The organism is Cellulomonas pasadenensis, assembly GCF_047229365.1.
Classification (GTDB): Bacteria; Actinomycetota; Actinomycetes; order Actinomycetales; family Cellulomonadaceae; genus Cellulomonas.
The window spans coordinates 1-49,225 of the sequence record NZ_JBFTEP010000008.1; the positions used below are offsets into that span (position 1 = coordinate 1).

At 75.8% G+C, this 49,225-nt stretch carries 45 protein-coding genes and 1 tRNA gene; 18 read left to right on the forward strand and 28 right to left on the reverse strand.

Annotated features, from left to right (window positions below):
* A partial coding sequence (locus tag AB6N23_RS02395) for a glycoside hydrolase family 3 N-terminal domain-containing protein (RefSeq protein ID WP_412864404.1) occupies positions 1 to 1,340 on the forward strand: 1,340 nt, incomplete at its 5' end.
* A 37-nt stretch (positions 1,341 to 1,377) separates the two neighbouring features.
* On the opposite strand, the gene AB6N23_RS02400 is transcribed toward AB6N23_RS02395, so the two are convergent.
* The gene (locus tag AB6N23_RS02400; RefSeq protein ID WP_412864406.1) at positions 1,378 to 3,756 is read right to left on the reverse strand and encodes a LamG-like jellyroll fold domain-containing protein; all 2,379 of its coding nucleotides are present in this window, start codon (positions 3,754 to 3,756) and stop codon (positions 1,378 to 1,380) included.
* Between the two features lie 241 nt (positions 3,757 to 3,997).
* On the opposite strand from AB6N23_RS02400, the gene AB6N23_RS02405 reads away from it, so the two are divergent.
* A complete protein-coding gene (locus AB6N23_RS02405; RefSeq protein WP_412864408.1) occupies positions 3,998 to 4,960 on the forward strand; it encodes a hypothetical protein in 963 nt (320 codons plus the stop codon).
* 82 nt (positions 4,961 to 5,042) lie between these two features.
* Here AB6N23_RS02405 and AB6N23_RS02410 read toward each other — a convergent pair whose 3' ends face one another.
* From AB6N23_RS02410 to AB6N23_RS02450, 9 genes are all read right to left on the reverse strand, one after another.
* Complete coding sequence (locus AB6N23_RS02410; RefSeq protein ID WP_412864410.1) at positions 5,043 to 6,053, reverse strand: ScyD/ScyE family protein; 1,011 nt, start codon at positions 6,051 to 6,053, stop codon at positions 5,043 to 5,045.
* 139 nt (positions 6,054 to 6,192) lie between these two features.
* Positions 6,193 to 6,534: a rhodanese-like domain-containing protein gene (locus AB6N23_RS02415; RefSeq protein WP_412864412.1), complete on the reverse strand. Its 342-nt coding sequence runs from the start codon at positions 6,532 to 6,534 to the stop codon at positions 6,193 to 6,195.
* Positions 6,531 to 6,794, reverse strand: a complete 264-nt coding sequence (locus tag AB6N23_RS02420; RefSeq protein WP_412864414.1) for a hypothetical protein — start codon at positions 6,792 to 6,794, stop codon at positions 6,531 to 6,533. The genes AB6N23_RS02415 and AB6N23_RS02420 overlap by 4 nt, the downstream gene beginning before the upstream one ends.
* Entirely contained in the window at positions 6,791 to 7,246 is a 456-nt protein-coding gene (locus tag AB6N23_RS02425) for a hypothetical protein (RefSeq protein ID WP_412864416.1), read from the reverse strand. The genes AB6N23_RS02420 and AB6N23_RS02425 overlap by 4 nt, the downstream gene beginning before the upstream one ends.
* A 9-nt stretch (positions 7,247 to 7,255) precedes the next feature.
* On the reverse strand, positions 7,256 to 7,681 hold the full coding sequence (locus tag AB6N23_RS02430; RefSeq protein WP_412864418.1) for a MarR family winged helix-turn-helix transcriptional regulator: 426 nt from the start codon (positions 7,679 to 7,681) through the stop codon (positions 7,256 to 7,258).
* 9 nt (positions 7,682 to 7,690) lie between these two features.
* Positions 7,691 to 8,101, reverse strand: coding sequence for a PPOX class F420-dependent oxidoreductase (locus AB6N23_RS02435; RefSeq protein ID WP_412864420.1), 411 nt, complete (start codon positions 8,099 to 8,101; stop codon positions 7,691 to 7,693).
* 118 nt (positions 8,102 to 8,219) lie between these two features.
* Positions 8,220 to 8,696: a heme-degrading domain-containing protein gene (locus AB6N23_RS02440; RefSeq protein ID WP_412864422.1), complete on the reverse strand. Its 477-nt coding sequence runs from the start codon at positions 8,694 to 8,696 to the stop codon at positions 8,220 to 8,222.
* A 588-nt stretch (positions 8,697 to 9,284) separates the two neighbouring features.
* Positions 9,285 to 10,112 (reverse strand): hypothetical protein, encoded by an 828-nt coding sequence (locus AB6N23_RS02445; RefSeq protein WP_412864424.1) that lies wholly within the window; start codon positions 10,110 to 10,112, stop codon positions 9,285 to 9,287.
* 126 nt (positions 10,113 to 10,238) lie between these two features.
* Entirely contained in the window at positions 10,239 to 11,297 is a 1,059-nt protein-coding gene (locus tag AB6N23_RS02450) for a hypothetical protein (protein WP_412864426.1), read from the reverse strand.
* Positions 11,298 to 11,638: 341 nt separating this feature from the next.
* On the opposite strand from AB6N23_RS02450, the gene glsA reads away from it, so the two are divergent.
* Positions 11,639 to 12,577 carry a glutaminase A gene (gene glsA, locus AB6N23_RS02455; protein ID WP_412864428.1) on the forward strand — a complete coding sequence of 313 codons (939 nt, stop codon included), beginning with the start codon at positions 11,639 to 11,641 and terminating at the stop codon, positions 12,575 to 12,577.
* A gap of 72 nt (positions 12,578 to 12,649) precedes the next feature.
* Here glsA and AB6N23_RS02460 read toward each other — a convergent pair whose 3' ends face one another.
* Positions 12,650 to 13,708 carry a hypothetical protein gene (locus AB6N23_RS02460; RefSeq protein ID WP_412864430.1) on the reverse strand — a complete coding sequence of 353 codons (1,059 nt, stop codon included), beginning with the start codon at positions 13,706 to 13,708 and terminating at the stop codon, positions 12,650 to 12,652.
* Between the two features lie 347 nt (positions 13,709 to 14,055).
* On the opposite strand from AB6N23_RS02460, the gene AB6N23_RS02465 reads away from it, so the two are divergent.
* The 3 genes from AB6N23_RS02465 (at position 14,056) to AB6N23_RS02475 (ending at position 16,414) form a co-directional block, all read left to right on the forward strand.
* Positions 14,056 to 14,502: a PPOX class F420-dependent oxidoreductase gene (locus AB6N23_RS02465; protein WP_412864431.1), complete on the forward strand. Its 447-nt coding sequence runs from the start codon at positions 14,056 to 14,058 to the stop codon at positions 14,500 to 14,502.
* 134 nt (positions 14,503 to 14,636) lie between these two features.
* Positions 14,637 to 15,059 (forward strand): YciI family protein, encoded by a 423-nt coding sequence (locus AB6N23_RS02470; protein WP_378203030.1) that lies wholly within the window; start codon positions 14,637 to 14,639, stop codon positions 15,057 to 15,059.
* The gene (locus AB6N23_RS02475) at positions 15,032 to 16,414 is read left to right on the forward strand and encodes an RNA polymerase sigma factor (RefSeq protein ID WP_412864434.1); all 1,383 of its coding nucleotides are present in this window, start codon (positions 15,032 to 15,034) and stop codon (positions 16,412 to 16,414) included. The genes AB6N23_RS02470 and AB6N23_RS02475 overlap by 28 nt, the downstream gene beginning before the upstream one ends.
* On the opposite strand, the gene AB6N23_RS02480 is transcribed toward AB6N23_RS02475, so the two are convergent.
* From AB6N23_RS02480 to AB6N23_RS02490, 3 genes are all read right to left on the reverse strand, one after another.
* The gene (locus tag AB6N23_RS02480; RefSeq protein ID WP_412864436.1) at positions 16,392 to 16,937 is read right to left on the reverse strand and encodes a Uma2 family endonuclease; all 546 of its coding nucleotides are present in this window, start codon (positions 16,935 to 16,937) and stop codon (positions 16,392 to 16,394) included. The two genes, AB6N23_RS02475 and AB6N23_RS02480, sit on opposite strands and share 23 nt — an antisense overlap.
* A 98-nt stretch (positions 16,938 to 17,035) precedes the next feature.
* A tRNA-Lys gene (locus AB6N23_RS02485) sits at positions 17,036 to 17,108 on the reverse strand.
* A 329-nt stretch (positions 17,109 to 17,437) separates the two neighbouring features.
* Complete coding sequence (locus AB6N23_RS02490; protein WP_412864438.1) at positions 17,438 to 18,382, reverse strand: NAD-dependent epimerase/dehydratase family protein; 945 nt, start codon at positions 18,380 to 18,382, stop codon at positions 17,438 to 17,440.
* Positions 18,383 to 18,452: 70 nt separating this feature from the next.
* Between AB6N23_RS02490 and AB6N23_RS02495 the strand changes: the two genes are divergently transcribed.
* Both AB6N23_RS02495 and AB6N23_RS02500 read left to right on the forward strand, forming a co-directional pair.
* Positions 18,453 to 18,896: a MarR family winged helix-turn-helix transcriptional regulator gene (locus tag AB6N23_RS02495; RefSeq protein WP_412864440.1), complete on the forward strand. Its 444-nt coding sequence runs from the start codon at positions 18,453 to 18,455 to the stop codon at positions 18,894 to 18,896.
* A gap of 149 nt (positions 18,897 to 19,045) precedes the next feature.
* Positions 19,046 to 20,659, forward strand: a complete 1,614-nt coding sequence (locus AB6N23_RS02500; RefSeq protein WP_412864442.1) for a vWA domain-containing protein — start codon at positions 19,046 to 19,048, stop codon at positions 20,657 to 20,659.
* 51 nt (positions 20,660 to 20,710) lie between these two features.
* Here the strand turns inward: AB6N23_RS02500 and AB6N23_RS02505 are convergent, their stop codons facing one another.
* On the reverse strand, positions 20,711 to 21,649 hold the full coding sequence (locus AB6N23_RS02505) for an NADP-dependent oxidoreductase (protein WP_412864444.1): 939 nt from the start codon (positions 21,647 to 21,649) through the stop codon (positions 20,711 to 20,713).
* A gap of 109 nt (positions 21,650 to 21,758) precedes the next feature.
* On the opposite strand from AB6N23_RS02505, the gene AB6N23_RS02510 reads away from it, so the two are divergent.
* Positions 21,759 to 22,280: a MarR family winged helix-turn-helix transcriptional regulator gene (locus tag AB6N23_RS02510; RefSeq protein ID WP_412864446.1), complete on the forward strand. Its 522-nt coding sequence runs from the start codon at positions 21,759 to 21,761 to the stop codon at positions 22,278 to 22,280.
* A gap of 87 nt (positions 22,281 to 22,367) precedes the next feature.
* On the opposite strand, the gene AB6N23_RS02515 is transcribed toward AB6N23_RS02510, so the two are convergent.
* A complete protein-coding gene (locus AB6N23_RS02515; protein WP_412864448.1) occupies positions 22,368 to 23,411 on the reverse strand; it encodes a hypothetical protein in 1,044 nt (347 codons plus the stop codon).
* Positions 23,412 to 23,713: 302 nt separating this feature from the next.
* Between AB6N23_RS02515 and AB6N23_RS02520 the strand changes: the two genes are divergently transcribed.
* A complete protein-coding gene (locus AB6N23_RS02520; RefSeq protein ID WP_412864450.1) occupies positions 23,714 to 24,715 on the forward strand; it encodes an RDD family protein in 1,002 nt (333 codons plus the stop codon).
* 81 nt (positions 24,716 to 24,796) lie between these two features.
* On the opposite strand, the gene AB6N23_RS02525 is transcribed toward AB6N23_RS02520, so the two are convergent.
* Positions 24,797 to 26,332: a non-reducing end alpha-L-arabinofuranosidase family hydrolase gene (locus AB6N23_RS02525; RefSeq protein WP_412864452.1), complete on the reverse strand. Its 1,536-nt coding sequence runs from the start codon at positions 26,330 to 26,332 to the stop codon at positions 24,797 to 24,799.
* A 326-nt stretch (positions 26,333 to 26,658) separates the two neighbouring features.
* Between AB6N23_RS02525 and AB6N23_RS02530 the strand changes: the two genes are divergently transcribed.
* Complete coding sequence (locus tag AB6N23_RS02530; RefSeq protein WP_412864454.1) at positions 26,659 to 27,615, forward strand: DUF808 domain-containing protein; 957 nt, start codon at positions 26,659 to 26,661, stop codon at positions 27,613 to 27,615.
* 87 nt (positions 27,616 to 27,702) lie between these two features.
* Entirely contained in the window at positions 27,703 to 28,272 is a 570-nt protein-coding gene (locus AB6N23_RS02535) for a carboxymuconolactone decarboxylase family protein (RefSeq protein ID WP_412864456.1), read from the forward strand.
* 24 nt (positions 28,273 to 28,296) lie between these two features.
* Here the strand turns inward: AB6N23_RS02535 and sigJ are convergent, their stop codons facing one another.
* From sigJ to AB6N23_RS02550, 3 genes are all read right to left on the reverse strand, one after another.
* Entirely contained in the window at positions 28,297 to 29,235 is a 939-nt protein-coding gene (gene sigJ / locus AB6N23_RS02540; protein WP_412864458.1) for an RNA polymerase sigma factor SigJ, read from the reverse strand.
* Positions 29,236 to 29,245: 10 nt separating this feature from the next.
* Entirely contained in the window at positions 29,246 to 30,013 is a 768-nt protein-coding gene (locus AB6N23_RS02545) for a DUF1345 domain-containing protein (protein ID WP_412864460.1), read from the reverse strand.
* Between the two features lie 150 nt (positions 30,014 to 30,163).
* Positions 30,164 to 31,825: an alpha/beta hydrolase gene (locus AB6N23_RS02550; RefSeq protein ID WP_412864462.1), complete on the reverse strand. Its 1,662-nt coding sequence runs from the start codon at positions 31,823 to 31,825 to the stop codon at positions 30,164 to 30,166.
* A 216-nt stretch (positions 31,826 to 32,041) separates the two neighbouring features.
* Here AB6N23_RS02550 and AB6N23_RS02555 point away from each other — a divergent pair, with 216 nt between their 5' ends.
* From AB6N23_RS02555 to AB6N23_RS02570, 4 genes are all read left to right on the forward strand, one after another.
* Entirely contained in the window at positions 32,042 to 33,364 is a 1,323-nt protein-coding gene (locus tag AB6N23_RS02555; RefSeq protein WP_412864464.1) for an ABC transporter substrate-binding protein, read from the forward strand.
* Between the two features lie 4 nt (positions 33,365 to 33,368).
* The gene (locus AB6N23_RS02560; RefSeq protein WP_412864466.1) at positions 33,369 to 34,337 is read left to right on the forward strand and encodes a carbohydrate ABC transporter permease; all 969 of its coding nucleotides are present in this window, start codon (positions 33,369 to 33,371) and stop codon (positions 34,335 to 34,337) included.
* Complete coding sequence (locus tag AB6N23_RS02565) at positions 34,330 to 35,169, forward strand: carbohydrate ABC transporter permease (protein ID WP_412864468.1); 840 nt, start codon at positions 34,330 to 34,332, stop codon at positions 35,167 to 35,169. Before AB6N23_RS02560 ends, AB6N23_RS02565 begins: the two co-directional genes overlap by 8 nt.
* A gap of 128 nt (positions 35,170 to 35,297) precedes the next feature.
* Entirely contained in the window at positions 35,298 to 36,779 is a 1,482-nt protein-coding gene (locus tag AB6N23_RS02570; protein WP_412864470.1) for an FGGY family carbohydrate kinase, read from the forward strand.
* 102 nt (positions 36,780 to 36,881) lie between these two features.
* On the opposite strand, the gene AB6N23_RS02575 is transcribed toward AB6N23_RS02570, so the two are convergent.
* Together AB6N23_RS02575 and AB6N23_RS02580 are read right to left on the reverse strand one after the other, a co-directional pair.
* Positions 36,882 to 37,082: a hypothetical protein gene (locus AB6N23_RS02575; RefSeq protein ID WP_412864471.1), complete on the reverse strand. Its 201-nt coding sequence runs from the start codon at positions 37,080 to 37,082 to the stop codon at positions 36,882 to 36,884.
* A 368-nt stretch (positions 37,083 to 37,450) separates the two neighbouring features.
* Positions 37,451 to 38,293 (reverse strand): SMP-30/gluconolactonase/LRE family protein, encoded by an 843-nt coding sequence (locus tag AB6N23_RS02580; protein ID WP_412864473.1) that lies wholly within the window; start codon positions 38,291 to 38,293, stop codon positions 37,451 to 37,453.
* Between the two features lie 114 nt (positions 38,294 to 38,407).
* Between AB6N23_RS02580 and AB6N23_RS02585 the strand changes: the two genes are divergently transcribed.
* Together AB6N23_RS02585 and AB6N23_RS02590 are read left to right on the forward strand one after the other, a co-directional pair.
* A complete protein-coding gene (locus AB6N23_RS02585; protein ID WP_412864475.1) occupies positions 38,408 to 40,054 on the forward strand; it encodes an ABC-F family ATP-binding cassette domain-containing protein in 1,647 nt (548 codons plus the stop codon).
* Between the two features lie 55 nt (positions 40,055 to 40,109).
* A complete protein-coding gene (locus tag AB6N23_RS02590; protein WP_412864477.1) occupies positions 40,110 to 41,087 on the forward strand; it encodes a hypothetical protein in 978 nt (325 codons plus the stop codon).
* Between the two features lie 74 nt (positions 41,088 to 41,161).
* Here the strand turns inward: AB6N23_RS02590 and AB6N23_RS02595 are convergent, their stop codons facing one another.
* The 6 genes from AB6N23_RS02595 to AB6N23_RS02620 form a co-directional block, all read right to left on the reverse strand.
* Positions 41,162 to 42,709, reverse strand: coding sequence for a cellulose binding domain-containing protein (locus AB6N23_RS02595; protein WP_412864479.1), 1,548 nt, complete (start codon positions 42,707 to 42,709; stop codon positions 41,162 to 41,164).
* A 104-nt stretch (positions 42,710 to 42,813) separates the two neighbouring features.
* Positions 42,814 to 43,470 carry a response regulator gene (locus AB6N23_RS02600; RefSeq protein ID WP_412864481.1) on the reverse strand — a complete coding sequence of 219 codons (657 nt, stop codon included), beginning with the start codon at positions 43,468 to 43,470 and terminating at the stop codon, positions 42,814 to 42,816.
* A complete protein-coding gene (locus tag AB6N23_RS02605) occupies positions 43,467 to 44,720 on the reverse strand; it encodes a sensor histidine kinase (RefSeq protein ID WP_412864483.1) in 1,254 nt (417 codons plus the stop codon). The genes AB6N23_RS02600 and AB6N23_RS02605 overlap by 4 nt, the downstream gene beginning before the upstream one ends.
* A 25-nt stretch (positions 44,721 to 44,745) precedes the next feature.
* Positions 44,746 to 46,839: a serine hydrolase domain-containing protein gene (locus AB6N23_RS02610; protein ID WP_412864485.1), complete on the reverse strand. Its 2,094-nt coding sequence runs from the start codon at positions 46,837 to 46,839 to the stop codon at positions 44,746 to 44,748.
* A gap of 203 nt (positions 46,840 to 47,042) precedes the next feature.
* Positions 47,043 to 47,717 carry a response regulator gene (locus AB6N23_RS02615; RefSeq protein ID WP_412864487.1) on the reverse strand — a complete coding sequence of 225 codons (675 nt, stop codon included), beginning with the start codon at positions 47,715 to 47,717 and terminating at the stop codon, positions 47,043 to 47,045.
* Positions 47,714 to 49,141, reverse strand: coding sequence for a sensor histidine kinase (locus tag AB6N23_RS02620; RefSeq protein ID WP_412864489.1), 1,428 nt, complete (start codon positions 49,139 to 49,141; stop codon positions 47,714 to 47,716). The genes AB6N23_RS02615 and AB6N23_RS02620 overlap by 4 nt, the downstream gene beginning before the upstream one ends.
* Positions 49,142 to 49,225 lie beyond the last annotated feature (84 nt).

A 49,225-nucleotide genomic window follows, 5' to 3' on the forward strand; every position in this document is an offset into this window, starting at 1 on the left:
GTGCTGCGGTGACGTCGTCCCCGCCGCCCCCCGCTCCGCAGGCGGACCCGGCCGACGCCCCCGCCCGGCACGCGCGCCGCTCGCGCTGGCGCGGTCGTGCCCGCGGGCTGACGCTCGCCGCGCTCGCGGTCGCGTCCCTCGGCGCCGGCTCGCTCGCCTCCGTGGCCCTCGACGACCCCGCCGACGACCCCGCGGACCCCGTCGCGTCGGCGGCCGCCGACGCCCCCACGGCGACCCCGACGCCCACGCCGACCCCGACCTGCACGCCCGCCCCGCTCGAGCGGCGCGCCGCGGCGACCCTCGTCGTCGGGCTCCCCGGCGTCCGCACCGCCGACGACCCCCTCGCGCAGGAGGTCGTCGCGCTCGGCGTCGGCGGCGTGTTCCTGTCCGAGCCCAACGTCGGCACGGCGGACCAGGTCAGCGCCCTCACCGCGGGCCTGCGCGCCGCCGCGGGGGGTCCGCTGCTCGTCTCCACCGACGAGGAGTCCGGCCGGGTCGCCCTCATGCGCGACGTCGTCGGCGCGGGGCCGTCGCCGCGGCGGATGGCGCAGCGCGAGACGCCCGAGCAGGTCCGCGCGCGTGCCGCCGTGACCGGCACCGCGCTGGCGCAGGTGGGCGTGGACCTCGACCTCGCACCCGTCCTCGACCTCGACGACGGGCCGTCGGGCGGCGTCATCGGCGACCGCTCGTTCAGCGCCGACCCCGCCACGGCCGCCGCCTACGGCCTCGCCTACGCGGCCGGCCTCGCCGACGCGGGCGTCACGCCGACCGTCAAGCACTTCCCCGGCCACGGGCGTTCGACCGTCGACTCGCACCGGGAGTCCTCGCTGGTCGAGGCGTCCCTCGACGAGCTCCACGCGACCGACCTCGCGCCGTTCCGGCAGGCGATCGACGCGGGCGTGCCCGTGGTCATGCTCAACCACCTGCAGTACGCGGCCCTCGACCCGGACCTGCCGGCGTCCCTGAGCCCGCGCGCGTACGCGCTGCTGCGCGAGATGGGCTTCGAGGGCGTCGCGATCACCGACTCCGTCGGCATGGGCGCGGTCAACCTGCGCTGGGACTTCCCCGACGCCGCCGTCGCGGCGGTCGGCGCCGGCGCGGACGCGGTGCTCGCGACCGACGGCCGGCAGGCCGTGCGGATGCGGGACGCGCTCGTGCAGGCGGTCCTCGAGGGGCGCCTCCCCGAGGAGCGGGTCTCGGAGGCGGCCGCGCGGGTCGCGGCGCTCGCGGGCGGCGACCCGGTGGCGATGTCGTGCCTGGAGGTGGACCTGCCGCAATCGGCGGCGACGTCCGCAGCCGCGGCTGCGCCCACCGCGACGCCGGCGCCCCCCGAGGACTGAGGGGCGCCGGCGCCGGTGCTGTCCGCGTGCCGTGCGGTCAGCGTGCCGCGAGAGCGGCGACCTCCTCGGGCGTCAGCGCGCCGCGGTGCACCTGCAGCTCGTCGACGGCGCCGGCGAACGGCGTGTCCCACCAGTTGACGCCGAGGGCGAACGTGCCGGTCGGCGTCGTGAGCACGTCGGGGAAGCCGGTGCCGGTGAACCGCTGCGCACCGTCGACGTAGACGGCGACGTCGCCGCCGTCGACGGTCACCGCCAGGTGCGTCCACGTGCCCGCGGGGATCTGGCCGCCCGTGCTCGCGTCGTACCAGGACGTGCCGGACCACACCATCGTGGTGCCGTCGGGGCCGCGCGGGACGAGGCTCACCCAGCTCTCCGCGTCGCGGGCGGCGAAGAACGTCGTCGTGTACTGCGTGACGACGTCGGGACGCACCCACAGCGCGGCGGTCCACGACGGCCCGTCGACGAGCCCGGTCGGCAGCTGCACGCCGCTCGCGCCGTCGAGGTGCACCGCCTGCCCGTGCACGCCGGGCACGTACGTGACGGCGCCGCCGGTGGTGCCGAGGCGCGGCCCGGTGACCGTGCCCGCCGGCTGCGCGCCGGACGCCTCGGCGAGGTCGCCCTCGAACGACCACGCGCCTGCCAGGGCGACGGGCGTGCGCTCGAGGACCGTGACCGTGAACGTCGCGGTGGCGGTGCGCCGCTCGTTGCGGACGGTCGCCGTCAGCGTGACGGTGGCGTCGCCGTCGCCCTGCGCGGGACGCGTGACCTCGCCGGTGGGGGAGACGACGGCCGGGTCGCTCGACGCCCACGTGATCGTCGTGCCGTGCGTGCCGGCCGTCGGCAGCGTGAGGTCGGCCGCGACGGCGGACGTGTCGCCGAGGTCGAGGTCGGCGACGACGGCCCGGACGGCGTCGCGTGCGCTCATCGACGGCACCGCGCTGCCCCACAGCGAGACGCCGGCGCGGGACTGCACGGTGAACGTGACGACCCACTCCTGCCGGTCGGGCTGCCACTGGCGCAGGAGCGCGCCGTCGTACGTGGCGCCGTCGACCTCGAGCCGCACGCGGTCGGGGCCCGTGAGCCGCCAACGGCCCTCGCGCGCCCCCGTGACGCGCCCGTTCGGCTGCAGGCGCACGTCGACGGCGCGCGTGACGTCGGCCGAGATCTCCTTGCCGTGGTCGACGAGCGCGTAGTCGCCCACGACGTCGGCGAGGCGGAACCGGTCGCCGCCGCCGCCCAGCGGCTGCGCCGGCGGGTCGCCCGCGTACCGGTACGGCGCGACGACGGGCCAGCCCTGCGCGTTCATCCGCATCTCGTGGACGCGCACGTTGTGGGTCTCGCCCTGGCCGGGGAACCGGCTGTGGAAGACGAGGAAGTGCTCTCCCGTCTCCGGGTCGGTGTACGTCGAGTTGTGCCCGGGCGACACGTACCCCGTGCCGACGCCCGTGCCGGGGTCGCCGACCTCGCGCGGGAACAGGTGGTTGCCCATGACCTTGACGCCGTAGGGCTCGATCGACGCGTCGTCGAAGATCGGCAGCGACGGGTCCGAGCGCACCTCCGACATGGGGTTGCCCTCGGCGTCGACGTAGGGCCCGTCGGGGTTCTGCGAGCGCGCGACGCGCACGTTGTAGCCGCCGTCCGCGTCGAGCCCGCCGAACGAGAGGAACAGGTAGTAGTAGCCCGTGCCCTCGTCGTACATGACGTTGGGCGCCTCGATGCGGCTGTGGTTGCCGCCGAGCAGGTGCTTCCCGTACCCCTGGCCCGGCACGGGGAAGCCCGTCGTCTCGTCCATCTCGAGGACGAAGACGCCGCCCGAGTACGAGCCGTAGACCATCCACAGGTCGCCCTCGGCGTCGTAGAACGTGTCGGGGTCGACGGCGTTCGGGTGGACGCGCGCGTCGTAGGTCGTGCCGTCCTCGCTGGGCTGGTCCCACATGCCCGAGCGCAGGAAGATGCCGAGGTCCTCGTACGGGCCGTCGACGGAGTCGGCCACGGCGACGCCCATCGCCGAGCGCGGGGAGTCGCCCTTGCAGGCGTTGTAGTACATGTAGAAGCGCCCGTCGCCGAGCTGGACGACGTCCGCCGCCCAGAGGGTGTCGGTCTGGGCCCACTCGAACGTCTCGGCGAGCTCGGCGGTGACGTCGTCGAAGATCGGGTTGTCGGACGTGACGCCCGCGGCGACCTGCTTCCAGTTCCGCAGGTCCTGCGTCTTCGCGACCTGCAGGTGGGAGCCGAACACCCAGACCTCGTCGCCGGCGACGACGACCGACGGGTCGTGGACGGTGGCGTCGGTGAACGTCGGCGTGGAACCGCCCGGCGGGGCGGCCGCGGCCGGGGGTGCGGCGGTGCCGACGAGCGCGGCGGCGAGGACGAGGGGGACGAGACCGCGGACGGTCCGGGGGGCTGGGGTGCGCACGGCGGCCTCCTGGTGCAGCGCTGGACTGGAGGGGTGCGGGCACGGACGGGCGATACGTCCGGGTTGCCGCTCCGGCCGACGGTACGGGGCGATGTGCAACGTTGTAAAGATCGGGTGAGGTCCGCGCCGGCCCATTCCCGGGCGCCCGTGCGGCCCGCACACTGGGACGGCGCCGACGGTGGGGGCCCGGCCGGGTCCGCCGCTGCGCGGACGCGCCCCCCCGCCCCAGATCGGAGCCCTCGTGCCCCTGCGCCCCCGTCACCCGCGCCCCGCCGGCGCCCGTCTGCGGCTCCTCGCCGGACCGCTCGTCGTCGCGCTCGCCGGCGCCGTCGCCGCGACCGCCCTCGCGCCCGGTGCGGCCGCCGCCGACGCCCGGCCCACCCGGCCCGTCACCACGATGTGGGTGTGGGACAACTCGGTCCCGCGCGAGGTCGACGCGCGCGGCACCGGCTACGTCCCCGCCGAGCCGGCGACGCTCGCGGCGTGGGTCCGCGAGCAGGGGCTCACCACCGTGCACCTGTCGGCGCCGTGGGCGGCGGACGTCGGCGTCATCGACCCGTGGATGACCGCGGCCGTCTCCGCCCTCAACGCCGAGGGCGTCGACGTCGGCGTGCTCGGCGGCGACCCGCCGTGGCTCGACGAGCCGCACCTCGCCGTCTGGTGGCTGCAGGCCGCCATCCGGGGCCGCGACGTCTCGCACGTGCAGCTCGACGTCGAGCCGTGGACGCTGCCCGCCTGGCAGACCGACCGCGCCGGCGTCCTCACGCGCTGGTTCACCATGCTCGACACCGCGAAGGCCGCCCTGCCCGAGGGCGTCGGGCTCGGCGTCGACGTGCCGTACTGGCTCGCGTGGGAGCCGGCGCCGGCCGGCGGCACGGTGGCGGAGGCGGTGTTCGCGCGCGCCGACTCCGTCGGCATCGTGACGTTCGTCGACCACGCCGAGGGCCGGGACGGGATCCTCGCGCTGTCCGCCGACGCGCGCGCCCAGGCGGTCGCGGCGGGCGTGCCGTTCACGATCGGCGTCGAGACGGACACCCCCGAGGTCGCCGGCGGCGCCGAGTGGACCTTCGGCGACGACGACCCCTCCGTGCTCGCCACCGAGGTCCAGGCGGTGCACGACGCGCTCATCGGCACCCCCGGCTACCGCGGCGTGGCGGTGCAGCACTACCGCACGTGGCGGGAGCTGGTCGGCGCGGGCTCCTGACGGCCCGCCCTGGCGCCGCCGCGTGCCCGTCGACGTGGTCACCGCGCGACCACGTCGACGGACGCCGCGGTCGCGGCGGCGCCTAGCGGTGCCCGTGCCCGCGGCGGTCCAGGTCCACGGTCCAGACCTCGCCGTCCAGCGTGACGACGTAGGCCGTCCCGCGCACGACCTCGAGCGACGTCGGCCGGTCCAGACCCTCGGCGACCACGGCGAACCCGCCCGTGCGCGCGGCGCGGAGCAGCTGTCCGGTGTCCGGGTCGGCGGGCGAGCCCTCGGGGTTCCCCACGGTGAACAGGCCCTGCGACAGGCCGTAGAGCGCGTGCCGCCCGAGTTCGACGTCGACGAGGAGCCGCCCGCCCGCGACGACCGTCCGGGTGCCGCCGTCGCGCAGGTCGACCCGCGTGACCCGGCCCGTCTCCGGCAGGTGCGGCACCGGTCCGGCCTCGGCCACGAGCACCGTGCGGCCCGCCACCTCGATCCCAGTCGGGACGACGTTGCCGAAGGTCGCCGCCTCGCCGACGTCGCCCCCGTCCGTCACGCGCAGGAGCCGGTTGTGGTGCCCGTCGGTGACGAGGAAGCCGCCGCGGTACGTCTCGATCGCGTACTGCACGCCGCTGGGCACGACGAAGTCGGTCGCCGGCGGGTGCGCCAGGGAGTACGCGCCGAGGTCGGCGACCGGCGTCACGGCGGCCGGCCCGTCCACGCGGTACACGCCACTGACGTCGTCGCCGCCCACGCTGCTGTCGACGAGCGTGACGAGCGCGTACGCCGTCCGCCCGAGGAACACGACGTCGACCGCGCCGCCGGGGGTGCCGGCGAGGCGCGTCGGGAGGCCGGACGCGAACGTCGTCACGGCGCCCGTGCGGCGGTCGACGCGCGAGATCTCGCCGCTCTCCGGCTCGGTCACGTACAGCGCGCCGTCGGGGCCGACGGTGCTGCCGGCGCCGCCGGAGAGGCCGGTCGTCAGCACGTCGACGGCGGCTCCGCCACGGTCTCCGGTGGTGGCCGTGCCGGGTGCGGCGGACGCCGCGACGGGCGTCGCGAGCGCCAGGACGACCGCGCTGAGCAGGACGGTGGTGCGTCGGGGACCCACGTGGATCCCTCCCCTCGTCGTCGAGGTCGGGTACCTGTGTGCGTCCCACCGGGAGCGTGTCCCGATGGGCCGGAACCGTCGCCGTCCTCGACGCTAGACCTGTCCGGGCGCCGTGTCACCGGCCGTCGGGCGCGTGCGCTCAACCGACGCGGTCGCCCTCCAGTGGCCCGCCCGCCGCGCGCCACTCCACCAGCCCGCCGGCGAGGTTCACGACGTCGAACCCCAGGCGCGTCAGCAGCCCGGACGCCCCGCGGGAGAGCAGCCCGCCCGTGCACACGGTGACGAGCAGCCGGTCGTCGGGGAGCTCGACCGCGCGGTCCTCCAGCTCCTGCAGCGGCACCGGCACGGAGCCCGGGATGTGCGCGCGGGACCACAGCCGGACGGTCCGCACGTCGACGACGAGCGCACCGGCGGCGACGAGCCGCACCGCCTCCGCGGCGCCGACGGACGGTGCGCCGCGCAGGTGGTCGCGGAGCGTCACCGGCGCGCCTCCCGCCGCACGTTGACCACCGTCAGCACGCCGCCGACCACGGGCAGCAGCGCGTGCACACGCGTCCGGGCCAGCAGCCCGCGGCCGAGCAGCGCGGTCACCGCGACGGCCAGGTAGAGCGCACCGTGCACGGGGCCGAGGGCCGACGTGATGCCGTCGGCGTGCACGGTCACGAGGTTGCCGAGCAGGACGAGCACGCTCACGGTCTCGAGCACGGACAGCACCTCGAGCCCGCGGAGCAGCGGCGTCACGACTCCGCGCCCGGGCGGACGACCATGAGCACCACGACGGCCGCCCACAGCAGGTTGAAGACGCCGGCCAGGCCGCGCAGCGCGCGCAGCCGGGAGCCGTCGTCCGGGGTGTCGAGCGCTTCGCGCTGCGCGGGTGCGATGCGCAGGACGAGCACGCCGCCGGCAACGGCCGTGAGCACCATCGCCAGGGTGATCCACACCTCGGTGAGGCGCCCCTGCACGGCGGCCAGGACGAGGCCGATCACCGGGACGGCCAGCGCGAGCCGGCCGTACACGCGCGTGACCCGGTGCAGCGCCGCGGCCACGGACGCGCTGCGCTCGCCGCCGGCGGGTGCGTCGGCGGGTGCGTCGGCGACGGGGGCGTAGCGGGGGAAGAGGCTGGTGGTGACCGCCACGGGCCCCACGAAGAGGATGCCCGCGACGACGTGCGCGGCGAGCAAGACACGTTCCATACCTTCAGGCTAACTGAAGGTTGCTCCTCTGACCATGGCCTGCATCTCGGCGCGCAGGGCGTCCAGCAGCCCCGGGTGGACGGCGGCGAAGCGTGCGTCGAGGGCCGCGACGACCTCGGCGGCCTCGGCGAGCAGGCGCTCGCCCGCGTCCGTCACGCGCAGGCGCGAGGCCGCACCGGCGTGCGCGGTGGCGTCCTCGACGAGGCCCGCCGCCGCGAACGCCGCCACGGTGCTGTGCGCGCTCTGCACGGTGATGCGCGAGCGGCGGGCGAGCTCGCTGAACGAGATGCCGGGCGTGCCGCGGATGTGGCCGAGCAGCCCGTACTTGCGCGTGCTGAGCCCGAGCGGCTTGAGGGCGTCGGCGAGGGCCGCGTCCCACGTCCGCGAGAGCGTCAGCAGGGCCACCGTGGGGCTGAACGGCGGTTCCTGGGCCATGTGCGCAGGCTAGTCGCGCTTCGCCGCGCCCCAGCCGTGCCAGTGGTCGACCTCGACGAGCACGCTCACGCGCGGCTGGTCGCGGACCGGGTACGGGTTGCCGCCGTAGTGCGTCGACAGCCGGTCGATGTCGACGAGGTCGACGTCGTCGCGGATCTCCACGACGCGCCCCTGCACGCTGACGTGGGTGTACCAGTTGTCCTCGGCGAGGGCCGTGAGCGAGACCTGCGGGTTGGCGCGCAGGTGCTTGAGGCGCGCGCGGGACGCGTCGAGGTTGAGCAGCACCCGGCCGTCGTCCTCGAGCAGGTACCAGGTGGCGACGGTCACGGGGTGGCCGTCCGGGTGGATGGTGGCCATCACGGCGGGGTTCGGGCGGCGCAGCAGCTCCGCGACGTCGGCGGGCAGCGGCGGCTTCGGCATGGTGCGACGTTACCGCGCGCGCTGGTGGGCGGCCGGTCGGTCGCGAGGTCGCGGGTCTCTCGCGAGGTCGCGGGCTGGTGCCCACGACCTCGCACGCACCCCGCGACCTCGCGGCCGGTCAGGACGCGCGCGCGGCCAGGTAGCGACGCACGGCCTCGGCGGAGACGGCGTGGTCGACGACGTCCGGCTCGCCGGAGGTGGTCAGCGTGCCGACGACCTCGCCGTCGACGCGCAGCGGCACCGAGCCGCCGTGGGCCTTGAACAGGTCGTGGTCGACGTCGTCGCGCTGGTCGAACGGCGTGCCGGCCGCCTCGTGCCGGCGGCGGACCAGCAGCGACGGCTCGCCGAACCGGTGCACCACCCGCGCCTTGCCCTCCAGCCACGGCTCGTTGCCGGCGTCGGTCGTGCCCGTCTTGGCGAGGAAGACGGTCTCGCCGCCCAGCTCGACGCGCACCGCGAGGTTCGCGCCGCGCTCGCGGACCACCGCGACGGCCACCAGGCCGAGGTCGACGGCGTCGTCCTGCGTGAACTGCGGGAGGTCGAGCCGCGGCTCGGCCTCGAGGTCGGCGACGGTGAAGGTGGGGAGCTCGCTCACGCGCCCATCCTGGCGCACCCCGCGGAGCACCGCCGCAGCCCGGCCGCGCGCGCGAGGTGGCCGCCCGGCGCGGACCGGGCTCGGACGAGGACGGCGCGACGACGCCGGTGCGAGGTGCCCGGTGCGCTCAGGTCCGCGGGTCGGACGGGCGACGGGGCGCGAGCCCGGCCTGTCGTCGCGCGGCGCCGCCGTCCGTAGCAGGAGCACGGCGCCCGCCGCTGCCGCACCGGCGGAGCCGATCCACGCGACGGACGTCACCGTCACCCGGTCGTCCGGCACGGGGCAGGCCGCCGGCGCGTCGTCGTCGGGGCACGACGCCCACGGCTGGAGGAACAGCAGCGCAGCGGCGAGCAGGCCGACGGTCAGGAGCCCGGCACCCGCGGCACGCGTGCGCCGGGGACGGGAGCCCTCCGCTGCCGGGGGCGCGGGCGTCGGGCCGTCGACGGGAGGAGGCACGGGCACATCCTGTCGCACGGACGTCGCGGGCGAGCCGGCGGGCTGGGCAGTGCACGGACGCCGGACCGCGCGCTCGCCGGCTGGACCGACGCCGAACCGCCGTCGCGCAGCGGCTGCGCCGGAGGACTCCGCTCAGCCGCACGCCCAGTCGAACGTGTCCGACTCGAGGTCGATCTGCGCGCTGCCGCCGCCGAAGTTCAGGCCGGGCAGCTCGTCGATCTCGAGGAAGAACGGCGTCAGGCCGTCCGGCAGGCTCTGCACCGGCATGGACGTGCCCCCCAGGTGGTACCGGCCCAGCCCCTCCGCCCACGGTGCCCGGTCGGAGAAGTCGGGGGTGTACCGGTTGGTCCACCCCGGCGTGTCATCGGCAGCCATGGGGTCGACCGGGACACGGCCGACGTTCGGGTCGTCGCGCTCGAGGAGCCACACGGACCGCGTGGGCGTGAGCGTGTCCCAGGCGTTGGGCCCCTGGTCGTCGGCGACGTGCTCGCCCGGGCGGCGGGTGTCGGGCGGGGGAGCGACCGGCCCGCGCGCGTACTCCTCCTTCGTGAGCCAGAGCAGCGCGAACCGGCCGTCGATGACGTCCGTGCGCCGCTGCAGCTGCGGGTGGTCGACCGCGCGGGCCAGGTCCAGCTCGAAGGGGTCCTCGACGGCGTGCGGGCCCCTCGTGTGGTCGGCGGGCGCTCGCGGGTGGGCGAACTGCCCCTCGCCCTGGAAGAACGAGACGGCCGGCAGATCAGGCCCGCGACGCCGGTAGTCCGGTGGCAGGAGCAGCGTCAGGGCGTGGAACATCGGCAGCCCGGTGAGCGGCCCGCGCGGCCAGGTCCGCGGGTCGACCCCCGGGCCGGCGCTGCCGATCCAGCCGACGGGCGCGTCGGCCGGGAGGGGCCGGGTCGCCTCCAGCAGCGGGTGCTGCCCGATGCCGGTGCCGTTCTCGAACCACAGGTCGTACGCCTTCACGTCTCTCCTCCGTCGATCGCGGCACGGCCGGACGACCGAGCGCCACCAGCGCGGCGGCACCGCGGCGCCGACGCCGGCGAGGTCTCCCGCCGAGGTCGCGCACCCGGTCGGGCAGGCGTCCGGTCGTCACGGTGCCGCGCACGTCGGGCTCCACAGGTACGCGCGGGCGTCGGACATCAGCAGCACCTGGCCGGCCTCGCTCATCTCGTACGGCACCCCCTGCAGCAGCGTGCCGCCGGCCTCCGCCAGGCGCCGGAAGCCGGTGTCCGGGCGGTACAGGAACGGCAGCGCCGACCCCGTCGTCGGGTCGATGACCGTGCCGATCACGCCGCCGCGGTCGTCGGCGTCCATGACCTGGAGGTCACCGCCGGGCGACGGCACGGACGCGTACCCCGCCGTCGGCGACCAGGTGATCAGCGCGTCGCCGTCCCCGTCGACGGCGAGACCGTGGCCCGTCACGCGGCCCTGCTCGTCGATGTGCTCGGCGGTGAACAGGGCGTCGTCGGGCAGCGGCGGGAGCTCGGACACCGTACGGTCCGGGCTCCACACGAGCACCCGGTAGTGGTAACGGCCCTGCGCGTCGAGCCGGTAGCCCGCCCCGAGGACCCACCCGGCCTCGTTCAGGGACCGCGCCCGTACCAGCACGTACGAGGGGTCGGGCGTCGGGAGCACGTACCTGCGGTCGGTCCACACGAACGCCTCGGTGGCGCCCTGGCCGCCGATCACCTCGCTCGTGCCGACGACGACGTTCGCGTCGTTGACGTCGAGCACCTGGTCGTGGGTCCGCAGGGAGCGGTCGACGGGCGTGAGCGGGAGTGCGCCCTCGACGCGCACGGCCTTGGCCGGGTCGAGCGACGGCCCGTCGATGACGGCCAGGCCGGCCACGCGCCCGCCGCCGCTGACGGCGCTGATCTCCGAGGGGCGCCCGCCGTCGATGCCGCCGTACCAGCGGTAGGTGCCGGTCCGGGAGTCCCACGACGCCGCCCGCGACCGCTGGTCGTAGCCGACGACGACGCCCGCGTCGTCCACGTCGCGGGCGACGGTGAGCGGGACCGCCGTGCGGGTGCCGCACACCGATCCCTGCCAGCCCGTCACGGGTGGGCCCTCGGCAACGGCCGGCGACGCCGCCGCGGCGACGGCCAGCGAGGCCGCCAGGATCGGACCCAGGACGATGCGTCGTCGCACGGACTTCCCCCCATGTGCACGGTCGCCACGAGCGCTCGTGAGGCGCCGCGGCGGACCGGACCGACGGTACTCCCTCGTCGTCGGGCCGCTGACCGCGCAACGGCGAGCCGTCCTGTCCGGACCGTCCGGAGGGGTGCCGTCCGGCGCGGGGTCGGCAGGGAAAGGCGTCGAGCGCGTCCGTCCGGCCGCGTCGCAGGCCGTTGGGGGCACCCGGCCGACACGGCTCGGCTCGTCGGGTGGTTGCTCGGCGGCGACGCCGGCTGGGTCACCGGGCAGACGATCGCGTCCGACGGCGGGTGGTCGGCGCGCTGAGCGCCGCCGTCGCCTGACAGCATGGCCGGATGACCGGCCCCGTGGACGCCCGCTCCTACGACCTGGACGACCTGCGGGACCGCGTCCTGGGCGAACGCGGCGGGACCGTGCACGACAGCATCCCGCAGCTGGCGGACGCCGACCCGGAGCTGTGCGGGCTGGCGCTCGTCCTGCCGGACGGCACCGTGCGGGTGAGCGCCCAGGCCGACGTGGCCGTGAGCGTGCAGTCGGCGGTCAAGCCGTTCCTCTTCGCGCTCGCGCTGCTGGACACCGGTGGCGACGCCCTCGACCGCATCGGCATCGAGCCGACGGGGGAGGCGTTCGACGCGATCAAGCTCGAGACGGGCACCGGCCGGCCGCCCAACCCGATGGTCAACGCCGGCGCGCTGCTCACGGCGGCGCTCGTCGACGGCGACGACGTCGACGGCCGTACCGCGCGGATCCTGCGCGGCCTGGCCGCGTTCGCCGCGCGCGACCTCGAGGTCGACGAGGACGTCGCCCGCAGCGAGCACCTGCTCGGCGACCGCAACCACGCGCTGGCGCACCTCATGCGCGCGGAGGGCACGCTGCGCGTCGGTGCCGACGACGCCGTCGCCGTCTACGCCCGGGCCTGTGCCGTGCTCGTCGACGCGCGCACGCTGGCGGTCATGGGGGCGACGCTCGCGTGCGGCGGCCGCAACCCCGTCTCCGGGGAGCAGGTCGTGCCGGCGGAGGTGGCGCGCGACGTCGTCTCCGTCATGGCGACCTGCGGCGTGTACGACGGGTCGGGGCGGTGGATGCGGGCCGTCGGTGTCCCGGCCAAGTCGAGCGTGTCCGGCGGGATCGTCCTGTCCGTGCCCGGCGTGCTCGGCGGTGCGGTGATCAGCCCGCCGCTGGACGAGCAGGGGACCAGCGTCCGCGGCCGCATCGCGTGCGAGGCGCTCAGCGCGGAGCTCGACGTGCACGTGTTCGGCGCCCGGGCGCGCTGACGCCGACGAGCGCGCCGGCACCGCGTCCCGGGCGTCGTCGGGCTCGGTCACGCCGGCGCGGGGTCCCGGTCGTCACGGCGCCGGGCACGTCGGCGTCCACAGGACCGGGCGGCCGTCGGTCATGACGAGCACCTGGCCGGCCTCGCTCAGCCGGTAGGGCGTCCCGCGCAGCGGCGTGCCGTCGGCGTCCGCCAGCAGCTGGAAGCCGGTGCCCGGTCGGTACAGGAACGGCTGCGACCAGCCCGAGACCGGGTCGACGACCGTGCCGATGGCTCCGCCGCGGTCGTCGGCGGCGTTCACCTGCAGGTCGCCGCCGGGTGACGGCACGAACGTGTACCCGGCGGTCGGCGACCACGTGACCAGCGCGTCCTCGCGCCAGTCGGCGCCGCGACGGTGGCCGGTCACGCGGTTCTGCTCGTCGATGTGCTCGGCGACGAGCACGGCGTCGTCGGGCAGCGGCGGGAGCTCGAGCACGGTGCGATCGGGGCGCCACACGAGGGTCCGGTGGTCGTACCGGCCCTCCTCGTCGCGCCGGTAGGCCGACCCGAGGACCCAGCCCGCCTCGTTGACCGACCGGACCAGCACGTACTCGTACGACCGGTCGGGCATGGGCAGCACGTAGCGGCGGTCCGTCCACACGAACGCCTCCACGGCGCCGTCGGTGCCCACCAGGTTGCTCGTGCCGACGACGACGCCGGCGTCGTTGACGTCCTGCACCCGGTCGGAGGTCCGCAGCGAGCGGTCCACCGGCGTGAGCGGCAGCCGCCCCTCGACGCGCACGGCCTTGGCGGGGTCGAGCGCCGGGCCGTCGACCTCCGCGACGCCTGCGACGCGGTCACCGCTGCTGACGGCGCTGAGCTCGGAGAACAGCCCGCCGTCGATGCCGCCGTACCAGCGGAGCACGCCGGTCCGGGAGTCCCACGACGCCGCGCGCGGCCGGTGGTCGCGGCCGACGACGACGCCGGCGTCGTCGACGTCGCGGGCGACGTCGAGGGGGATCACCGTGCGGGTGCCGCACGCCGGTTGCAGCCACCCCGTCGCCGGCGGCTCGTCGGCGGCGGCCGGTGCCGCGGCCACGGACGCAGCCAGCGAAGCGGCCAGGATCGAGCCCAGGACCATGCGTCGGCGCACGGACGTCCCCCCTCGTGCGGGTCGGCGCCGCAGCGACCGACCGTCAGCGTCCTCGACGACGAGGACGGGGACGGTCTCGTCCGCAGGAGGGCATCCCGCCGAGCACCACCCGACGGACCGGACGTCCCACCCGCGGCCCGCCGACGCGGACCCTCGACGGGGACACCGTGCGCCGCGACCGCTCCCGGCTGCGTACGCCGCGGTGCCCGACCGTCCCGGCGGGCGTCCCACGTGCGCGGGCGCACGGGCGCGCGCATGCTGACGCGGGCCCACCGGCCTCCCGACGGTGGTCAGCCCGTACGCCCCGCGCACCGTCCGCCGGGCCCTGCCCCACCGAGAGGCGCACCATGACGACGTCCGACCGCCCCGCCACGCAGGATTCCGCACGCCCCGTCGACCCGCGGGCCGCCGACCGCCTGCGCGCCCTCGGCGACGAGCGCTTCGTCTCCCTCACCACGTTCCGCCGCACGGGCGTGCCCGTGGCGACCGCCGTGTGGGTCGCGCGCGACGGCGACGACCTCGTCGTCACCACCCCCGCCGGGAGCGGCAAGGTGAAGCGGCTGCGCCACGACCCGCGCGTCGAGCTGCGCCCCTGCGACCGGTTCGGCCGGGTCGCCGACGACGCGGAGGTCGTCGCGGCGACCGCCGAGATCGTCGGCCCCGACGTCGACGAACCGCGCCGCGAGGGCCTCCTGCGCGACAAGTACGGGCTCGAGTACCGCGCGATCATCGGCGTCGAGAAGCTCTCCAGACGGGGCGGTGACCGGCTGATCCTGCGCGTCTCCGCCGCCTGATCCCCGCTCGCGGCGGCCGTCCGGCAGACTCCCCGGAACTTTTCTCGCGCGACGTGTCGATCCGGTGCTTCCCCGTTCGACCTGGGGATGACAAGGTCCCGCCGAGGGACCACGGGACACGAGGAGTGAGTCAGATGCCGAAGTACATGCTGATCATGCGGGGCACCGACGAGGGCCAGGCGGCCTACGCGGAGAAGGACTTCTCCGAGATCATCGCGGCGATGGGCCGGTACAACGAGTCGATGATGAACGCCGGCGTCCTGGTGGCCGGCGAGGGGCTGTCGGACGCCGCGGAGGGCGCGGTCGTCGACTTCACGGAGGAGACCCCGGTCGTCAGCGACGGGCCCTACGGGGAGACGAAGGAGCTGTTCAACGGGTTCTGGATCCTCGACGTGCCGACCAAGGAGGCCGCGGTCGAGTGGGCCTCGCGCGCGCCGCTGCACGGCCCCGGCAACAAGATCGAGGTCCGCCGCGTCAACGGCGCCGAGGACTTCCCGCAGGACGACGAGTGGATCCAGAAGGAGGCCGTGTGGCGCGAGCAGCTCGGGACGAACTGAGCGCCGACGCCGGTGCCGGGCGACGCGCGGTCGAGGCGGTGTGGCGGATCGAGTCCGCCCGCATCGTCGGCGCGCTCGCCCGGTACACGGGCGACTTCGCGCTCGCGGAGGACGTCGCGTCGGAGGCGCTCGCCGAGGCGCTGGAGGCGTGGCCCCGCGACGGCGCCCCGCGCGACCCGGTGTCCTGGCTGCTGGCGGTCGGGCGGCGGCGGGCGATCGACGCGTTCCGCCGCCGGGCCGGCCGGGACGAGCGGTACGCCGCGCTCGGCCGGGACCTCACCGAGGGCGGTGCGCACGCCGGTGGTGACCCGCTGCCGCCCGGCGACCCGGACCTGCTGTTCGACCCCGACCACATCGAGGACGACCGGCTCGCCCTGCTGTTCGTCGCGTGCCACCCGGTGCTCTCGCGCGAGGCGCGCCTGGCGTTGACGTTGCGGGTGGTCGGCGGCCTGACGAGCGAGCAGGTCGCCGCGTCGCTGCTGGTCTCCGTGCCGACCGTGCAGGCGCGCATCACGCGGGCCAAGAAGACGCTCGCCGCCGCGGGCGTCCCGTTCGCCGTGCCGCCCGCCGCCGAGCGCGCGGAGCGCCTCGGGTCGGTGCTGCAGGTGGTGTACCTGATCTTCACGGAGGGGTCGTCGGCGTCGACGGGCGACTCGTGGCTGCGCCTCGACCTCGCGCACGAGGCCGTGCGGCTCGCGCGCCGGCTCGTGCACCTCGTCCCGGACGAGCCCGAGGCATGGGGCCTGCTCGCGCTGCTCGAGCTCACCGCGGCGCGCTTCCCGGCGCGGACCGGCCCCGACGGCGAGCCGGTGCTGCTCGCCGACCAGGACCGCAGCCGCTGGGACCGGTCCGCGATCCGCCGGGGGCGCGCGGCGCTCGCCCGTGCGGGGGCGACGGGCGACGGCGCGGCGAGCGGCCGGCGGGGGCCGTACGGGCTCCAGGCCGCGATCGCGGAGCAGCACGCCGTGGCGCCGTCGGTCGACGCCACCGACTGGGCGCGGATCGTCGAGCTCTACGAGGCGCTGGCGCGCGTGGCGCCGTCACCGGTGGTGGACCTCAACCACGCCGTCGCCGTGTGCATGGCCGCGGGTCCGGGGGCGGCGCTGCCGCTGGTGGACGCGGTCGCGGCCGGCGGCGGGCTCGCCGGCACCTACCTCGTGCCGAGCGTGCGCGGCGAGCTCCTCGCCCGGCTCGGACGCACCGCGGAGGCCCGCACCGAGCTCGAGACGGCCGCGCGGCTGTGCGGCAACGCGCGCGAGCGGGCGGTGCTGGAGCGCAAGGCGGCGGCGCTCGGGTCGGTACCGGGCGACGCGTCGGCGGTCGGTGCGCCGGTCAGCGGCGCCCGAGGCGCGTGACGTCGAGGGCAGCCGTCACGCCGTCGACCGTGACGTCGACCGACGACGCGGGCGAGTACACGGCGCCGTTCCGACGCAGCGCCGTGACCGTCACCGGCACGTCGGGGTCCACGAGCCAGTAGACGGGGATGCCGGCCTCGGCGTACTCGCTGGCCTTCATCACCCGGTCGGTGCGCTGCGTCCCGGGTGACACGACCTCGACCACGAGGGCGACCTCGTCGGCGTGCCAGCGACCTCGCCCGGCCAGCGCCGGCTCGGCGGGCACGACCACGACGTCGGGGGTCCGCACCGTCGCGGGCTCCGCCTCGTGCACCACCAGGTCGACCTCCGCCAGGGCGATCCACGATTCGGGCAGGGCGTCGTTGAGCTGCTGCACGACCTGACCGAGCACGATCTGGTGCCGCGACGCCGGGCGGGGTGGCACGTGCAGGACTCCCTCGACGAGCTCCACGGGTCCGACCTCGGGGTCGAGGCGCGCCCACTCCTCGAGCGAGACGAGACGGTGCGGCACGGAGACGCTCACGTGGACCTCCTCCCGGCTCGGCGGCGGGTCCAGCCTAGCGAGGGCGTCCCGCCAAGGGCACGGCCCGCAGGCGTCGAACCGACCGTGGCGCGTACGGGTGGGCCCCGTGGGGATCGAACCCACAACCCGCGGATTAAAAGTCCGCTGCTCTGCCGGTTGAGCTAGAGGCCCGGGTGATGAGGGACCCGTCCGTGGGACCTCGGGCATCACCGATGTCGTCCGCGAGCGGTCGAGAGGGCACCTGCAGCCGACGGGACCGACGGTACAGCGTGGTCACGGCGGTGCGGGATCGCGACGAGATCCCTGAGTCCGGTGGACGCGTCGCCCGTCGCCCCCCCGGGCGGAACGTTCGCACGGCGGCGAGGTCGGCCGCGTCCGCGACGACTGCTGCCTCGTCCCACGGTGGGGCTGGACGCGAGGAGGCACGAGCGGATGCCTGATGGCTCGAGGACCAGGAGCCGTCACGCCAGGTCGGGGTCCCCCGTGCTCCACCCGCGGGGTCACCGCTCGTGCCCCGCGCGCAGCCAGGCGACGTAGTCGGCGGCAGCCGCGGCGGTGTCGTACCGGGGCGCGAACCCGGTGTCCTCGCGGAGGCGGGTGGTGTCGAGCCAGCTCACCGGGTGCTCGCCGCGGGACGGGAGCGTCCACCGGAAGTCCGGCTCCACGGAGGTGAGCGCGGCGACGACCTCGGTGTTGCTCGTCGCACGGCCGGAGCCGACGTTGTACGTGGTGTGGTGCAGCTGCCCGGCGAGCTGCAGCGACGCGAGCGCGCGACCGGTGTCCTTGACGTAGAGCAGGTCGAGGGCGTCCTCGGCGTGCGGCGGTGCGAGGAGGCCGGACAGGTCGGGCTCGGTGCGCCGGGCTGCGGCGTGCGCGAGCGAGGGTGCGGCGAAGAACGGGTCGGGCAGGTGCCCACCCGGGCCCCAGGTGCCGGAGATGCGCGCGTTGACGACGTCGACGTCGGTCACGTCCGAGAGGTGGCCGGCGATGAGCTCGGTGATCTTCTTGAACGTCGGGATGGCGTGGAGGTGCTGCAGGGGGACCGGCGCGTCCTCGCTCAGCGCGCCGGCGGACCCGGGGCCGTAGACGCCGATGGAGCTGGCGGTCACGACACGGCGCACGCCCCAGGTCCGCGCGGCGCGGGCGACGTTGAGGAACGCCTCCAGCGCGTCGCCGGTCGCCTCGATCGGGTCGGCGTCGGTCACCGGCCACGGCAGGGCGACGGCGAGGTGCACGATCCCCGTGACCGGGTACCGCCGGCCCACGGCGAGCAGGGCGTCGAGGTCGGCGACGTCGGCCTGGACGACGTGCACGGGCAGGTCCGCCAGGTGCGGGGGCACCTGCGGGCTGCGGCGCTGGAGGAGGACGCACTCCTCGCCGGCGTCGACGAGCGCGCGGACGGTGTGGGAGCCGATGAAGCCGAGACCGCCGGTGACGAGGATCATGAGGAACGCCTTTCGCAGTGAGTGTGATGATCAGTAGTGCTGACGATCAGGTTATGCCTAGAGTGGCGCCGTGTCCAGGGAGCCGACCGTCGCCGCCACCGCCGATCCGCACGAGGTCCTCGGGTACCTCCTGAAGCACGCGTCGTCGAAGCTCACGGCGCTGACCGACGCAGCGCTCGAGCCGCTGGGGATCGACAGCAAGGACTTCGGCGCGCTCCGGGTCCTGGCCCACCGGGAGCCGACGTCCCAGCTGCAGGTGGCGCAGACGCTCGGCATCGACCGCACCACGATGGTGACGCTGCTGGACGCGCTCGAGCGCAGGGGCGTCGTCACCCGCCGACCGGACCCCACGGACCGGCGCAGGAACGTCGTGGAGCTCACCGAGCAGGGGCTGCGGACCTACGACGCGGCGCGCGTGGCGTACGGGGAGGCCGAGAGCGCGTTCCTGGCGGGGGTCGGCGCGGACGCGGCCGGCCGGCTGCGCCGGACGCTGCGGGCCCTCGTGGAGGGCTGACCGGGGCCTGCTCGGCCGCTCCGGCCACGCTCGCACCCGGCGCGAGGAGGTCCCGTTACCCGACCGGGACGGTTGCGTGACGCGTCCGTGCTGGTCGCAGGCCTGCGCGCGCCGCCACGCTGCAAGCCTTCGACAACGGGAGGTCACCGGTGCGCGCTCCGTCCAGAGGTTCCCTCGTCCCGCCGACGCGACGGGCGCGTGCGCGCGCTCGCGCCCAGCTGCCGGGCCGCGCGCTCGCCGCCGCACTCGCCCTCGTCGCCCTCGGCGGCGCGCTCGGCGCCTGCAGTGCGTCCGGCGCCGGCGACTCCGGGTACGCGCAGGAGATGGGCTTCGACGGCGCCGCGCCCGAGGAGTGGCGCGACGTGCCCACCGACACGCAGGAGGAGTACGACGACTCCCCGGAGCAGCCGTTCCAGGACGTGTCGACCAGCCCGCTGTCGACGTTCTCCTCCGACGTCGACACCGCCTCCTACAGCAACCTGCGCCGGCAGCTGCGCCAGGGCGTCGCGCCGGAGGGCGTGCGCATCGAGGAGCTCGTCAACTACTTCGACTACGACTACCCGGCGCCGGAGCCGGACGCGCAGGACCCCTTCACCGTCACGACGCAGGTCGCGGACGCGCCGTGGGCGCCGGGCCACCAGCTGGCGATGATCGGCGTGCAGGCGACGGACGCGAGGCCGACCAGCCGCGGCAACAACGTCGTCTTCCTGCTGGACGTGTCGGGGTCCATGGACGAGCCGGACAAGCTGCCGCTGCTGGCGGCCTCCTTCGAGCTCCTCGTCGAGAACCTCGACGAGGACGACACCGTCTCGATCGTCACCTACGCCGGCAGCGACGAGGTCCTCGCCGACTCCGTGCCGGGCGACCGGCGCGACGAGCTGGTCGGCATCCTGCGCGACCTGCGTGCGGGCGGCTCGACCGGCGGTGCCGCGGGCCTCGAGACCGCGTACGAGCTGGCGACGAAGAACTTCGTCGAGGGCGGCAACAACCGGGTCGTCCTGGCCACCGACGGCGACTTCAACGTCGGCCCGTCGTCCCCGGAGCAGCTCACCGAGCTGATCGAGGAGCACGCCCGGACCGGCGTCCACATCTCCGTGCTCGGCTTCGGGATGGGCAACCTCAAGGACCGCACCATGGAGGCCATCGCCGACCACGGCAACGGCAACTACGCGTACATCGACACGCTCGACGAGGCGCGCAAGGTGCTGGTCGACGAGTTCGACTCGACGATGTTCGTCGTCGCGCAGGACCTCAAGCTCCAGGTCGAGCTCAACCCCGCGACCGTCGCGCGGTACCGGCTCCTCGGGTACGACAACCGCCGCCTCGAGGACGAGGACTTCGCCGACGACACCAAGGACGCCGGTGACGTCGGCGCCGGGCACTCGGTCACCGCGTTCTACGAGCTGGTGCCCGTCGAGGGCGAGCGGGGCGACGACGGCCTGCGGTACCAGGACGTCGAGGCCGGCGACTCCGACGACTTCTTCACCGTGCACGTCCGCTACAAGCAGCCGGGCGCGTCCGAGAGCACCGAGGTCGTCGTCCCGGTGGAGGCCGACGCCTGGACCGACGACCCGACCGCCGACTTCCGGTTCGCGTCCGCCGTGGTCGAGTTCGGGCTGTCGGCGACCGGCTCGGAGCACGCCGGGGACGCCGACCCGGACCGCGCGCGCGGTCGGGCCGAGTCGGCCCTCGGACGCGACGACTACGGCCTGCGCGCGGAGTTCGTCGAGCTCGTCGACACGTACGTGCGGATCACCGGCTGACCGCGCCCGCGGCCCTCGCCCGACCGGCGGGGGCCGCGGCGGCCGGGAGCCTCAGACGGCGGGCGGGACGACCACGACCTTGCCGTGGACCTCGCCCGCGTCGGCCTGCTGGTGCAGCTCGGGCAGCTCGTCCAGCGGCACCCGCCGGGCGATCTCCACGTGCAGGTCGCCGCTGTCCACGAGGGCGACGAGCTCCGTCAGGACGGCGGCGTCGGGGTGGACGAAGACCGTGACGGCGCGCACGCCGCGCGCGTCGTCGCCGGGCGTCGGCACCCTCGGCGTCGTGGAGACGACCACGCCGCCGTCGCGAACCCGCGCGACCAGCGCCGTGAAGGCGTCGGGGCTGATCGGCGCCAGGTTGAGCAGCACGTCGACGGGCTCGGACACCGCGTCGAGCAGGGACGTCGCCGTGTGGTCGACGACCTCGTCCGCGCCCGCCGCCACGACGCCCGCCCGGCTGCGCGGGCTCGCCGTCGCGACGACGTGCGCGCCCGCGCGCTTCGCGAGCTGCACGGCGTACCCGCCCACGGGGCCACCGGCGCCGTTGACGAGCACCCGGCGGCCGGCCGTCAGACCGCCGGCCTCGAACAGGGCCTGCCAGGCCGTGAGCGCGACCGACGGCAGGGCCGCGGCGTCGGCGAGCGGGATGCGCGTCGGCGCCGGCACGAGCGCGCCCGCCGGGGCCACGACGTACTGCGCCGCCGACCCGTCGGCGTCCATGGGGAGGAACCCGACGACGTCCTGGCCCACCGCCAGGCCGTCCACCCCGTCGCCGAGCGCGTCGACCGTGCCGGACACGTCGTAGCCCGGGACGTGGGGCAGCGTCACCGGGATCGGCAGGAAGCCGCCCCGCATGCCGCCGTCGGCCGGGTTGAACGCCGACCCGGCGACCCGGACGCGCACCTGGCCCGGGCCGGGCACGGGGAGTGCGACGTCCTCGTACCGCAGGACCTCGGGGCCGCCCGTCTCGTGGAACCGCACTGCCTTCATGATGCTCTCCTCGGTCAAGTGCTTCGAATGTGAAGCAACGACGGAGACGTTAACAGTGCTTCGAAGTGGAAGCAAGTGCTTCGAATGCGAAGCACAGTAGGATGGGCCCATGACGCGCACGCCGCCCCCGCTGGACCCCACGCAGCTGGCGGCGTACTTCGCCCTCATCGAGGCGAGCAGCCTGCTGCGGCACGCGGTCGAGCAGCAGCTGCGGGACGCCGGCGACCTCAGCTACGTGCAGTTCCAGCTCCTCGCCACCCTCGGCGACGCACCGGCGGGGTGCGCGCGGATGACCGACCTCGCCGACGGCGTCGTCTACAGCCGCAGCGGGCTGACCTACCAGGCGCAGACGCTGGAGAAGCGGGGGCTCGTCACCCGGACGCCGTCCGCCGACGACGAGCGCAGTGTCACCGTCACCATCACCGCGGACGGGCGGGCGGTGCTCGCGGCGGTCTTCCCGGGGCACGTCGCCGTCCTCGACGACCTGCTGTTCGCGGCCCTGTCCCGCGCGGACGTCGAGACGCTCGCCGACGTCCTCGGCCGTGCGCGGGACCACATGCGCCGGACGCCGCCGCGGTCGGCCGCGTCCCGGCGGCGCAGGAGGACGGCCGGGACGGACGACGCCTCCTAGGTGTACCCACGGGCGGGACCGTGCTCGTGCACCGCCGGCCCGACACCCTCGCCGGCTACGGGTGCCGGACGGCCGGACGCCCGAGGACTACCCGCGCCGACCCGTGCCGCGCTCCTGCGCCGCCGCCGTCTCGAAGACGTCCGCGAGCCCGCTGATGACCTCCGCGTAGTACGGGAGCTGCTCGACGCGGACGGACCGGTCGTCGGGGTCGGTGACTGCCGCGAGCAGCTCGAGCATCGTCACCGCGCCGCGTCCGGCCACCGTCATCGGCTCGGTCGCGAGGTACAGGTGCACGCTGATCCGCAGGGACGAGACGAGGGCGACGGCGAGCTCCGGGTCGTGGACGCCGGCTCGGACGTCGGCCGCGAGCACCCGCACCGCCCGGGCGTTCCGCGCGATCTCCGCCAGCCGCGCCCGCCGGACCTGCTCCACGTCCGCCTCGCCCGTCACCGGGGCCAGGAGCGTCGTCGCCAGCCGCCCGCCGGCGAGGTCGAAGGCCGCCGTCGCGAGCTTCTCCGCCCCGGCGTACCCGGCCACGACACCGGCCACCGCACCCGCCGGAGGGGCGACGACCGCGACGACGGCGCCCGCCGCTGCGGAGACGAGGAGCGGGAGGAGAGCGCGCGCACCCGTACGGATCGACGCTCGCAGGCGACGTCGTGCGCTCCGGGCCTCGTGCGGGAGGGCGTCCGCGAGCTCCTCGGTGTCCTGCTCGAGGCGCGCCACGAAGAGGTCGAGGGACTCGCGGAGCGCACGCATGGTCGTGCCGGGCACCTCGTCCTCGTCGAGCAGCGCCGAGGCCAGGGCGTGCTGGAGCCGGGCGGACAGCCGCTCGGCCGTCGGCGGCGGCTCGTGCCCGAGGTGGTCGAGCAGGACGGCGAGGTCCTCGTCGAGCAGCAGGGCGGCCAGCTCGCGGACCTGGGGGTCAGCGCGCACGAGCGCCCAGCGCTCGGCGTCCGCCTCGTCCCGCTCGGCCCGGAAGCGGTCGGCGAGGTGCTTCGCGACGGCGAGCACGGCGCTTCCCGCCTGCTGGAGCAGCTCGTCACGGACGCGCGAGTCGGCGAGCCGCTCCCTGCGCAGCAGCTCACGTGCCCGGTGCAGGTGGCCGGCGCTCGCGACGAGCGCCGGCATGTCGTCCCGCTCGCGGTCCGCCGCGGGTGGTGCCTGCGCGTGCGTCCCCGGCGGCGGGCCCGCGGGCCGTGCCGGCTGCGCGACCGGGGGCGCCGGCGCCGTGGCCGTCGCCGTCCCCCGGGGCGCCCGCTTCCGAGGCGGCGGTGCGGGTGCGGCCCGTCCGGCTCCCGACATCGGCAACCCCTCACGTGAGCGGTCATGAGGAACCCACGATCCTCCTCCGGGGGCCGCGTGGGAACCCGTCGGCGGGCGTGCCCGTCCGGCCCTGGTGCCCACGGGGCGACGCTGGGACGATCGCCGCCATGACCGCGACGCTGCCCGCCCTGCCCGGTCTCGCGCAGGTCGTCGAGCGCGAGTACGCGAGCTGGGGCCGGCGTCTCGTCGCCGCACTGCTCGACTCGGCGGTGCTCGGCGCGGTGGCGTGGTTCGTCGGCGGCGAGCGGTTCGCGGCGCCGACGCTGCAGCCGATGTTCGAGGCCGGGGTCGGCGCGACCGACCCCGGCCTCGAGCCGTGGAGCTCGTCGGCGGTGCTCGTCGGGGCGTGGCTGCTGATGCTCGTCCTGCAGGGCCTCACCGGGCAGACGCCCGGCCGGCGCGTCATGGGCATCGCGGTCGTCCGCACCGCCGACGGCCGCGGGCCCGCGGACGGGCCGCCCGGCGTCCTGCGCTCGGTGGCGCGGTGGTTCGCGCACCTGCTCGACGCGATCCTCCTCGTGGGCTACCTGCGACCGCTGTGGCACCGCGAGCGGCGCACGTTCGCCGACAGCCTCCTTGCGACCGCGGTCGTCCGGCGCCCGACCGACCGCGGCACGGGCTCGGCGACGCGCCGCGGTGCGCTCGCCGTCACGGCCGGGGCGTACGTCCTGGTGACGGTCGGGATCGCGGCGGGCGTGAGCGTCGGGTCGTCGGGCGGGATGAGCCGCGACGCCGAGGCCGCGTGCGTGCTCGAGCCGCAGGACCCCGCGGCGCCGGTGCGGGTCGACGGCATCCTGCTCGCGCGCGAGACCGAGTGGCACCGGACGCACCGCCTGTGGCCGTGGGCGGGCGACGAGCGGCGCGAGGAGCGCACGTTCCTCGCGCTCGACGTGTCGTGGCAGGGCGGCGGCACCGGTGACCCCGAGGACACGCTCCTGGTCCGCACGACGACGTCGGGCGGGGGCACGGTCGACCACGAGGTCCCGCTGAGCGACGGCTGGGCCCCCGTCCGCGTCGAGCGCGCTCCCGACGGCGCCGTCGACGTCGCCGTCGTGCTCGACGGGCGCGCGCTCACCTCGTGCTCGGCCACGCTCGGACCGGTCGCCTGACACGCGCCGGCGCCGCGACCCACCGGGTCGCGGCGCCGGGCCGGCGGAGGTGGGACCGGTCGCCCGGCCCCACCCGTCGCGTCACCGCTGCAGCGTCAGCAGCCCCGGCCGGTACGGCAGCGCGCCGTAGTCGCCGCCCGAGCTGGGCGAGCGGCCCTGGTAGAGCAGCTGCAGGTTGCACGGGTCGACCGTCATGGTCTGGTCCGCGCTGGTGCGCAGCAGCTCGCCGTGGCTGATGTCGTTGGTCCACGTGGCGCCGCTGTTGGCCTTGCCCGCGAACGGGTTGGACTCGCTCGCGGCCTGCGGCGTCCACTGCCCGTCGAGGCTCGTGGCCGTGAAGGACCGGAAGTACCGGCCCTGCGCGCCCATGGCCTCGACGATCATGAGGTACCGCTGCTGGCCCGCGAGCTTGTAGACCTGCACGGCCTCGAACAGGTTGGCCTGCGTGTCGGTCATGATCGTCGTGTAGCTGGACCCGAAGCTGCCCGGGAAGTTCCCGATCGGCATGCTCGCGCGGTAGATCCGCCCGTTGTCGCCGGCGAAGAACAGGTACATGTTCCGGTCGTCACCGATGAGCGCCTGGTCGATCGGTCCGGTGCCGGAGCTCGTGATCGAGCCGGTGAACAGGGTCTGGTGCGCGCCCCAGCTGTTCGGGTCGGACGGGTTGGTCGACGTCCGGTAGGAGAACGCCGGGCCGCCCCACTGGTACGCCAGCACCCACACGTTCTTCGGCGCGAACCAGAACAGCGACGGCGCCACGGCCGTGAACGGCATCGACCGCTGCTGCGCCGAGGCCATCTGTGACCAGCTCGAGAACGGCGCGAAGGCCGTCGACTGCCACGCCGAGCCCGTGTTCGTCGTCGCGTAGACGAGCTGCTGGCCGTTGTACGGCGCGACCGTGAAGTCCTTGAGCGACACCCAGCCGGACCGCGGCTGCGCGAGCACGCCGGAGTCGCGCCAGCGGTAGGACGAGGGGAGCGAGCACGTGCCCGTCGGGGGCGTCGTGGTGGTCGGCGAGGGTGTCGGGTTCGGGGTGCTCCCGCCGCCCACCCGCACGAGCTGCCACTGCTGGTTCGCCCCGCCCCACGGCGCGTACTGGACGACGGCCGCGCCGTCCGCGGTGGAGGCGCCCTGCACCTCGACGGCCTTGCCGGACTGCCGCCCGATCAGCGTCACGTAGCCGCCCGAGACGTCCTGCAGCCGGAACTGCTGGTTGGTCTGGTTGCGGTCGGTGTACTGCGTGATCGCGGCGCCGTCGGCGGTCGACCAGTTGTAGACGTCCAGCACCTTGCCGGACAGGCGCGACTTCAGGCGGTACCAGCCGTCGCCCGAGTCGACGAACTGCCACTGCTGCTGCGCGCCGTCGTTGCGCGTCCACTGGACGATGCGGGCGCCGTCGGTGGTCGCGAGGTTGTAGACGTCGAGGGCCTTGCCGCTGCCGCGGTTGACGAGCACGTAGGACGCGTTCGTGTCGACGGTCGCGGCGGACGCGGCCGGCGCGGCGACGACCGCGAGGACGCTCGCCGCGACGGCCGTGGCCGTCGCCACGAGCGCGGCGACCCAGCGCCGCCGTCCGCGGGCGGGCCGCGCGGCCCGGGGTGCACGTGCTGGTCTCATGGTGCTCTCCTTCGAGTCATCAGGGGACGGACCGTCGGCGGGCGACGGCGGGGGACGCCGGTCTGCACCGATGTAGGTCCCGTCCGCGACCGTCGTCGGTCGCGGATTGTTAGCCTTAACATTGCCCGCCCCAGAGGTCCGTTCCAAGCGGTTCGTCCCCTGATTAAGCGTTTCGACGCCCGTTGGTGTGACGACGCCGGCCGCGCGGTCCGGTACCGCGCCGAGTCTGCGCCGGGAGCGGCGGCCCGGTCCGCCGGCCCCTACCCTGTGCTTCGGCGCACGTCCGACCGGCGGGCGCCTCGGCACGGACGAAGGTGGCGGCGCGCATGCCCGGTGGACTCGCAGCACTCCTCGACGACGTCGCGGCGCTCGCGAAGCTCGCGGCGGCGTCCATCGACGACGTCGGCGCCGCCGCCGGCCGCGCGGGCGCGAAGGCCGCGGGTGTCGTCATCGACGACACCGCCGTGACCCCGCGGTACGTGCACGGCGTCACGGCGAACCGCGAGCTGCCGATGATCTGGGCCATCGCGCGCGGCTCGCTGCGCAACAAGCTCCTGTTCATCCTCCCCGCGGCCCTGCTGCTCAGCCAGTTCCTGCCGTGGCTGCTCACGCCGATCCTCATGCTCGGCGGCACCTACCTCGCGTTCGAGGGCGCCGAGAAAGTGTGGGAGGCGCTGCGCGGCAACAAGGCGGCGGAGCGCGCCGTCGCGGCCGTCGAGCAGGGCCCCGAGGCCGAGAAGAAGATGGTCGCGGGCGCCGTGCGCACCGACTTCATCCTGTCCGCCGAGATCATGGTCATCGCGCTCAACGAGGTCGCGGACCAGGCGTTCGTGGCCCGCGCGGTCTCCCTCGTGGTCGTCGCGATCGCGATCACCGTGCTCGTCTACGGCGTGGTCGCGCTCATCGTGAAGATGGACGACATCGGCCTGCGGCTCGCGAGGACGCGCAGCGGTGCGGTCGCCGGCCTCGGGCGCGGGCTCGTGACGGCGATGCCCAAGGTCATGGCGGTGCTCTCGACCGTCGGCATCGCGGCGATGCTGTGGGTCGGCGGGCACATCCTGCTCGTCGGCGTCGACGAGCTCGGCTGGCACGGCCTGTACGACGTCGTGCACCACCTCGAGGAGGCCGTGCACGGCGTCGAGGGCGTCGGCGGGTTCCTCGCCTGGCTCGTCAACACGCTCGCGTCCGCGCTGATCGGCCTCGTCGTCGGCGGCGTCGTCGCGCTGGTGGTCCACCAGGTCCACAAGCGGCGGGGGCACGCGCACACCGACGCGGCGCACTGACGCCACCGCGCCTGTCACATCCGGCCCTCCCGCTCCGTCGGTCCTGCGACGGCCGCCGACCCGGCGGCCCAGGACCCGGAGGACCCCATGGCACGCATCACCCCGCCCGCCCGGCAGCGCACCTCGACGCGGCTGGTCGCCGCCGTCACCCGCAGGATGTTCGGCCGCACGTTGGAGCCGGGCACGGTGACCGCGCACCACCGCGGCGTGTTCTGGTCGCAGCTCGCCGGCGAGGCGATCCTGATGAGGTCGCGCCACCACCTGCCCGACCGGCTGCGCGACCTCGTCCAGCACCGCGTGGCCGTCGTCATCGGCTGCCCGTGGTGCATCGACTTCGGCGCGATGCTCGCGTTGCGCGGCGGCGTGGGCGCGCAGGACCTGCTCGCCGTCCCCGACTACGCCTCGTCGCCGCTGTTCACCGCCGCGGAGAAGCGCGCGCTCGCGTTCGCCGACGCGGCGACCGCGACGCCGCCGCAGGTCACCGACGCCCAGGTCGCGGCGCTGCGCGACGAGCTCGGGGACGCCGGCGTGGTCGAGCTCGCCCACCTCGTCGCCCTGGAGAACCAGCGCTCGCGCCTCAACCACGCGCTCGGCATCCCGGCGCAGGGGTTCACCGACGCCGACGTCTGCGCGCTGCCCGGGGTCGCGTCCCGGTGACGCCCGCCGGCGCGGCGGACGGCCTCAGGCGTCCGCCGCGCCGGCGGCCGCGAGCTTGTCGGGGTTCCGCACGACCTCGATGCCGTGCACGAGCCCGTCCGCGCCGACCCGCGGCACGACGACCGTGAGGCCGGCCTCGGCGCGGCTGCCCGGCAGCGGGACGACGCGCACGACCACGCCGAGCTCGCCGTTGACCAGCGCCGTCCACGCGCCGACCTCGGCGTCCAGCGCGAGCCGCCGCAGGCCGACGAGGAACCGCGACACCTTGTCCGCCCCCACGACCGGGCGCAGCGCCGCGCTGACGCGGCCGCCGCCGTCCGAGGTGAGCACGACGCCCGGTGCGAGCACGCCGACCACCGCGGGCAGGTCGCCCGTGAGCACGGCTCGCAGGAACCGCTCGACCACGACGCGCTGCGCGCCGACGGGTGCCGCCGGCGGGGGCGCGTCCGCCTGCACGACCCGCCGGGCGCGGACCGCGAGCTGCCGGGCGTTCGCGCCGGTCGTCCCGAGCACGCTCGCGACCTGGTCGAACGGGACGTCGAGGGCGTCGTGCAGGACGAACGCCACGCGCTGCTCGGGCGTCAGCCGCTCGAGCACGGCGAGCAGCGCCAGGCGCAGCGACTCGTCGACCTCCGCCACGTCGTCGGGGCCGGGCGCGGTGCTGACGACCGGCTCGGGGAGCCAGGGCCCGACGTACCGCTCGCGCTGCGCGCGCACGGCCCGCAGCCGGTCCAGGCACAGCCGCGACGTGACCGTGGTCAGCCAGGCGGCCAGGTTCGCGATGCCGGCGCGGTCCTGCCGGGCGAGCCGCAGCCACGCCTCCTGCACGACGTCCTCGGCGTCGTGCACGCTGCCGAGCATCCGGTACGCGAGCCCGACCAGGCGCGACCGCTCGGCCGCGAACTCGGCGGCCGGGTCGGGGCCGACGGCGTCGCCGCGCGTCGCGTCCGTCTCGTCCGTCATGGCAGCACCCTCACCCGGCGAGCGCGGCGATCGACGCCACCGAGATCGCGACGATCACCGCGTTGAACACGAAGGCGGCGAGCGCCTGGCCGGTGACGGTGCGGCGGAGCGCGCTGCTCGTCACCTCGACGTCCGTCGTGCCGAACGTCGTGCCGACGGACACGGCCACGTACAGGTAGTCGGTGAAGACGCGCGGTCCGTCGCCGGGGAACCGCATGCCGCCGTCGGCCGCGTCGCGGCGCAGGTAGTCGACGGCGTAGGTGAGCACCATCGTCGCCCACGCCGTCACGATGAGCAGGAGGCAGATCGCCACCAGCAGCGCCGCCGGCAGCGCGCTGGGGAGGTCGCCGGCCTGCGGCAGCACGACGACCGCTGCGGCCATCGCCCCCGCGCCGACGCTCAGCGCGGCCCCCGCCCCCGGCTCGGCGACGAGCAGCCAGCGGTGCACCAGCCCGCGGCGCGGCATGGCGGCGGCCGCGCGGGTCACCGCGGTCGCGGGGGCGGGCAGGTAGACGGCGAGCGTCAGCGCCACGTACAGGAGCTGGTAGGCGCCGAGGACGACCAGCACGCTGTCGACGACGGTCCAGGGCCGTCCGTCGTCGTCCCGCAGCCCGAGGACCAGCACGATCGCGACGGCCCCGGCGAGGTACGAGCGGGCGCTCTCGGCGAGGAAGCGGTCGCGCCACCCGTGGGGTCCGGCGGCCCGCCGCCACGCGCCCCGGGTCCACGCCCGCAGGCCCGCAGCCCGCCGGGGGTGCTCCTCACGTCCGCCTCGCACGCCAGGACCCTAACCGTGCGCCGGGCGTGCCCGGGGCGCCGCACGGGGCGTGGACGGGACGACGTCCGGGAGGGCGACGTCCGGGAGGTGCGAGGTGCGCGGGACGGCGAGGGATGGGCGAGGTCCTGCCGCGCCCTCGCCGGCCCGGCGTCACCAGAGCGGCAGGCCCGGCGGGACGTCGGGACGCGGGGCGAGGCGGGCCGTCGGCGCCGTCGCGAACGGCGTCGTGTCCGGTGCGCACGCCGAGCCGTCGGCGGGCGGCACGCCCGTCACGAAGTACGTCGCGATGTGCTCGTCGACGCACACGCTCTTGCCGATCGTGGTGTGGCCCCACCCCTCGAGCGTCAGCAGGTGGCCGCCCGGGAACAGGTCGCGGTACGGCTCGGTCTGCCGGTAGGGCGTCGCGGGGTCGAAGCGGGTGCCGACGACGAGCACGGGTGCGGTCGTCGTCTGCTGCCACGAGCCGGTGAAGGCGTCGGCGTCCTGCACGGCCCACGCCTCGCAGGGCAGGCCCACCCAGCCGCGGTACCGCCCGAAGTACGGCGCCTGCGCCTCGTGCTCGTCGATCAGCCGCGGGTACCGGTCGACGCGCCCGTTCGACGCCGTGTCGACGCACAGGCTCGCCAGCGCGCCGCCGTAGGGGGACGGGTACTCCTCGCCGCGCAGCCGCGCACCGAGCACGGACCGGGTGCCGGTGGCGGCGGACGCGACGGCGGCCGGGTCGGGGGAGGGGGCGGCGAGCGCCGCGAGCAGCCCCGCGAGGTCGAGCCAGCCGGCCGGGGAGTACAGCGCCTGGTAGGTCGCGGCGACGGCGATCTGCTGCGTCACGAGCAGCGTCGTGCCGTCCGGCAGCGGCACCTCGACGGGCTGCGTCGCGAGCCGCTCGAACGTCGCGTACGCGACGGCGGCGGGGTCGCCGAGCGCGGCCAGCGGGCACGCCTCCGGCCCGGCCTCGGCGCACAGCCGGGCGAACTCGCGGAACGTCTCGTCCGTCCCGAGGCCCTGCCGGATGCGGATGCCGAGCGGCACGGAGGGTGCGGCGTCCCCGGTGCCGGTGCCGGTCCACGCCACCGGGTCGACGGTCCCGTCCAGCAGGAACCGCCCCACCCGGTCCGGGAACAGGCGCGCGTACGTGGCGCCGAGGAACGTGCCGTAGCTGTACCCCGCGTAGTGCAGCCGCTCGTCGCCGACCGCCTGGCGCAGCAGGTCCATGTCGCGCGCCACGTTCGCGGTCGACGCGGTCGCGAACCGGACCGGCGACGTGACCTGGCAGCGGGCGGCGAGCGCGACGCCCTCGAGCGTGTGCCGCACCTCCTCGCGCGGGGTGATCGGGTACGGCTGGGCGAGCAGCGGGGACGCGGCCTCCTCGGCGGCCGTGCGGAAGCACGTCGCGGGGTCGGAGCCGGCCACGGCGCGCGGGTCGAACCCGAGCACGTCGTAGCGGGCCAGGACGTCCGCCGGGTAGATCGCCTGGGCTCCCTGCTGCACGAACTGCACGCCGCTGCCGCCCGGCCCGCCGGGGTTCGTGAACAGCGTGCCGATGCGCTCCGCCGGGTCGCCGCTCGCCGGCAGGAGCGTCAGCGCGATCGTCGTCGTGGCGCCGCGCGGGCGGTCGTGGTCGCGGGGGACCTCCGCGGTCGTGCACAGGAAGCCCTCGAGCCCCTCGCCGCACGGCTGCCAGTCGAGCACGGGGACGGGCGGGATCGGGGCGGCCGGTGCCGGCGCAGCGGCGGCGGGCGGCAGCGCGAGCGCCGTCGTGAGGAGGGTGGCGGCCAGGAGCGCGAGCCCCCCGGTCCGGCGCGCGGCGGTCATGGTGGCTCCCGGTCGTCGGCGGTCGGTGCGTCCACCATGCCGACCGCGCGGGCCCGTGCCAACCCCCTCGTGCCGAATCGGTCAGTCACAGATGAGACGTCCCATCTTTGACCAATGTCACAAATGCGTCACGACTCGTTCCCATTCGGGCGATCCGGGCGAATACTGGCGCCGCGAACGACCCGGTGAGGCAGTGCACTCGACAAGGGAGTCCCCGTGAACCGTCGCAACCTCGCAGCCCTGTCCCTGGTTTCGGCCCTCCTCGTGGCCACGGCGTGCTCCGGCGGCGGGGGTGACGGGGGCGGGTCGGGCGAGTCCGGCGGCGACGTCACGCTGACCTACTGGGCGAGCAACCAGGGGACGAGCCTCGACGACGACCGCGAGGTGCTCACCCCGGTGCTCGAGGACTTCACCGAGCAGACCGGCATCGCGGTCGACCTGGAGGTCATCGGCTGGAGCGACCTGCAGACGCGCATCCAGACGGCCGTGACGTCGGGGCAGGCGCCCGACGTGGTCAACATCGGCAACACCTGGGCGGTGTCGCTGCAGGCCACGGGCGCGTTCCTGCCGTTCGACGACGCCGCGATGGAGACGATCGGCGGCGCGGACAAGTTCGTCGAGACGGCCCTCGAGACGGGCGGCGCCGAGGGCACCGACCCGACGTCCGTGCCCCTGTACGGCCTGGCGTACGGGCTGTACTACAACCGCGCGATGTTCGAGCGGGCGGGGCTGGAGCCGCCGACGACGTGGGAGGAGATGGTGTCCGCCGCGCAGGCGCTCACCGACCCCGACGCCGGCGTGTACGGCATGGCGCTCGCCGCCGGCAGCTACACCGAGAACAACCACTTCGCGTTCATCAACGCCACGCAGAACGGCGCCGAGCTGTTCGACGACGACGGCAACCCGACGTTCACGGAGGACGGCGTGGTCGACGGCATCGTGCGCTACCTCGACCTCATGCAGAGCGACGACGTGGTCAACCCGTCCAACGCGCAGTACGACAACGCGAGCCTCGCCGTCGCCGACTTCGCGACCGGCAAGGCCGCGATGATCCTCAACCAGAACAACGCGAACGCCACCATCGAGGCCAACGGCATGTCGCCCGACCAGTACGGCGTCGTGCCGTTCCCCGCGCCGGCGGACGCGCCCAGCGACGTCGCCAGCCACGTGGCCGGCATCAACATGTCGGTGTTCGCCAACACCGAGCACCCCGACGAGGCGCTGCAGCTCGTCGCGCACATGACGAGCGAGGAGGTGCAGACCACGCTCGGCAAGCCGTTCTCGTCGCTGCCGGTGCTCAAGGACGCCGAGGCGGTCTTCACCGAGGACGCCGAGCAGGCCGAGATCTTCACGCAGATCTACAACGAGCGGTCCGCCCCGCTGCCGCTCGTGCCGGCCGAGGACCAGTTCGAGACGACCGTCGGCCAGGCCATGAACCGCATGTTCGCGACCGTCGCGACGGGCGGCACCGTGACCGCCGACGACGTCCGGGAGGCCATGCAGGCCGCCCAGGACCAGGTGCAGGCGTCGGTCGGCTAGGCGCATGGCGACGACCACGTCCCCGGCCCCGCCGCGCCCGACGACCCGCAGCCCGGAGCCCCGCCGCCGGCGGCGGGCCGGGTGGTGGCTGCCGTTCGCGCTGGTCGCGCCGGCGGTGCTCCTCGAGCTGCTGATCCACCTCGTGCCGATGCTCACGGGGATCTGGGTGAGCTTCACGCAGCTGACCCGGTTCTTCATCCGCAGCTGGACCGAGGCGCCGTTCGTCGGGCTGCGCAACTACCAGGTCGCGCTGGACGTCGACGGCGCGGTCGGGCGCGGGCTGCTCAGCTCGTTCCTCATCACCTGCGCGTACACGGTGATCGTCGTCGGCGTCTCCTGGGCGCTCGGCATGGCGGCGGCCGTCGCGCTGCAGCGGCGGTTCCGCGGGCGGGCGTTCTTCCGCACGCTCTTCCTCGTGCCGTACGCGCTGCCCGTGTACGCGGGCATCGTCACGTGGAACTTCATGCTGCAGCGCGACACGGGCGTCATCAACCACCTGCTCGTGGAGGACCTCGGCGTGCTCGACGAGCGGCCGTTCTGGCTCATCGGCGGACGGGCGTTCGTGTCGATCCTCGTCGTGGCGGTGTGGCGCCTGTGGCCGTTCGCGTTCCTCATGCTGACCGCCGGGCTGCAGTCCGTGCCGGACGACATCTACGAGGCGGCCGCGATGGACGGCGCGCACGCGTTCCGGTCCTGGTGCTCGATCACGCTGCCGATGCTGCGGCCGGTCAACACCGTGCTGGTGCTCGTCATGTTCCTGTGGGTGTTCAACGACTTCAACACCCCGTACGTGCTGTTCGGCACGTCGCAACCACCGGCGGGCGACCTCATCTCGTTCCACATCTACAACGCCTCGTTCCTCACGTGGAACTTCGGCGCCGGCGCCGCGATGTCGGTGCTGCTGCTGCTGTTCCTGCTGCTCGTGACCGGGGTGTACCTGCTCCTGGTGAACCGGAGGTCGCGCCGTGCATGACACCCGCGCGTTCCAGGTGTTCCGCGCCGTCGTGGTCACCGTCCTCGCCGTCGTCACGCTGCTGCCGCTCTACGTCATGGCGACGACGTCGCTGAAGCCGCTGCAGGACGTGCGCGGCGCGTTCTCGTGGTGGCCGACGAACCTCACGCTGCAGCCGTTCGTCGACATGTGGACGACCGTGCCCCTGGCCCGGTACTTCCTCAACAGCCTCGTCGTGTCGTCGGCGGCGACGATCGCGAGCCTCGTCATCGCGATCTTCGCCTCGTACGCCGTGTCCCGGTACCGGTTCCGCGGGCGGACGGTCTTCACGACCACCGTGCTGTCGACGCAGATGTTCCCCGGCGTGCTGTTCCTGCTGCCGCTGTTCATCATCTTCGTCAACCTCGAGCAGGGCACGGGCGTGCAGCTCGTCGGGACGCGCATCGGGCTGATCATCACCTACCTGACGTTCTCGCTGCCGTTCTCCATCTGGATGCTGTCGGGCTACCTCGACAACATCCCGCAGGAGCTCGACGAGGCGGCGCGCGTCGACGGGTGCTCGCCGATCGGCGCGCTGCTGCGCGTGGTGCTGCCCGCCGCACGCCCGGGCGTCATCGCCGTCGCCATCTACGCGTTCATGACGGCATGGGGCGAGGTGCTGTTCGCGTCCGTCATGACGACGGAGGAGAACCGCACGCTGGCGGTCGGCATCCGGCAGTACTCGACGCAGACCAACGTGTACTGGAACGAGATCATGGCGGCCTCGCTCGTGGTCAGCGTGCCCGTCGTCATCGGGTTCCTGCTGCTGCAGCGGCACTTCGTCGCCGGGCTGACCGCGGGCGCGGTGAAGTGAGCGCGCGCGGGTGGGCGCCGGTGGGGTAGCCGCCGGCGGGTGACGGGTGCGCCGGGCCGCCCGCGCGCGGCCCGGCGTCCCCGTCGCTAGGGTCGGGACGACCTGGCACCGGCGGCGATGAGGTGGCGATGCACCGGACCTCCGACGACGTCGCGCTCGAGGCGGCGCTCGACCCGCTGGTCGTCGCGCTGGACGTCGGGTCGACGGCGACCCGCGGCGGCGTGCACGACGCCGCCGGGCGCCCCGTGCGCGGGCTGCAGCACAAGGTGCCGCACGCGTTCACGGTCGCGCCGGACGGCACGTCCGTCATCGACCCGGAGCAGGTCGTCGACGAGATCGGGCGCGTCCTCGACGCCGTGACCGCCGACCGGGCCCTCGGCACGCGCGTCGCCGGCGTCGCGCTCGACACGTTCGCGGCGTCGCTCGTCGCCGTCGACGCGGGCGGGCAGGCGCTCACGCCGTGCCTCACGTACGCCGACTCGCGGTGCGCCGGGGCGGTCGCCACCCTGCGGGACGAGCTCGACGAGGCGGCCGTGCAGCAGCGCACCGGCACCCGCATCCACACCAGCTACCACGCGCCGCGGCTGCGCTGGCTCGCCGCGGCCGAGCCGCGCGTCGTCGCCGCGACGGCCGGCTGGTGGTCGCTGGGCGAGTACGTGCTGCACCGGCTCGTCGGCGTCGCGCTCGCGGGCACGTCGACCGTCGCGTGGACCGGGCTGCTCGACCGCCGCACCGGCGCGCTCGACCCCGAGCTGCTCGCCGCCGCCGACGTCGACCCCGGGCACTTCTCGCCGCCGCGGGACATGACCGAGCCGCTGCCGGCGGCCGCCCCCGCGCGCTGGCCGGCGCTGGCGCACGCGGTGTGGTTCCCCGTCATCACCGACGGCTACGCGAGCAACGCCGGCGCCGGCGCGACCGACCCGACGGTCGCCGCGGCGTCGACCGCCACGAGCGGCGCCCTGCGGGTCCTGCTCGACGGACCGGCCGACCCGCTCCCGTTCGGCCTCTGGAACTACCGCGTCGCCACCGGCCGCACGCTGCTGGGCGGGGCGATCAACGACGTCGGCCGTGCGGTCAGCTGGGCGCAGGCCACGCTGCGCCTCGGCGACGACCCCGACGCCGTCCTCACCGCGCCGCCCACCGACGCGACCCCGCTCGTGCTGCCGTACCTCACCGGTGAGCGCGCACCCGGCTGGGTCGGCGACGCGCGCGCCGTGCTGACCGGTGTCACCGCGGCCACCGACGCGGACGCGCTGTTCCGCGGGGTCGTCGAGGGCGTCGCCGTGACGTACGCGCGCGTCGCCGACGAGCTGGCACCGGCGGCACCGCAGGTCGTCGAGGTCGCCGCGTCCGGCCGCGTCTCCAACGACCGGCCCGCGTGGCTCCAGGTGCTCGCCGACGTCCTCGCGCGACCGGTGACCCACGTGACGCGCAAGCGCGCGACCCAGCGCGGCACGGCGCTGCTCGCCCTCGACGTCCTCGCCCCCGACGTGCCGCGCGCGCTCCGCGCGACCGGCGCGACGTACGAGCCGCGCGCCGCCCACGCGGACCACTACGCGGAGCGCCGCGCGCAGTTCGCGCAGGTCTACGACACGCTGCTGCGCGTCTGACGCCGCGCTGCGGCGGGACCCGCACCGCCGGCGGGGTGTGCAGCGGTGGTCACGCGCGGCGCGACGAACGCTGCACGCCCCGTGGCGGGCGCAGGCGGACGGTCAGCGGGTCGGGGCCGCGGTGGGGTCCGTGGAGGCCCAGCCCCAGGCCTCGAGCGGGGACTGGCCGGCCACGACGCGCAGCGCGGCGGTCGGCACGCGGACGGCCGCCGGCGCGGGGCGGGCGACGCCGAGCGCGATCGCGAGGGAGCGGTCGCCGGCGTGCCGGACGTCGACGGTGGGGGCGGCGGTGGTCGTGCTCATGGCGGTCCTTCGAGGCGTGCGCAGCGCGGGGCGGGTGCTCCCGTCCCCGTCGCATCGGGCGGCGCCCGCGCACGGTTGAGTGCTCCGCGCGGATCGGCCGGACGACGTGGGACACAACACCCAGGCGCCGCGACCGAGCGGCGCCGACCGGTCCGGCGACGCGCCGCCCGCGCACGCCACCGGCTCCCGTGAAGCCTTGCGGACACCCCGTGTCCCCAACGCTGCACGAGCCGGTCGCGGATCCGGTGCCACGAGTCGCCCGTCACGGTGCGACGGCTTCACCCGTGCGCGTCCGGCGGGCGACGGGTCCCGGTGCGGGCGCACCGCGCGGTGCCGGGCGGGGGCGGTCCGGGGACGGGCCGGCGGTGTCAGCCCGCGAAGGGGAGGACCGGCCTGCCCGGCACCTCGACGCGCACGCGGAACAGCGCGCCGGCCTCCGGCTCCGGGTCGTCGAGGTTCTCGCGCGACGTGGACACGTACAGGTCGCGCAGGTCCGGGCCGCCGAGCGTGCACGCCGTCACGAGCCGCACCGGCAGCTCGACCTCGGTCAGCGTCGCGCCGGCGGGCGACACGCACCGCACGCGGCCGTCGCCGTTCAGCGCGACCCACACGTTGCCGGCCGAGTCGACGGTGAGCCCGTCGGGGCTCTCGTCCTCGCCGGAGACGAACGGCCGGCGGCCGGTCAGGCGCCCGTCGACGACGTCGAAGACGTCGGTGCGTCCCGTCGACGTGTCGTCGTAGTAGGCCAGCGTGCCGTCGGGGGAGAAGTCGATGCCGTTGGAGATCGTGACGTCGTCGAGGACGACCTCGACGTCGAGGTCGGGCGTGATCCGGTAGAGGTGCGCGCCGCCCGGCGTGACGTCGTACGGCATGGACCCGGCGTACAGGGCGCCGGTCGGGTCGCACCCGCCCTCGTTCATGCGCACGCCGGGGTCGGACCAGAGCTCCGGCAGCGGCGTCGGCACGGCGTCGGGTCCGTCCGCCAGCCCGATGCCGCGCTGCAGGCCCACGACGTACCCGCCGCGCGTGCGCGGCCGGACGAACGCCGCGACCTCGCCGACGTGCAGGCGGTCGACCGTGCCGTCGTCGCGCAGCGTGAGCAGGTCGCCCGCCAGCAGGTCGACCCAGCGCAGGCCGCCCCACGTCGGTGACCAGCACGGGCCCTCGCCGTGGTAGGCGACGGCGTCGGTGACCTGCTCGGCTCGCAGCACGGTGCTCCTCGGTGCTCGGTGGGGTTCCGAGCCTCGCCCGCCGGGCGCGCGTCCGCAACGCCGGGCCCGGAGCGCGCGTCGGGGAGGTGCTCCCGCACCCGGCAGGATGGGCCCATGACCGCGACCGTCCAGGCCCGTGGGGTCGCCGCCGGCTTCGGCGACCGTCAGCTGTTCGCCGGCCTCGACCTCGTCGTCGCGCCGGGGGACGTGATCGGGCTCGTCGGTCCCAACGGCGCCGGCAAGACGACGCTGCTGCGGATCCTCGCGGGGCGTCGCGCCCCCGAGGCGGGCGCCGTCACGCTGTCGCCGCCGACCGCGCAGGTCGGCTACCTCGTCCAGGAGGTCGAGCGGCACGACGGCGAGAGCGTGCGCGCGTTCCTCGAGCGCCGCACCGGCGTGCTCGACGCGCAGGCGGAGATGGACGCGGCGTCGCACGCGCTCGCGGACGGCGCCCCCGGCGCGGACGACCGGTTCGCGCAGGCCCTCGAGCGGTGGATGGCGCTGGGTGGCGCGGACCTCGACGCGCGGCTCGGCGTCGTCGCGGACGACCTCGGGCTCGCCGTGGACCTCGACCTGCCGATGACGGCGCTGTCGGGCGGGCAGGCCGCGCGGGTCGGGCTGGCGGCGCTGCTGCTGTCCCGGTTCGACCTCTACCTGCTCGACGAGCCGACCAACGACCTCGACGCCGACGGCCTCGACCGGCTGGAGGAGTTCGTCGCGCGGGCGCAGGCGCCGGTGGTCGTCGTCAGCCACGACCGCGAGTTCCTGGCGCGCACCGTCACCACCGTCGTCGAGATCGACCGCAGCCTGCAGCGCGTCGCCACGTACGGCGGCTCGTACGACGCCTACCTCGAGGAGCGCTCGACGGCCCGCCGCCAGGCGCGCGAGGCGTACGAGGAGTACGCGGCGCGGCGCGAGGCCCTGCAGGCACGGGCCCGCACGCAGCGCGCGTGGATGGAGAAGGGCGTGCGCAACGCCCGGCGCAAGGCCACCGACAACGACAAGAACGTCCGGCACCACCGCGGCGAGACGTCGGAGAAGCAGGCGGCGAAGGCTCGGCAGAGCGACCGCATGCTCGAGCGGCTCGAGGTCGTGGAGGAGCCGCGCAAGGAGTGGCAGCTGCGCATGAGCATCGCGACGGCGCCGCGGTCGGGGGCCGTCGTGGCGACGGCGCGCGGGGCGGTCGTGCGGCGCGGCGCGTTCGTGCTCGGCCCGGTGGACTCCCAGCTCGACTGGCAGGACCGGGTGGCCGTCACCGGGCCCAACGGCGCCGGGAAGTCGACGCTGCTGGCGCTGCTGCTGGGACGGCTGACGCCCGACGAGGGCAGCGCCGCGCTGGGCCCGGGCGTGCTCGTCGGCGAGGTCGACCAGGCGCGCGCGGCGTTCGAGGGCGACGCCCCCGTCGGCGAGGCGTTCGCGCGGCAGGTGCCGGACTGGACGACCGCCGACGTGCGCACGCTCCTCGCGAAGTTCGGGCTCGCCGGGCACCAGGTGGGACGGCCGGCGTCGTCGCTGTCGCCCGGCGAGCGGACCCGGGCGGCGCTGGCGCTGCTGCAGGCGCGCGGCGTGAACCTGCTCGTGCTCGACGAGCCGACGAACCACCTCGACCTGCCCGCCATCGAGCAGCTCGAGCAGGCGCTGGAGTCGTTCGACGGCACCGTCCTGCTCGTCACGCACGACCGGCGGATGCTCGACACCGTGCGGCTGACGCGGCGCTGGCACGTGGAGGACGGGCGCGTCACCGAGGTCGCGCCGGACTGACGCGCCCGGCCGACGCCGGGGCGGAGCCGGCGGGTCGTCCTGGCAGGATGCGCGCGTGGTCCCCGACGACGCGACGACGACCGTCCCCACCCCGCCCGCCGCAGCGCCCGACGCGTCCCCGGCCGCCCGCGAACTCGCGCGCGTCCTCGACGCCGACGGCGGCCCGGCGCCCGACGCGCTGCACACGGCCCTCGAGGACGCCCTCGACGAGGCGGTCGCCACCGACGTCGCGACGGGCGTCGCCACCGAGGTCGCGACGGACGTCGACGCCGGACGCACCGCCCGGACCGCGGCCGACGACCTCCTCGCCGACTGGGCCGGCAAGGTCGTCGCCGCGTACCCGCGCCCGTCCTACCCGCTGGCGAGCGAGTGGGACGCGTCCGTGCAGGGACTCGTGCGGCTCGTGCCGCTGCTGCCGCGGTTCGCGACGGCGCCGCTCGGGCTGCTCGACCGGTTCGGCGCCGTGACGGTCGGGCCGGAGCGCGTCGGCCTGGACGGCACGGACGTCGACTGGTCGCGGGTCGTCGAGATCCGGACCGAGCCCGCGTGGACGTGCCTGTCGGCCGCGGCGTTCGAGGCGGACCTCGCGCGGTTCGTGACGTTCGTGCCGCCCGTGCCGGGACGCGGCTGGCTGCTGCGCCGCGTCAGCGAGCTGCTGATGTCGCTGTACCTGGCGGTGCTGCCGGTCGGGTCCGGGGACGACGGCGCCGACGGAGCGCCCCTCGACGCCCTCCGCACCGACCCCGCCCTGACCGACGGGGTCGGCCTCCTCGAGCACGTCGTCACCTCCATCACCTACACGCGGCGGTGGGGGCAGGGCGAGGCGACGGTCAGCGTGCCGTCCGCGCTGCTGCAGCTGGCGCTGCCCGGCACGGCGGACGCCGTCGTCCGCACCGCCCGCCAGCACGGTGTCACGGTCACGCACGTCCCCGCCGAGGGGACGAGCGTCGGCGCCGTCATCACGCGCGGGGAGACGTGGCGCCGCACCGCCCTCGACCTCCGCGACGACCTGACCCGCCGCTGGCGCCCCTGACCCGCCGGCCCCGACCCCGCCGCCCCGGACGGGGCCGATCGGGCGCCCGCCGACACCGGACGGCCGGGTGCGGGTCAGGCGGTCGTGCAGCTCACCGGGCCGGTGGGCGGCGTGCCCGAGCCGAGGAACCCGAGCGACGTCGTGCCGCCGGAGCGGAGCGTGCCGTTCCACGCCGCGTTCGTGACCGTGACCTGGTCACCGGAGGTCGCGAACGCGCCCGACCACCCCTGCGTCACGGCGCCGCCCGCCGGCAGCGCGAACCGCACGCTCCACCCGCTCACGGGCCGGCCCCCGGCGGTGACGTCGACGGTCGCCTGGTAGCCGCCGGGCCAGCGCGCGCCGACGGTGAGGGTCGCCGTGCACGCCGGGTCGCCGGGCGTCTGCGACGGCGTCGGGCCGGACGTGGGCACCGGCGACCCGGTGGGTCCCGTCCGCGACGGGGAGGGCGTCGGCCGCGGCGTCGGCAGCGGGTCGCGGCTCAGCGGCAGCTCGGGGCTGGTCTCGATGCCGTCGACGCGCAGCAGCGACGTCACGAGCTCGGTCAGCCACCCGGCGACGCGCGCGTGGTCGTCCAGCGACGGGTGCCAGTGGCACCCGGTGAGCTCGAGGCTCCCGTACTCCCACGCGACCACGCGGTCGTCCCCGGCGGCGACGGACGCGGCGGCGATCTCGACGGTCGCGGCGCGGACCTCCGGGGCGTTGTCGGGCGCCGAGAGGACCACGAACGTGTCCGGGCCGTACCGCGCGCGCAGGTCGGCGACGAACGCGGTGTACGCGGCGCGGAACTCGGTGCGCAGGCTCTGCTCGGTCCACGGCTCGCCCGCGGCCACGGGGGTGGAGAAGTCGTTGATGCCGAGGCCGACGACGACGACCTGCGGGTGCCAGTCCGCGGGCCGCTGCCACGCGTCGCCCTCGACGGCGAGCAGCGCGCGGTCCGCGTACGTGCGGAAGCTCGTGCCCGCGTCGGTGCCTGCGTAGTTGCGCACCATGCCGCGGCCGGAGAAGGCGTTCACGTGGTAGTCGGCGCCGACGGCGCGGGCGGTCAGCGCGGCGAACGAGCGGTCCGCGTTCGTGGTGCGCCGCACCTCGGCGTCCGTGCACTCGCGCGTGGTCGACTCGTTGCCGTAGCCGGCGGTGTAGGAGTCGCCGTGGAACTCCAGCTGCACGGCGCGCGGCTCGCGCGCGGGGAGCACCGCGCCGGCGGCGTCGGGCACGAACCCGCGGAACGTGCTCGTCGCCCAGGGGGTCTCGTTGCGCTTGACCACGCGGATCGTGTGCTCGCGGTCGTAGAAGAAGCCGAGGACCCAGTGGGTGCCGCTGCCCGGCTGCACCCACGTGTCGACCAGGATGTCGTTGACGAACACGTCGTAGTCCGCGCCCCCGCCGTCGAGCACGACGCCGACCCGGGGCCCGCGGAACCGGCCCTCGAAGACGACGCCCGGCCAGCTGAACGCGAGGCCGTCCCCGGTCGGTGCGACGCGTCCCGACGTGTGCACGGAGAGCACCGGCGCCGCGTCGTCCGCGGCGGCCGCGGACTGGACCGCGGCGCCGGCCAGCACCAGCGAGGCGGTCGCGGCGAGCGCGGTCAGGGCCTGGGCCGTCGTCGGCCGGGCGTGTCGCACGGGGTCTCCTCTCGCAGGGGCGCACAGCGCGCCCCTGCGCGTTCGTACCCGCCCCGGCGTCGCCGCCACCAGGCCCGAAGCGCTTCACATCGCGCCGCCGGGCGTCAGGCCGTCCCCGCGACGCCCGTCCGGTACGCCCACACCACGGTCTGCAGGCGGTCGCGCGTGCCGAGCTTCGTCATCGCCCGGCCCAGGTGCGACTTCACCGTCGACGGCTCCACGAACAGGGCCGCGGCGATCTCGGCGTTCGACATGCCCTCGGCGAGCAGCCGGACGATGTCGCGCTCGCGGGGCGTGAGGACGCCGGCCGCGTCGTCCGGGTCCGGCGCGGGGCGCCGCCGGGCGAACTCCGCGATGACGCGCCGCGTGACGGCCTGGTCGACCATCCCCTCGCCGCGTGCCAGGCGCCGGATCGCGTCGGCGAGGTCCGCCGGGTCGGTGTCCTTCAGGACGAACCCGCTGGCACCGGCCTCGAGCGCGCCGAAGACGTGGTCGTCGACGTCGAACGTCGTCACCACCAGGACCGCCGGCAGGTCGCCGTCGCGCTCGGCGACGATCTGCCGCGTGGCGGTGAGGCCGTCACCGCCGGGCATGCGCACGTCCATGCACACGACGTCCGGGCGGGTGCGGCGCACGACCTCCACGGCCTCCGGCCCGTTCGCCGCCTCGCCGACGACCTCGAGGTCGCCGACGTCCTCCAGCAGCACGCGGAAGCCCGCGCGGACCACCGCCTGGTCGTCGACCAGCACGACCCGGATCATGCGCGTCCTCCCTCGTCGTCGGCCACGGGCACCCGCAGCCGCACCTGCCACCCGCCGCCGGGCACCGGACCCGCGTCGAGCGTCCCGCCGACCAGCGCGGCGCGTTCGCGCATCACCGCGAGCCCCGTCCCGCCGTGCTCGCCCCGCGCCGGCGACGCGGGGCGCGCGGCGGGCCCGTTGACGACGTCGAGCCGGACGCCGCCGGGCTCGTGCGTCACCGTGAGCCGCACCGGTCCGCCGGGCGCGTGCTGCCGCGCGTTCGTCAGCGCCTGCTGCGCCACCCGGTACACCGACACGTCGGCGAGCGGCGGCAGCGGCACGGGGGTGCCGGTGCGCGTCAGCGCGACGTCGTCGCCGAGGTCGCCCGCCGTGCGGACGAGGTCGTCGAGCGCCTCGACGCCGGGCACGGGGGCCAGTGCGTCGCCCTCGTCGCGGCGGAGCAGGCCCACGACCTGGCGCAGGTTGTCGAGCGTCTCGCGCCCCTGGTCCCGCAGCCACGCCGCACCGGCGCGCGCCGCGTCCGGGTCGCGCCCGACCAGCTTCTCGACCGCCGCGGCCTGCACGACCATGCCCGACAGGTGGTGCGCCGCGACGTCGTGCAGCTCGCGGGCCAGCCGTGCCCGCTCGTCGGCGACGGCAGCCCGCACGCGCGCGTCGCGCTCGCGCTCGAGCTGGTCCGCGCGGTCCTGCACGAGCCGCAGGTGCTCGCGACGCGTCGCCAGGTGGATGCCGACCATCACCGCCAGCCCCCACACGAGCAGCGCCGAGACCGCGTGCTGCAGCACCACGTCGACGCCCCCGCCGCGCAGCACGGCGGCGGCCCCGGTCGTCACGGCCTCGACCACGGCCACGGACGCCGCGACGCGCAGCGCGCGGCCGGCGGGCAGCCGGGTGCCGATCGTCCCGGCGGCGACGAAGCCGGCGACCGACCGCACCGACACGTCCGGCGCGACCGCGACCAGGGCGACCTGCGTCGCCACGACCACGGCCACGCAGGCCGCGAGCCGCACGCGACGCAGCGCGAGCGCGAGCGCCTGCGCCGCGACCAGCACCAGCAGCCAGCCCTCGACGGTGCTCGGCGGACGGTCCTGCGGCGGGGTCAGGGCGCTGGTCCCTGCCGTCACGAGCACCATGAGCGCGGCCAGGACGACGGCCAGCAGCACGTCGCGGCCGAGCGGCCCGCGGGCCCCGAGGGACGGCAGGCGCTCGGCCCACCGCCCCTCGGGGCCCGTGCCGCGAGCGGGTTCCATGGCGGTCATCCTCCCGTGCGGCCGGTCAGTAGGTGACGTCGGGCGAGAGGAGGTTCGCCTGGTTGGCCGCGACGTCCACCGCGACGAAGGCGAGGAGCACGACCGTCGCGGCGGCGACGCGGACCCAGCCGGTGCGGGCCCGGGCCTCGGCGACCAGCCGCCACCCCGCCGCCAGCACGCCGAGCGCCCCGATCAGCGTGAGCAGCTGCGCGCCACGGACCACCAGCTCCGGGACGGGCTGCAGGCCCAGCACCGCGAGCAGGACGTACCCCCACACGGCGAGCGCGAGCACCGCCGCGACCGCGGCGACCCGGCTGAGCAGGTGCGCCCGGCGCACCTGGCGGTCGCGCGCTGCAGCGGCACCGGGCGGCGCGGCGGGTGCGCCGGCGCCGGGTCCGCGGGTGTCGTCCGCGACGGACGCCCGGCGGCCGCGCACGCGGCGGACGAGCGCGCCGACCGGCCACGCGAGCACCGTCAGGAGCAGCACCGCCGTGCCGCCGAGCAGGAGCGGCATCGTCGTGGCACGCGCCGGGGTGACGGGGACGAGCGACATCGCCGAGTCGAAGCCGAGCAGCTCCACGCGGCCGGCGTCGTCGGTGCGGACCGCGAGCCGACGGTCGCCGTCGACCTGCTGGTACACCCACGGCTCGACCTCCTCGACCACGGTCGGGCGCAGCCCGAACACGCCGGACGAGAACCGCAGCCGGTCGCCGTCGACGACCGTCGCCGTGATCGGCTGCAGCGGTCCGGCGGCCGTGAGGAACGTCGACACGAAGCCGCGCGTGCTCTCGTACGCGCCGGCGACGGCCTGCGCGTGCGCCGCCCGGGTCGCGTCGTCGACCGTGCTCGTCACGGTCCCGTCGGCGGGGAAGTACCGGTCGGCGAACGCGGTGAGCAGGTCCTCGCGGAGCAGGTAGGCGGCGCTGTCCGTGCCGGTGCTGCTGAGCGAGAGGTAGATGCCGGTGTCGTCGTCCGGCCACAGCTGCAGGTGCGAGTGGAAGACCTGCGTGTCGCCGCCGTGGCCGACGACGCGGTGCCCGTGGCGGGACTCGTCGAACCAGCCGAGGCCCATGCGGTCACCGTCCGCGAGCGCGCCCAGCGTGCCGGCGTCGAGTGCCGGCTGCTGCATGAGCGCGCGCGTCTGCGCGGAGAGGATCTGCTCGCCGCCCGTCGGGTGCCCGAGGTGCGCCAGCATGAACCGCGCCATGTCGGTCGCCGTCGCGCTCAGGGCGCCGGCCGGCGCCTGGCCGACCATCTCGAACGGCACGGGCGCGTCGTCGGACGTCGCGTAGCCGAGCGCGACGTCGTCCGCCAGGTCGGCGGGCAGCGGCTGCGCGAAGGACGAGGACGTCATGCCCGCCGGCGCGAGCACGTGCTCGGCGACGTACTGCTCGAACGGCACGCCGCTCACCGCCTCGACGACGTAGCCGGCCAGCGCGTTGCCGTAGTTGGAGTACGCGGGCGTCGTGCCCGGCTCGTACACCTGCTCCGGCGGTGCCTCGACGAGGCTGCGCCGCAGGTCGGGCGGGGTGTCGGCGGTGCCGATGAGGCCGGCGACCCGCTCCTCGAGCCCCGGCGTGTGCGTGAGCAGGTGACGCAGCGTGACGGGGTGGGCGAACCCGAGGTCCAGGCCTGTGTACCGCGCGACGTCGGTGTCGAGGTCGACCTCGCCGTCCTCGACGAGCTGCATCACCGCGGTCGCCGTGACCATCTTCGCCACCGACCCGACGCGGAACAGCGTGCGGTCGGCGTCGACCGGGGTGCCCGCCGCGACGTCCGCCAGGCCGAACCCGCGCGCGGTGACGATCTCGCCGTCGTGCACGACGGCGACCGTCGCGCCCGCGATCCGGCCCTCCTCGAGGGCGTCCGGGACGGTGCCGTCGAGCCACGCGTCGACGTCCTCGCGCGTCAGCCCGGCGGTCGACGCCGGCTGCTGCGGCGGGGGACCGGGCGGCTCGGGTGCGGCGGCGCACGCGCCGAGCGTGGCGAGCGCGGCGGCACCGACGAGCGCGAGCGCCGTGCCGCGGACCGTGCGGCGGCGGCGGCGGGGGACGGGGTGGGACGACGGGGGCGACGACGGGGTGGACGACGTGGGCGACGGCGATGACGACATGGACATGGTGACGACCTCCGGCCGCCGCGAGTGCCCGGTGCTGCTCCGGGCGGCGCCTCGCGGCCTGCGTCCATGCTGGTCAACGGCGCATCGCCGCCGCTTCGGGCGGGACGGGGAACCTCGCTTGCGACCTCCGGGGGAGGCGCGCGGCCGCGTCCTCGTCCTCGGGACGCAGCCGCGCCCCGCGGTGCGGCCGAGCGCGGGGTGCGTCAGGCGCCGGCCGCGCGCACCAGGCCCGTCTCGTACGCGACGACCACGGCCTGGACGCGGTCCCGCACGCCCAGCTTCGCGAGGACGCGTCCCACGTGCGTCTTCACGGTCGCCTCGGAGAGGAACAGCGCGGTGGCTATCTCGGCGTTCGAGAGCCCCTCCGCCACGTGCTCGAGCACCTCCACCTCGCGCGGCGTGAGCCCCGCGAGGCGCGGGTGCGGGGCGGCGGGGTCGGGCGCCTCGCCGGACTCCGGCAGCCGCGGCGCGAACAGCTCGAGCATGCGCCGCGTGATGCGCGCGGAGACGACGGCGTCCCCCGACGCGACGGTCCGCACGGCGGTGACGAGGTCCGCCGGGCGGGCGTCCTTGAGCATGAACCCGCTCGCGCCGGCGCGCAGCGCCGCGAAGGCGTACTCGTCCAGGTCGAACGTGGTGAGGATGAGCACGCGCGTGCCCGGGTACGCGGCGACCACGCGCCGGGTGGCCTCGATGCCGTCCATGCCGGGCATGCGGATGTCCATGAGGACGACGTCCGGCCGCAGCGCCGCGACCTGGTCGACGGCGGTCGCACCGTCGCCGGCCTCGCCGACGACGTCGAACCCGCCGCTCTCCAGCACGAGGCGGAACCCCACCCGCACCAGCGCCTGGTCGTCCACCAGCAGGACCGTCGTCATGCGTCTCCCTCGTGCCACGGCAGCAGCGCGCGCACGCGCCACCCCTCACCGTACGGACCGGCCTCGACGGTGCCGCCGAACACCGCGGCCCGCTCGGACATCCCGACGACACCGCGCTGCCCGCCGGGGCTCGGCGTGGCGGACGCGGTGCCGCCCGCGTCGGTGACGACGACCTCGACGGCGTCGGCGCGCCGGCGCACGTCGACGCGCACGTCGGTGGTGCCGGGCGCGTGCCGCAGCGTGTTCGTCAGCGACTCCTGGACGATCCGGTACACGGCGAGCTGGAGGGCCGGGTCGAGGTCCTCGAGCCCGGTCACCGCGAGGCCCGACGTGCGCACAGGCAGCCCCGCGGTGCGCGCCCGGTCGACGAGCCGCGTCATGTCGAGGCTGCCGGGCTGCGGCTCGAGCGGCGCGCCGGTGCCCGGGCCGGTGCCCCCTCCGGCGCCGGTGCCGGTGCCGGTGCCGGTGCCGGGGGCGCGGTCGTCCGTGTCGTCGTCGTGCAGCACGCCGAGGATGCGGCGCATGTCGCCGAGCGCGGCGCGCCCCGTGTCGACAAGCTCGTCGAGGGCCGCCCGCGCGCGGTCGGGCGCGAAGTCGAACGCGGCCGACGCGCCCCCGCCCAGCGCCACCATGACGGAGATGCTGTGCGCCACCACGTCGTGCATCTCCCGCGCGATCTGCGCGCGCTCGGACGCCTGCGCGAGCCGCGCACGCTGCTCCTGCTCCTCGGCGCGGGCGCGGGCCGCCTCGGCGAGCGCGGCGACCCGCTGGTGGCGCGCGTGCACGAGCGCGCCCGCCGCCACGGCGACGAGTGCGAGCACCAGCACCGGGCCGGCGGTCACGTACCAGGAGGCGCTGGTCAGGAACCCGGTCGGGCCGGTGCCCGTGACGCCCGCGAACGCGTCCGCGTCGGCGCGGTCGACGCCGAGCATCTGCGCGGCCACGGTCAGCGGCAGCGGGAACGCCCGCGCCGCCACGAGCAGCGCCAGCACGCCGCCCACCGCGGTCGCCCACACCGCGCGCGTCCGGCCCGTCGCCGCCACGGCGTACAGCGCGAGCGCGAGGCCGAGCTCGAACCCGTTGGTCGCGCCGGTCAGCCCGAGCGACGCGACCCCGAGCCCGGCCATGGCGACCGCGACGGCCACCGGGCGCCGGCGCCGCCAGAGGAGGGCGACGGCGCCCGCGAGCGTGAGGACGAGCGACGCGAGCTGCATGACGAGCACGCGCTGCGGGTCGACGACCTCGTACAGCCAGAACATCGAGTCGGCGCCGAGGCCGAGCAGCAGGGCCCAGCCGGCGAACGCCACGACCACGAGGGCGTCGACGACGCGGTCGACGCCGCCGCGGTGGCGGGCGAGGAACGCCCGGGCACCGGCGGGCGTCGCCGGCGTCGAGCCGTCGGCCACGACGGGCGCGTCGCTCACGTCGCCTCCCCGCCCATCCGTGCATCCTCCCAGCCCGGCCGCCACGGGCACGTCGGGCGCGGCCGGCAGCGCGCGCGGCGACGG

Excerpts from the sequence above, each read along its gene's own strand:
- AB6N23_RS02535 (WP_412864456.1), top strand. The coding sequence starts at position 27,703 with ATGGCACGCATCACCCCGCCCGCCCGGCAGCGCACCTCGACGCGGCTG.
- AB6N23_RS02605 (WP_412864483.1), bottom strand. The coding sequence starts at position 44,720 with ATGGAACCCGCTCGCGGCACGGGCCCCGAGGGGCGGTGGGCCGAGCGC.
- AB6N23_RS02530 (WP_412864454.1), top strand. The coding sequence starts at position 26,659 with ATGCCCGGTGGACTCGCAGCACTCCTCGACGACGTCGCGGCGCTCGCG.
- AB6N23_RS02515 (WP_412864448.1), bottom strand. The coding sequence starts at position 23,411 with ATGCCGGCGCTCGTCGCGAGCGCCGGCCACCTGCACCGGGCACGTGAG.
- glsA (WP_412864428.1), top strand. The coding sequence starts at position 11,639 with ATGACCGGCCCCGTGGACGCCCGCTCCTACGACCTGGACGACCTGCGG.
- AB6N23_RS02550 (WP_412864462.1), bottom strand. The coding sequence starts at position 31,825 with ATGACCGCCGCGCGCCGGACCGGGGGGCTCGCGCTCCTGGCCGCCACC.
- AB6N23_RS02600 (WP_412864481.1), bottom strand. The coding sequence starts at position 43,470 with ATGATCCGGGTCGTGCTGGTCGACGACCAGGCGGTGGTCCGCGCGGGC.
- AB6N23_RS02585 (WP_412864475.1), top strand. The coding sequence starts at position 38,408 with ATGACCGCGACCGTCCAGGCCCGTGGGGTCGCCGCCGGCTTCGGCGAC.
- AB6N23_RS02520 (WP_412864450.1), top strand. The coding sequence starts at position 23,714 with ATGACCGCGACGCTGCCCGCCCTGCCCGGTCTCGCGCAGGTCGTCGAG.
- AB6N23_RS02615 (WP_412864487.1), bottom strand. The coding sequence starts at position 47,717 with ATGACGACGGTCCTGCTGGTGGACGACCAGGCGCTGGTGCGGGTGGGG.
- AB6N23_RS02610 (WP_412864485.1), bottom strand. The coding sequence starts at position 46,839 with ATGTCCATGTCGTCATCGCCGTCGCCCACGTCGTCCACCCCGTCGTCG.
- AB6N23_RS02525 (WP_412864452.1), bottom strand. The coding sequence starts at position 26,332 with ATGAGACCAGCACGTGCACCCCGGGCCGCGCGGCCCGCCCGCGGACGG.
- AB6N23_RS02465 (WP_412864431.1), top strand. The coding sequence starts at position 14,056 with ATGACGACGTCCGACCGCCCCGCCACGCAGGATTCCGCACGCCCCGTC.
- AB6N23_RS02505 (WP_412864444.1), bottom strand. The coding sequence starts at position 21,649 with ATGAAGGCAGTGCGGTTCCACGAGACGGGCGGCCCCGAGGTCCTGCGG.
- AB6N23_RS02425 (WP_412864416.1), bottom strand. The coding sequence starts at position 7,246 with ATGGAACGTGTCTTGCTCGCCGCGCACGTCGTCGCGGGCATCCTCTTC.
- AB6N23_RS02570 (WP_412864470.1), top strand. The coding sequence starts at position 35,298 with ATGCACCGGACCTCCGACGACGTCGCGCTCGAGGCGGCGCTCGACCCG.
- AB6N23_RS02510 (WP_412864446.1), top strand. The coding sequence starts at position 21,759 with ATGACGCGCACGCCGCCCCCGCTGGACCCCACGCAGCTGGCGGCGTAC.
- AB6N23_RS02575 (WP_412864471.1), bottom strand. The coding sequence starts at position 37,082 with ATGAGCACGACCACCGCCGCCCCCACCGTCGACGTCCGGCACGCCGGC.
- sigJ (WP_412864458.1), bottom strand. The coding sequence starts at position 29,235 with ATGACGGACGAGACGGACGCGACGCGCGGCGACGCCGTCGGCCCCGAC.
- AB6N23_RS02490 (WP_412864438.1), bottom strand. The coding sequence starts at position 18,382 with ATGATCCTCGTCACCGGCGGTCTCGGCTTCATCGGCTCCCACACCGTC.
- AB6N23_RS02560 (WP_412864466.1), top strand. The coding sequence starts at position 33,369 with ATGGCGACGACCACGTCCCCGGCCCCGCCGCGCCCGACGACCCGCAGC.
- AB6N23_RS02435 (WP_412864420.1), bottom strand. The coding sequence starts at position 8,101 with ATGCCGAAGCCGCCGCTGCCCGCCGACGTCGCGGAGCTGCTGCGCCGC.
- AB6N23_RS02430 (WP_412864418.1), bottom strand. The coding sequence starts at position 7,681 with ATGGCCCAGGAACCGCCGTTCAGCCCCACGGTGGCCCTGCTGACGCTC.
- AB6N23_RS02470 (WP_378203030.1), top strand. The coding sequence starts at position 14,637 with ATGCCGAAGTACATGCTGATCATGCGGGGCACCGACGAGGGCCAGGCG.